This window comes from Brevibacillus nigriterrae (genome assembly GCF_049846925.1).
In the GTDB taxonomy this organism is placed as follows: domain Bacteria; phylum Bacillota; class Bacilli; order Brevibacillales; family Brevibacillaceae; genus Brevibacillus_H.
In genome coordinates, this window is sequence record NZ_JBNCMT010000007.1 from 1 (window position 1) to 57,671 (window position 57,671).

Genomic DNA, 57,671 nt, shown 5'->3' on the forward strand with positions numbered 1-57,671 from the left:
CTAGTATCCCAGCCATTTTATTTAGAGCCATTAGCTCAGTTGGTAGAGCATCTGACTTTTAATCAGAGGGTCGAAGGTTCGAGTCCTTCATGGCTCATCTCTATACTCCAAAAAGTGACGCTAGACTTTTAAGCGTACAATGATTATTTTTGGGGCATCAGAACATAACTATATGCGGACGTAGCTCAATTGGTAGAGCGTCGCCTTGCCAAGGCGAAGGTCGAGGGTTCGAGACCCTTCGTCCGCTCCATTTTTATTTGTGCCCTTAGCTCAGCTGGATAGAGCGTTTGACTACGAATCAAAAGGTCGGGAGTTCGAATCTCTCAGGGCACGCCATAAAAACATACCCCACAAAGTGAAGCAAAAGCTTCACAGCTTATTCCGAGTACTTTGCGGGGGCTCTGGAACAATTAAAACAAACGTTTCAACAAATCGGGAAGTAGCTCAGCTTGGTAGAGTACTTGGCTTGGGACCAAGGGGTCGCAGGTTCGAATCCTGTCTTCCCGACCATCTTTTTTGCGGGTGTAGTTCAATGGTAGAACTCCAGCCTTCCAAGCTGGTCGCGTGGGTTCGATTCCCATCACCCGCTCCATAATTTTTACGAGTAACGAGTAGTCCAATCGGATTGCTCGTTTTTTTATTTTGTATTTCTCCTATTCAATATTCTTGAAAAACGGGAATGGTTAGCTAATAACTATACAAAAAAGTGTCGAGTTGAGTCATTTCTGTTTCAAAGGCTACAATAAGAGTAGTTGCAATAGAGAAAGGGGAAACATTTGTGAACAAACAGATCTCAATTATTGGCGTACCAATGGACCTTGGAGCAGACCGACGCGGAGTAGATATGGGGCCAAGCGCCATTCGTTACGCAGGAGTAGTTAGCAGACTGGAAGGTATGGGATATTCAATTAAAGATATTGGCGACATACAAGTTGCTCGTCCCCATACTTTTACCGAAACAGATAATCACAAATACTTGGAGGAAGTAATTGAAGCCAATCTCCTTTTAGCACATGCAGTTAGCAAAGAGGTGGAGGACGGGCGTTTCCCGCTCGTGCTTGGAGGCGATCACAGTATTGCCATTGGGACGATTGCTGGTGTTGCCAAACATAAAAAGAATCTTGGTGTAATCTGGTTCGATGCTCATGGCGACTTGAACACAGGAGAAACATCCCCATCTGGTAATATTCATGGCATGCCTTTGGCTGCCAGCCTTGGATTGGGTGACTCCCGCTTGGTGAATATAGGTGGATTCGCACCAAAAGTAAAACCGGAGAACGTAGTGGTTATTGGAGCGAGGGATTTAGATCCGGGAGAGCGTCAGCTCATTAAAAACAAAGGAATCAAAGTATATACCATGCATGAGATCGATCGCATAGGAATGGCTCGAGTAATGGAAGAAGCAATTGCCCATGTTTCCAAGAATACGGATGGCGTTCACCTCAGCCTTGATTTGGATGGTTTGGACCCACATGATGCACCGGGTGTTGGCACTCCGGTAATTGGAGGTATTTCGTACCGAGAAGGACATTTGGCAATGGAGATCTTGGCTGAAGCTGATGTTTTGACCTCTGCTGAATTCGTGGAAGTAAATCCGATTCTTGATCGCCAGAATGTAACTGCGAAAGTTGCTGTTGCTTTAATGAGTTCAGCTTTTGGAGATAAGCTTCTATAATGATATAATGATCAAAAAAAAGAGAGGGCTATCCCTCTCTTTTCTACATGTATCAAAAAGCCATCATTTAGGTTTCAATTTACTGATAAAATTAGTTAGTTTTCACATATAATTTATTCAACAACTGATCAAGCCTTGTGCTTAACTCGATTAACTCAGGGGTGAAAGCAGAGTGAAGCTTGTACATGGTGTTGAGTTCCCAGCGAAGATCTTCTATTTGACTCAAAACAGTATCTTTGCACACCAGTAACCACTCTCCTTTTGTAGAAATTATTGTAAGTTTTTTACCCACTATTACTATATAATGAAACTAGAAATTTAGACCATTATTTTCCTTTTTGCTTTACGTAAGTGAGAAATTTTGGATCGAAGAAAAAAATAGTGAAAAAACGAAACCGTAATAGGGATTGTTTCGTAAAGAATAGGGAGACAATGCCGGGGAGGATGGCATGGAATTTGTAGAGAAGAGGTTAGTTGAGCGAGCAAAGCGGGGAGAACGTGACGCTTTTGCTGAATTAATCGAGATATATAAGGATAAAATTTTTCAATTGGCTTATCGAATGGTGGGAAACCGCCAAGAAGCGGAGGATATTGCGCAAGAAACTTTTCTCCGAGTTTATGCCAATTTGCATATGTATGATAGTAGTTATAAATTTTCAACTTGGATTTATCGAATAGCAACCAACCTTTGTATAGATAGAGGTCGAAAAAAGAAGCCTGATTTCTCGTTGGATGAGGAGGCAGATGGTTCCACTGGCCTTGACTGGCATTCCCGCTTATCATCAAAGGAGAAGAGTCCAGAAGAAAAGATAGTGACCAAGGAAGTACAAGAAACAGTTCAAGATGCATTGTCCGAGTTAGCTCCCAAGTACCGTTCCATCATGATATTACGTTATATTGAAGATTTGTCATTACAAGAGATCAGCGATGTTCTTAAATTACCGGTAACGACCATTAAAACGAGAATACACCGCGGGCGTGAAGCTCTTCGTGGAAAGCTGCGATTTATGTAGAAAGGAGGCCATTAAATACATGAAGTGTACAGAACAGCTTAGAAATGTGCATGCCTATTTGGATGGAGATATTGACGAACTGACCAACCAAACCTTACAGGCGCATCTTGCTAGTTGTGGAGAGTGTCGCCGATATCTAATGGAAATGCAAAAAGTGATTGCACTGGTTCAGAGTGCTTCCCATGTTCACGCTCCGCTTGATTTTACAGAAAAAGTAATGGCACAGCTACCTGCACCGAGTACAGGAATCCGTTTTTCCAGTTGGTTGCGAAATCACCCTTTCTTAACGGCTGCAGCAGTTTTTCTCCTTTTAATGGCTGGAAGTGTAGTTACCTCTTGGGTTGATCGGGATAATACACTACAGGTTTCTTCAGACAGTCTGGATAAGCTGACAATTGATCACCAACGAAACATGGTTGTCGTGCCATCCGGGACTGTTGTGGACGGTGATTTGATCGTTGAGAATGGAAATATTGAAGTGTTCGGAGAAGTAAAAGGAGATGTGGTGGCGATTGACGGCAAAGTCGTAACCGCTTCTACCGCACAGATTGCTGGAGATACCGAATCCATTGAAGCGATTGTTGATTGGATTTGGTATGAATTGAAAAATATCGGAAATGACTTGCTTCCTTTGTCACCATAGGAGAAAATAGAGGTTAGAGAGGCGCGGCCCAAAAGCCGTGCTTTTTTCAGCAAATAGAAGAAATAATAGTAGCTGGCTATTAGTGGCAAGAAGCTAGAATGTGGGGGCTTCGTATGCGAATTACGGATTATGGGGATTTGTTGCGTTACGGGATAGATATCCTGCTCGTGACGTACGTCATATATAAATTGATAATGCTGGTAAGGGGAACAAGGGCGGTACAGCTATTAAAAGGGATACTTGTTATCGTCGTGACCTGGTTACTCAGCAAATACTTTGAACTGAAAACACTCCATTGGTTAATGTCACAAGCATTTACCTTCGGGGTCCTTGCACTAGTCATTATTTTTCAACCAGAGCTTCGCCGTGCCTTGGAACAATTGGGGAGAGGCAAGCTGTTTTCAAGGTCGCAGTCCCAGACAGATAACTTTATGCAAAAGACGGTGCAAGAAGTGGGGAAGTCTGTCACCTATATGGCCAAGCGTCGTATCGGTGCATTATTGGTGATTGAACGTGATACCGGGTTAAATGATTATGTGGAAACCGGAATTCCAATAGAGGGCAAGGTCTCTTCTGAGCTTTTGATTAATATTTTTATCCCGAATACTCCATTACATGATGGGGCTGTTATCATTCGGAAAGATTCCATTCTTGCTGCGGGTTGTTACTTGCCTTTATCCGAAAACCCTTCGATCTCCAAAGAGTTGGGAACTCGTCACCGTGCAGCCATTGGGATGAGTGAAGTTTCGGACGGGATATCCATTGTCGTTTCAGAGGAAACAGGCACAGTATCAATGGCAGTAAATGGACATGTTACGAGAAATTTGACAGAAGAACAATTGTCTGAGCTACTTTTGGAGCAATTAAGTCCACCGTCGAAAAGCGCCATGGGAAATCGTTGGCTATGGAGGCGTAATCATGGATAAGTGGATCAACAGTCATTGGTTTGCCAGAGGAATTGCACTATTGCTTGCGTGTCTCATGTTTATGGTAGTGAATCTAGAGCCAGACACCGGTACATCTACAGAAGTAAGCCAGCCTACGTTTATCGATGGTGCCAAGGTTACTGTTCAATATGATAAAACTCGATATGAATTGGTGAAGGATCCGAAACCGGTAAAAATTGCATTGGAAAGCAGTAATCCGTTTTTCCGATATAACTTTGTATCACCGGATCAGTACGAGGTATTCGTAGATGCAAGAGGGAAGGCCAAAGGAACACACCGATTGCCAGTTCAGCATCGAGGTTTTCCTGAAGAGGCAAAAGTAGGGATTATCCCTGGTTTTGTCGAGATCACGCTGGAAGAGAAACAAAACGTAGAAAAACAAGTACAGGTTGAGTTATTGGGACAAGTTGCTCCAGGTTATACGGCTGGTGAGCCTGTAGTGAAGCCGTTTCGTGTGCATGTGAGGGTACCGGAGAGTCAGGTTAATAATGTCGCTTTGGTCAAAGCCTCCGTGAATCTGGATGGAGCCACTTCACCAATCAATACAACCGTTCCGTTAAAAGTCGTGGATAAATGGGGGAATGTGATTCAGCGAGCAGAAGTTAACCCGCTTACGGTAGAAGTAAACGTTCCGGTGACAAGTCCGTTTGTCATCGTACCAGTTAAATTGAACTTGACGAATAACTTGCCGGATGGCTATAGTTTGGCTAGTGTTAAGGTGATACCAGAAGAAGTGAAAGTATACGGCCCACAAGAGGCTTTGACAGGTGTCAGTACGTATCCGAGCCCTGTCATAGATCTGAAGGATATTACATCTGATCGTTTGCTCGAATTGAAGATGGATGTCATTGATCAGATTGTGAAGGTGGAACCGGAGTATCTCAAAATTTCACTAAACGTGGTACCTTCTGAAACAAAAAGAGTGCAGGGTGTTCCGCTTCGTGTAACCGGTTTGTCCGAGGAATCACAAGCAAAGGTTTTGACTTCGGAGGGTAACGAGCTGACCACGCTTGATTTTGATGTAATCGGGGCTCCGCAAAATTTACAGGGCTTAACGCCGAAGGATATTCAGGTATTGGCAGATGTAAGTAGCTTGCCAGTAGGGGTTCATGAGGTTCCGCTCATCTACAATCTACCAAATTACCTAACAACAGCTCCAACAGCACCGAAACAAGTTACAGTAGAAATCACGAATAAACAATAACTAGCATAGGCTACTGATGTGTAGAATGAGGAAAAGAGGGACAAGAATGGGGAAGTATTTCGGAACAGATGGTGTACGTGGTGTTGCTAACTTAGAATTGACACCTGAACTTGCTTTCAAAGTTGGGCGAGTAGGGGGCTACGTATTAACCAGACATAAACAGGATGGCAAACCAAAAGTAGTCATCGGACGAGATACTCGTATTTCTGGTCAAATGCTGGAGAGCGCACTGATCGCAGGGATGTTGTCAGTGGGCGCAGAAGTGGTGCGTTTGGGTGTTATCGCTACTTCTGGCGTATCCTATTTGACTCGTGCACTAGGAGCAGATTGTGGAGTAATGATTTCAGCGTCACACAATCCTTTTCCTGATAACGGGATTAAATTTTTTGGCAATGACGGCTTCAAACTTTCTGATGAGGTTGAAGGTGAAATTGAGCAGCTATTAGTTGCGGAAGAAGATACACTACCTCGCCCGACAGGAGATAAAATCGGTTCTGTACTCGATTACCTGGAGGGAGGACAGAAATATCTGTCTCATCTCAAGAGTACCGTTACTGAGCGTTTTGAAGGTATGAAAATTGTTCTGGACTGTGCGAATGGCGCGGTCTCTTCATTGGCTGCCCGTTTGTTTGCTGACGTGGAAGCAGATGTGATAACCATCGGAGCCAGTCCGAACGGGGTCAACATCAATGAGCAATGTGGATCCACTCATCCAGAGAAGCTTCAGGAGGAAGTGCTGAAACACAAAGCTGACCTCGGATTATCCTTTGATGGGGATGCAGACCGTTGTATTGCCGTTGACGACAATGGCGAAATTATCGATGGTGACTTCATGATGGCGATCTGTGCCAGAGCCCTCAAAGCTAAGGGTAAATTGAATAACAATACCGTAGTAACGACAGTTATGGCGAATATGGGATTCTTCAAAGCGATGGAAGAACAAAGCATCAACACAACCAAAACAGCCGTTGGGGATCGCTACGTAGTGGAAGAGATGATCCGTGGAGGGTATAACCTCGGTGGAGAGCAATCTGGTCATATCATCTTCCTCGATTACAACACCACAGGAGATGGATTGCTAACAGGCTTGCAACTGTTGAATCTGGTTAAAGAAGCGGGCAGGCCTCTCTCTGAATTGAAACAGATCATGAAAAAATATCCGCAGCTTCTCATCAATGTACCTGTAGCAGACAAGACAAAGCTCAAAGGCAACGAAAAGATTGAAGCAGCCATTGCTTTGGCTGAGCAAGAACTTGCCGGGAATGGCCGTGTACTCGTTCGTCCATCAGGCACAGAGCCAATTGTTCGGGTCATGGCAGAAGGACCGGACGAAGTACAATTGGAGCAAGTGGTACAAAGCATTGTTGATGTCGTGAAGCGAGAATTAGTATAAAGGTTGGAATGTGTGAGGGAGTGGTACGATGCCGCTCCCTTTTGCATAGTAATAGGTAAATTAAAGAAAAGATTGTTGCGTGGAAATTCCTGTGGTAAAGTAGTTGTTGTGCCAAAAATTCTTTTGTTGAAAGGGGTGATGGATGGAGAGAAGTTGACAGCATAGATGGGGCAGCATCTCATAAGTTTAACTAAAAGCGCCAGTACTGTGTCTGCCCGACATGGAGCACAGTAGACGAGGTGGAGGAGTATCGAGCATTTCGGCGGATGCCTCCCGGTAGCAGATGTACTACCGAAAATTCAGGGCCAAAGCAGGAAGGTGACTTCTTGGACAAAATCCTGAATATACTACATCTTTTAAAAATACAGCAATGGATGGCGGGGGCGCACCCCGTATGACAATACTATATGGGTTGTGTCCCTGCCGATTTGAAAGGGGATACCACACATGTGCGGAATCGTAGGATATATTGGAGAGAAAAATGCTCAAGAGATTATCGTAGGAGGCTTGCGTAAGCTGGAGTACCGCGGGTATGATTCAGCAGGCGTAGCTGTTTATACGGGAGAAGGAATCTCTCTTGAGAAAGCAAAAGGTCGTTTAGCGGTACTTGAGGGAATCTTGGACAGTGCTCCACTCAAAGGCCAGATCGGAATTGGGCATACTCGCTGGGCGACACACGGAAAACCTTCTGATGAGAATTCACATCCACATACAGATGAAAAGACGAAGTTTGCTGTCGTACACAACGGCATTATCGAGAACTTCATTCCAATCAAGGAAGAATTGTTGGCAAAAGGCTATTCATTTACTTCTGAGACGGATACCGAAGTAATCGCTCATTTACTTGCTGATTTGTACGATGGTGACCTGGTTTCTACTGTTCGAAAGGCTATTCAAAAAATGAGAGGCGCTTATGCGCTCGGAATCATGACTGAACATGAGCCTGACAAATTGGTGGCTGTCCGTTTGGCGAGCCCGTTAATCGTAGGTTTGGGTGAAGGGGAAGCCTATATTGGTTCAGATATTCCAGCCATTCTTGATCACACACGTGACGTGTACATCTTGAATGAAGGGGAAATGGCCGTTCTTACTCGTGAAGGTGTTGAATTGATGGATGCATCAACTGGTGAGAAGATCGAACGTGAAATCTTCCGGGTAGAATGGGATCTGGTCCAAGCAGAGAAAGGCGGATATGATTCCTTCATGTTGAAGGAAATTCATGAACAGCCACAAGCGGTACGTGATACATTGCGTTCCCGCATCGATGAAGAGAACAAACGCGTCATTCTCTCTGAACTGAACATGAGTGATGAACAGCTCGCATCGTATGACCGAATCTACATCGTTGCGTGTGGTACTTCCATGCATGCTGGTTTGGTAGGTAAGGACGTCATCGAGAAAATTACTCGTGTTCCTGTCGAAGTGGCGGTTGCATCCGAATTCCGTTACCGTGACCCGATTTACACAGACAAAACCTTGATGATCGTAATCAGCCAATCAGGTGAAACAGCAGATACACTTGCTGCTTTGCGTGAAGCGAAGAAGTCTGGTGTAACAGTGCTTGCTGTTACCAACGTTGTTGGAAGCTCTGTTGCTCGTGAAGCGGATGAAGTCATCTTTACATGGGCTGGTCCAGAGGTAGCAGTTGCCTCTACCAAAGCGTACACTTGCCAGGTAGTTGCTCTGTACTTGTTTGCTCTCTATTTCGCTCAAGTGAAAAACACGCAAACGGCTGAGCAAATTGCTGAGGTCGTAGAAGGTCTGGTTCAATTGCCAGATAAGATCAGCGCCATCCTGGAACAACCGGAAGCCATCCGTGATTTCGCAAACAGCATCAAGGAAGTAACCAGCCTGTTCTTCATCGGACGCAGCCTTGATTACGCTGTTTCGCTCGAAGGATCACTGAAGTTAAAAGAAATCTCCTACATTCATTCCGAAGCGTATGCAGCAGGCGAATTGAAACACGGTACACTGGCTCTGATCGAAGACAACGTACCTGTAATCGCACTTGCTACGCAGCCGGATATTTATGAAAAAATGGTAAGCAACATCGTCGAAGTGAAAGCACGTGGCGCACACGTACTCGGCTTCGCTCTCGAAGGTGACGAGGATTTGGCTAAAACCGTAGATCAGGTAATTAAAGTGCCAGCTACACTCCCATTCCTCACACCAGTACTAACCGTCATCCCATTGCAATTACTCGCTTACTACGCTTCTGTAGCTCGTGGCTTGGATGTTGATAAGCCTCGCAATCTTGCGAAGAGTGTTACGGTTGAGTAAGAGATAGGTAAGTTAAAGAAGAATTTGTTCCGAGTGTTTATAAATAAAAAAGATGTATACTAGATAATAAAGTCGTATACTGAGTGAAAAAGTTCTATACTTTGTAAAAAACATGTATACTGAACCTCCATTTTTGGGTAAGTTTGTATTAATACCCGAAATGGAGGTTTTTATTTACCAGGGGTATGAATTGGAAGAAAAAGTTGCTTGGAAAGATCAGTTTATAAGGATGTACATTATTCCATTTTAGAGAGGGAAGTGATGGAGAATTGGCTAGTGACAATAAGACACTTCGATCTGTTATTGAGGAAAAGGTTCGCAAAAAAGCAGCGAAAAACAAACGTGATTTCCCAGATGCTCACATGCTCTACTACAACATTTTTTTTGACATCTTCAGCAGCCTTCTATTTGACTATAACCAAAATTACAAGAACATGAAGAAAATTGACTACATTGAAAAACGAGGTAAATTGAAGGAATATTATGAAATCGTATGTGGTAACGACGAAAAAGTTCGGCGAAATTACTATAAAATGCTTGATGAGAGGCGAAAGAAACGTGAAGAAGAGGAGTTATTAAAGATGAAAAGAGAATTAGAAAAAAAAGCACGTGAAGAGTATGAAGAGAAGGTAAGAAATGGGACAAATACCCCTTTAGACGATCATATTTATAAAGGATTGGATGCGGAACTGGAAATGATCTATCAATGGAATCGTAAGTCTATGGGGCTAGACAAATAAGAGCGTGTCAGCGCTACTCGTATAGTTCCGTGAAAATAAAAAGGCAGATTATATCCGGGGGGGGTCGGCAGGAATCACCGTTAAATTTATAAGGCCAGTCTAAAACTTTATTTTTCATGAACAAAAGGAGATTTTATGCAGAAAAAAATCTAATTGAGGAGATGTTTATGTCAAAACGCCAAACCGGTTGGACCGAAGAGAAAATCGTTAGGTATCTTAAAGAAGGACGAGGTCAAGGAGAAGGAAACAAGTATAAGCCTTGGCTAACGATTCAAGACGTCCCTTCAAAAGGACGAGTAACACGCACTCCGGGTTGGAAAACGGATAGGATCCATCATTTTATGTCTGATTTAGAACGTAAATACTTTTTCCTTATGGAATGGACAGATGATGTTGTAGATATACGAGAACAGTTCCCCTTAGATCGTGAGGCAACAGTATCTATTGCAGATAAGAGACAAATTAAGCACCCCATAGATCAACAGACACAAACCCCTATTGTATTCACCACAGACTTTCTACTAACTACTAAGATAAACGGTAAACTAGAATACCTCGCTATTGCAATTAAGCCATATTCCGAACTAGATAAGATCAGAACAATTGAAAAACTGGAGATAGAAAAAACTTATTGGACTGACAATGAAATAGATTTTCAGATTGTTACTGATAAAGATATTCCTAGCCAAATCGTTTCTAACATCGAATGGATATACAGTTCATACTGGCTAGATGGCTATGAAGATATAGCTAATTCTGAGTTGAATGAATTACTCACCTATCTCCAAATTCGTTTGCAAAAAGAGACAGGATCACTGCAATCATTGGTGGAGGAGCTAGATAGAGAATATGCAGTTGAAAGCGGTACTTTTTTATCGCTTGTAAAACATTTAATAGCTCGTAAAGTGATAGTCGTCGATATACATAGTAAATTAACAACTCGTATGCCAGTTAGTGATATAAAGCTTACTACAGATAGATTCACAAAAAAGGGGTTACGATCATCATGAGTATTGTCGTGAATGATTTAATCTGTTTTATAGGTAATGACGGTACGGAAACATTTGAAAGAATTCTTTGGATAGACGAGGGGAGTGTAATTGCCTATACCATTGATATTTACGACGCTAATGCGCTTCCACGAACCAGAAAAGTAAAAGAGTTAGTTTCTGAGTTGCATCAAGACCATGTTAGGAAACATCAAGACGATCCGTGGATTACTTTTATTAATGAAACAGAAATGAACGGAAAAAGCTTACAAATTAGAGATAAGGCATGGAATATTATTTCTGAAATAGTTGCCAAAGAAAATGAACCAGCCATCTATGTACGAGAAAAACGTGGATTATTGATTCAAAAAGCAATGAATAGGTCAGGAACTACAAAGATGACGGTATATAAATATCTTCGGAAGTTTTGGCAACGTGGATTGAATAAGAATGCGTTACTTCCTGATTATGATCGCTCTGGTGGCAAAGGGAAAGAAAAGACAAGCGGTGATAAAAAACGTGGTAGACCCAGAAAGAATGTCTATGCAGTCGGTACAGGCGTAAATGTAACTGATGAAATTAAACAGATATTTAGAACAGCTGTAGCTAAATATTATCTAAACGAACAAGAGCTGCCATTGAGTACTGCCTATCTCATGATGATTAAGGAATTCTTTGCGGAGGACTATCGCTTTGATAACGGAGTGAAAAAGGCAATCCTTGTTCCAGAGGAAGAGATTCCGACTTTAACACAATTCAAATACTGGTATGAGAAGGAGCACAACATCAAACAAACCTTACTTGCTAGAAAAGGAAGGAACAAATTTGAAAAAGACCTTAGACCAGTTTTGGGTTCATCTACAGCAGAAGTAATCGGACCCGGATCACGTTATCAAATTGATGCGACAATTGGAGACATTTATTTAGTTTCTCGATATAACAGAAACTGGATTATTGGAAGACCTGTTATTTATGCTGTAATTGATGTTTTTAGCAGATTAGTTACTGGAGTCTATGTTGGTTTAGAGGGCCCCTCATGGCTAGGTGCAATGATGGCATTGACCAACGCGGCTTCAGACAAAGTGAAATTTTGTAAAGAATACGGAATTGCTATAACAAAAGAAGAGTGGCCCTCTGCTCATTTACCAGAAGTAATCCTAGGAGATCGTGGAGAGTTGGAAGGAAGAATGGTAGAGACTTTAAGTAATGCTCTACATGTACGGATCGAAAATACGGCTCCTTACCGTGCCGATTGGAAAGGAATAGTTGAGCAGTACTTCCGAACAATCAACTTAAAAGTGAAGCCCTTCTTACCAGGATTCATTGACATAGATTTCAGGCAACGTGGCGGAAAAGATTATCGACTAGATGCCAGGTTAGATTTGTTTCAGTTCACTCAGATTATCGTCAAGTGTGTCATTTATCACAATAATAAACATCTTTTAAAGGACTATAGCAGAGATGAAATGATGATTGAGGACAACGTAACAGCTATTCCCATTGAATTGTGGAATTGGGGTGTAGCAAATCGCTCAGGCAAATTACGTTCTTTCCCAGAAGACATTGTAAAACTGAATTTATTACCTGCAGACCAAGCTACGGTTACTTATAGAGGTATTAAGTATAAGCAGATGTACTATAGTTGTGATCGTGCATTAAAAGAGTACTGGTTTGAACGAGCAAGAAAAGCAAGTTGGAAGGTAGAGATTTCATATGACCCAAGAGATATGAGTTTTATCTACATTCGGCACAATGGTGGCCGTGATTACGACAAGTGTCAACTCTTGGAGACGCAAGAACGATATTATAGCAAAACGCTAGATGAAATTATGTATCTATTAGAGCACGAGGGGATTGAGCAAAAACAACAAACCAAAAAACAACTGCAAGACACTGTTGACCTCATGAGTGATATAGAACATATCGTGATAGAAGCTGAAAAGCTGTCCAGTCATTATAAAGAAGAAGTTAGTAATGCCCAAAGAGTAGGAAATATTCGGAAGAACCGTATGATAGAACGTGAAAGTATTCGACAAATAGAATCATTCGATCTTGGTAGGAAGAATGACGAGGGTACTCCTGCTGAAGTTCTCTATGTTAAAGAAATTGAGGAATTTAGCGACAATAAGAAGAGTAGCATTGAGTTACTACGTCAAAAGCAAAAGGAGCGATTGAATGGTAGAAATAAATAGTATGTCACGACAAAAGATTGGATATGCTGTTATGGCTCAATATACAGAGCAACCCTTACTGGAGTATCGAGATAATCCGCTTATTGAGGCGCTCCCCCCTATTTTTTCCTTAGAGGAAGTAATGGATCAGTTATGTTTTTACCCAGATTATGATTCAAGAGAGCGACAACTAGAGGCACATTATCGATTTCACTGTATACAAAGACTGTTTCGCTATTTTCAGCCATTACCGCAGCATCTCGAACTGGAGAGAAGGTTTTCTATACTTCTTAGACAAGGTTACATGTCAAGGAATCCACATCAAAGGGAGTATGCTATACAATTACAGGATATCTATGAATGCATTAAAAAATCAGATATCTCCCAGTATAAGAATGATTTCCGTACTACTGCTTCTGGATTTACGATGATAGGTATTTCCGGTATTGGAAAGACGACAGCGATTGAACGGATTTTGTCTCTATATCCCCAAGTCATCGTTCATGAATCACCGTTAAACATACATCAAATAACATGGCTTAAACTAGATTGCCCATTTGATGGCTCCTTGAAGGGATTGTGTATAGACTTTTTCATAAAAGTAGATTCCTTACTTGGTACCAATTATCACAAAAAGTTTGGATCGAAATCTAGTTCGATTGACTCCATGCTACCTAGAATGGCACAAGTGGCCAACCTGCATAGTATCGGTGCACTTATTATTGATGAAATTCAGCATTTGAGCTTAGCCAAAGGCGGGGGCTCGGACAAAATGCTTAATTTCTTTGTTACGCTAGTAAATACAATTGGAATCCCGGTAATCTTAGTCGGAACAATGAAAGCCGTATCTATTTTGCAGAGTGAATTTCGTCAAGCTCGTCGTGGAAGTGGGCGAGGAGACATGGTTTGGAACATGATGATGAACGATGAGGAGTGGGAAGTTCTCATTGAAGGTATGTGGGAGTATCAATGGACCAAAAAGGAGATACCTCTGACACAAGAAATCAAGGATGTACTCCACGAGGAGAGCCAGGGCATCATTGATATTGCTGTGAAACTATACATGCTCGCACAAATGTCAGCTATTAGCACGGGGAAAGAGATGGTAAACGCAACGCTCATCCGACAGGTTGGCAAAGAAAGCTTAAAACTCGTACGGCCCATGCTAGATGCTCTCAAATCAGGAGACCCCAAAAAGATAGCTGCATATGAAGACATACGCCCAATAGATATTGAAGAATACAAGGACAAATACTTATCACAACTCCCTTCCCAAGAAAAGATCAGGATTCAGCGTAAAAGTGAAGCCAATAAACGACACGCTTCTGAAGGCAATTTACTGGAACTAGTTGTTTTGGAATTAATAAAGCTAGACATAGATCCAGTTGTCGCAAAAAATGCTGCTGATCAGGTATTAAGTAAGCTTGGAGATGGAGTTACAAAGGCTGAAGCTTTGAAAGAAGCCATGCGAATTATACTTTCAGTGGAGCAGAATCCAGTAGTTGAAGCGAAGAAAAAACAACGCCAGAAAAGAAAGATGAATTCATTAGAGATGGAACCAGATGATTTGCGCCTCATTGTATCGAACGGAAAAATAAACAAGCAGTCAGGTTACGAAGCATTGAAGGAAAAAGGGTTTATTCAATCACCCATCCACAAATTTAAGTTTTAGAAAGGAGACTCATGCTAGGATTTTTTCCGCATCCATATCCAGATGAGCTGCTATATAGCGTATTAGCTAGATATCATATGAGGTCTGGTAATTTGAGTCCCAAGGTAACACTGCAAGAGTTATTTTATTCTACGAAACTGACAGCTGTAGTCGATTTACCTTCCCGTTTATCAACACTAGTTAGTAACTTGCCAGCTAATGCAACGTACACAGCAGATGAGTTAATTATTAACCATACTTTGTATTCTTACTACACGGCATTTCTTCCGAAAGAACGAGCACAATTAATTTATGAATCCATGAAAGGGAATTTTGGTGGCAGCATTCATACAAGAATAGGTATCATGGCTAGTTCCGTCGCAACTCCTAAATACTTGAGATACTGCCCAACGTGTTCGAAGGAAGACTGGTCTCAGCGCGGTGAGATGTACTGGCACCGAGTTCATCAGATACCTGGTGTATTAGTATGTCCTACCCACCATGTTCTTTTAGTTAGCAGTAAGGTATTGCTATCCGAGAGAAATAGGCACGAGTTTATTTATGCAAGTCGTGAAAACTCGCCATTTTGTGATGCTGTTCCCAGTCAGAACGAGAAGATAAATGTACTTGCAGATGATCTGAAGCGCGTTCTAGATAATGGGATAACCAGCTATCCCTCATCGTGGTTTCGAGATAGATATGTAGCTTTACTTAGGAAGAAAGGATTCGTTTCACCTAATGGGTTTGTAAACCAAACAATGCTTCATGAGTATTTTAATAGCTACTATGGGAACGCCTTGCTAGAAAAAGTATACGCAACCGCTCGTTACGAGGAAGCTAATAACTGGCTCCAGTCTATTGTTCGAAAACACCGTAAAGTATTCCATCCTGTACACCATGTATTAATGATTCAATTTTTAGCTGGGTCTCTGAATATCTTTTTTAGTGAAAGTACCTCTTTCCAATCAACTGCCTATCAGCCGTTTGGGGTATCGCCTTGGCTGTGCCTAAATAAAGCAGCAGATCATTATCTCAATCGAGTAGTTAACAAGATAGAAATCACTCGATGTACAGATACAAAGAAACCTGTGGCCACTTTTGCGTGTTCATGCGGTTTTATCTATTCCAGAAGAGGACCAGATCAAACAAAAGATGATCAAAAGAAAATTGGTCGAATTAAAGTGTTTGGACCCGTATGGGAAGCAAAGCTAAGAAAACTAGTAAGAAATGAAAACTTAAGCTTGCGTGAAACAGCTCGTCAATTGGGTGCGGATGCTAATACCGTGAAAAAGTATGCCATCTTGCTGGGACTATCACCTAAATGGCTGAAAAATCATAGGTTCGAAAAGCAGATCAAGTCTAATAATAGAGATAATAGACGTGAACACTACCGTAAACAGTGGTCAAAATTGTTGCAGGAATACCCCACCATATCAAAAACAGCACTCAGAAAAAAAGACCAATCTGCCTTTACATGGTTGTACCGTCATGATAAACAATGGCTAAATGCACATTCACCAATAACATTAAGGTCTCGACCCGTAAACAAACGCGTAGACTGGGCTTTTAGAGATCAAGAGGTTTTAGGACTTGTTTTCCACTGTGTAAATGAGTTGTTGAATGAGAGTAAGCCTGTGCAAATCACAGTAAGTAGGATTGGCAAAAAAATTGGTAAGTTAGGTTTACTCGAGAAGCACCTGAAAAAAATGCCAGAGACAAAGATGTATCTAGAGAGCGTCATAGAGACTATTGAAAAATATCAGATTAGACGATTAAGATGGGCTACTCAGCAACTAGTTCAGGAGAATGATATAGTTGAGCGATGGAAAATCTTACGACTTGCTGGATTAAAAAATGATCTTTCTCCCCAACTAATAAGTGAATTAGATCAGACGCTTCAGATGTAAGGAGTGGATATATGTCGTCTTTAAAACTTAGACCATGGAAATTTCCAAAGGCTGAAGTGGTAGAGCTTTATTGGTTTTGTTCACCGTATCGAGATGTAAATGGGAATTGGATGTTACCCGTAGCATTTAAACGAAAAACCAATGAGATTAAGATTTTACATTTCTCATGGGGAATCCTACCTGCTTTACGTCTAGGTCAGAAATACATAGACGGTCTAGCCATATCTACGAAAAAGGGAACAATTAGTTCAGTAGAGATTCCTAATGCGGAGCAAGGGCAGATTTGTTCCAGTTTTGATATGCCACCAGAGCTTTACTTTCTTTATCGTAATCAGGAGCTAGGGACTCAAAAGGTGTGGAAACGGAGTGTAGGTGAATATGACTACTACATTCCGTGTGTTGAGATCATTAGAAGTATGTTAGCTACCTCAAGAACTCTTGCTCATCAATTACTCCAACCTAATGGATTGGAGCTCATTATTGATCAGATTAGAATTTTCGACAGTGAATTACACATCTATTTAAGCAAAGAGTTTCCAAAAAGCCTAATAAACGAAAAAAATGTCCTTCATTTGGTATGGCTCTATTTCAATAAATTCGCAAGAACAGTTTGGGATTCTACATATACCAACTTAGTAAAAGGGACTATAGGGCAGTCTGAGAATTCTTTTGCAAATAACCGAACTAGAAATATTCCTTTAGAAACTGTATTCCCAATTGTAGGTAAAAGTCAGATAACATTTCGAGGAATTCAAGCAGGAAAAAGCATTTTAGTTATGGAGTTTATCGGCGTTACAGGATTCGACGTCCGTTTTAATAAAATTGTTTATTCCCATCCGTTATTGAAGAGAAATGTTGAAATTGAACGCCCTCAAAAAAGCCGCATAGTAACCCAAATATCGGAGGAGAAGGGATTCATTTTAAATGACAACAGCGAATCTTCAAAAATAAATAGCCATCAGGATGTATTAGAACTCATGGCTACATTGCATGGCTATCAACACATGCCAGACATGAAAATTAATCGAGTAGCTTTGCAAGAAATAGGAATAGAGCCCAGCACCAAGTATTCTCAAGGTAGGGGTGGACGTAACGAACACGGACGAAAAGAGGTTAGTACACATGATTCAATGTACGGTGGGGATACATCACCAATAGAGTTTGACACTCTTCTTGCTGTTCCGATTTTTCATGGATTGGGGCTAGAGTCGTTCTTCAAGTTAATTCATTACATGCAGAAAGAGTTCCCGCAGATCAGAATATCAATGGGTGTTGTGCAATTACCCTTGGGAAAGAGATTTTCTATTTGTCCCGATGGAAATAGGCGTACTTGTGCAATTGTGTGCATCGAATCCGAAGGGAGATTACCCACATATATTTTAGAGATTGCCAGACCTGATGATTGGTCGATTTCTACACTGCTTTTTTCATCTATAAAACCATTAAAACCGCCGCGTATAGAAAACTACATACAAAACCTACTGAAGAGCTTAGTAGAAAAGGGCGGGCATTGGGACAGAGATGCATTTGACCAATGTATTGAGCTTCACTTTAAGAAGGTAAAGCATATCAAACCACAGAGCTTAGACAGATGGACGGAAAGAATAATGAGTAAGGTAAATAGCTAGTAATACTGGGACTGTAACAGCCTTTGTAATAAAAGGAATTACAGTTTTTTAGTTACTAGAAGTGCATTCTAAATTGCAAAATTAATCTGTTTTTGCTATAATATAGGAAGAAAATGCATTTTAAACATCGTATCGTTAAGGTTGTGCCCATTTTGAAGGAAATAATTAATAAAAGAATTAATCACTACAATGAAGTTATCAAGCAGGCTGCAAAAAATGGAAATTATCTTCAAGCTTATGAAGGACAACTATTGCGAACTGAATTGGAAAAATTGTTAGAGATGCACGAAGTTGAATTTGATCTGGAGCGCACTATAGATGAGTACTATTACTCATCAATGCAAGTAGCTAAAAAAATCAATAAATCCCATACCACGGTAATTAGACAGGTACAAAAAGGAAAACTAAGAGGAATAATTGTTGGAAGAGATTATTTCTTTCTGAAAAAATATATTGATAATGAAATTGCTAACAGATAATCTAAAGTGATGAGGTGAGGTTTGAAAATGACTGTATATATGGTGCGTGGGGAAGGACATCCCCCTGAACAAATAGTACCAACATGGAGATTAATCCCTAAAAGATGGGGACACAGCTTTCACTCAATGTGTTCGTATTTAGCTATGTTTCCACCAGGTATGCCTAGATATTTTATAGAGCAGTTCACAAATGAAGGGGATGTAGTTCTGGACCCATTTTCAGGGAGAGGAACAGCTCCATTAGAGGCTTGTAACTCTGGGAGAATTGGTATCGGGACAGACCTTAATCCCTTAGCATATTTATTAACAAGTGCAAAATTAAATGCACCATCACTTGAAGAGGTAATTAACAGAATTGAACAATTGAAGATAATGTATGTTAGGCCCGATATCAGCGATGTACCAGAGCAAATAACAATGTTGTTTCATGAAGAAACCACTCTACCTCAACTTGTATTCATCAAAAATATGTTTGCTAATTGGAAAAATGATATAAGTGATGTAGACAGATTCATATTGGCTGCACTAATGGGAATTATGCACGGGAAACATAAGAAGAATGGCGAAACAAGCTACTTATCTATCAGTATGCCGAATACATTTTCGATGTCGCCAAACTATGTGAAGAACTACATTCAAAAGCATGGATTAAGCAAACCGAAAGTTGATGTATTTGATCAACTAATAACTAAAGTGAGAAGACTTTACAAAAATAACATACCGGTAAATCAAGGAGATGCATATTTAGCTAATGCTAGAACCTTCTCCCAGATTAACAATGAATATATATCAGAACAGAGAATTAAAATGGTCTTTACTTCTCCACCATATTTACAAGTTGTTAATTACGGAACATTTAACTGGATTCGTTTATGGGTACTTGGTGAGGATATTAAGTTAATCGATAAGAATCTCAAATTAGATGATAAGCATACTCTATCTGGTTATGTCGATTTTATGGGAGAGATAATTAATCAGTGTGAAAGTGTCCTAGAAGACTCAGGAGTTGCATGTTTTGTTATTGGTGATGTTGCAAAGCCTGGGAAGGAGCCACTAAAGCTGGCTCAACACGTTTGGGAAGAATTGAGAGATAGAACCAATATGAATTTGCTTGGAATCGTAGAAGACCACCTTCCTGATAGTGATAAAGTAACAAGAATTTGGGGTAAAACACAGGGTAAAGCTACAAAAATAGACAGAATATTAATATTGTATAAAGGAGATACTCGACCAGAATTTAATTTCGATCCGTTTCAAGGAGAGGTAATAAACCGCTTTACTATCTAAAAAAGTTCTACAATGCTGGATGCATTGTAGAACTTTTTTTGCCATAATAAATCTATTTTTGGCTATTTTTAGTTATAATGATACACAAACCATAAAATTTAGAACCAAAACCGTTCAAGGGTGGTAACAATGGGAAGAGAATTGTCTAGTTATGAAAAACAAAAAGCCCTACAAGCCATTATTCCAGAAAAGATTTTTTATGGATCTTATAATGAATTAACTGGCTTTTCAGGCTTTGATCTTGGTAGAGGTATGCTGAACCATAATAAATATGGGCTTCTTGAAGCTTTGCAAGGAATTGAAGCTAGTGAAGGCAATGAAAGCGATGCTATTGAATCAAGAATCCTTCCATCAAGTGTAGATCATATTATCCTCTCTCTTTCACTAAAAGCCCATTTGCTTTCAATAGAAAATAAAAATAGTGGAGATTTAGCTTTGCTGGTTCCGCCTTTTTCGTATGCTTTTCCACTTTTTCTTTCTTATCATTTGATTTTCCAGCATCTTGGAGAATGTCTCTACCCGAAGCTAGGTGCCAAATTCGAAGAATCGCAAGGAATCTTAATAATAACAGACAATATAGAAATGCTTGCGCATATTTGGAGAACTTCAGCTGCGGGAGCGCATCTTAGGGATTATATCAATACATACACCGTTGAGGCTGGGAGTTTTAGGAGGTTTAATTTTAACAAGCAACAGATTAAAAAGAAAAAAGAGAAAGAAAACAATGATGGAAGTCTTCCATGGATAGGCATATTTAGAGCAGTAAGACATTCATTACCTGAAAAATTGGAGAAAAAACCAGGAGTAATAATTGTTGATTTATTACCTTTTCGTCATAGAAAAAGAGCAGAAGCATTGATCGAGTGGGCTAAACGGAATGCAAAGCATGTTATTGTAGTAGGTCCATTACACGACGTAAATACTAACTTAGATATATTAGCAAAGATTGATAATGTTTTACCAATTGATCATTTCAATCTGTGGAAACTCAAAGAAAACTTCCAAATAAAAGAAAACGACACTTTTAACCCTGTAACAGCCTTTTGGAATTTACATGCATCCATACCCTTTATTAACGAACCAGCAAGTGAGTTTGCTATTTATAGATTGTCAGGGATTAATGTATTAGAAAAGTTAATTGCAACAGGCAATTTGCTAATTTCAAATTCAAGGGCGAAGAACGGAACGAAGCCGCAAGCAATCGTACGACTGTCAAATATATTATTAAAACTATGCTCTTTACCTATCCCATTGGAATGGTACGAGAGATCTAGGAATGCAGATGGTAAACCAACGATTGAAGAGTTAGTCTCAAGAGCAAAAAAAATTCCACCGGAGGGTTACGAAGAAAAGATAATAATTGATAACTTATTACCACAGCTTTCCCAGTGTATTAATGAAATTTACACCCTTCTAAAGCAGCAAAAAGAAAGTCCGAAATCTGAAGCGTTATTCAAGCTCATTAAATTATCCCCAGAAAAAGAAGGCAAGATTACTATAGTTGTTGATGATAAAACTGTGGGAAATGAATTAAAAACTTGGTTAAAGTATCGCGGGGTAAGTGGTGAGCAGCTTAGAAATCTAAAAGTAACAGCACAAGAGGAATGGGCTAAAAACCAGCTCAAAGAAATTTATCTAGACCAGAATGAACTACCTCCAAAAATAATACTAACCAACCCATGGAAATCAAAATATCTAAGCTCCTTCTTTTTTTCCAATAACACCGAAATCTTCTGTATTGCTTTACCCAGTGAAGTCTCTATTTATAAAAGTCAAATCAACAAGTTATATGGGGAAAGTACCTTATATAAAGAAAAAATGGCGGAGGTATTTTATAGGTTCTTTAAAATTGCTAAATTAGACAATGCTTCAAATTTATCATCTGTTCAAATCACAGACTATGTAATCAAGTGTTCTCCACTACAATCTCAAGACTATCAAGAAACTGATACTGCAAGGATTGATCCATTATTTGAAGACAGTATTCTTCTACAAATGATGTCTGATAATGATAATGACGACGATGAAATGATTGAAAATGAAATAGTTAATGCGGGGGAGTATTTTTACAATACCATAGATGCCCCAGAATATTATTGCAAGGCAATAAAAGTATTTACAAGAGACATGAGAGATCCAGAGCAATTAAGCTATTATTTTTGCTCAATCGAAGAAGGGCTCGGTCTAAAAATAAAAAAAGCTAGAGGGGAACAGGTAGATGATGTGCACCCATTAGAACTACAAAGAGGGGATATATGGGTGAAACTAAAAGTAAATCAGAAAAAAGAATTATTCGATACCGTTCTTAGTTTGGCTTCCAACACTTTGACAATGAAATGGATACAGATAAGTACTGAAGAATGGAAAGAAATGATTAAATTACTTTGGTATAAATACCATGACGAAAATCAGTATATGTCTGAAACATATGAAAAAATACTTCGAGCTGTACGAGAAAAGGGCAGCTCCATTTCCTCAAAGGGCGCAGTCGCAAGTTGGATCAAAGGAAACGTAACTTTAGTAAGAGATGAAAAAACAGTCAAGGCAGTTTCATTAGCTATAGGAGAAAAACATTATGTTGATAGATGGAAATTAATTTATAAAGCTATGAGGCAACTTTGGACAATCCATATACAACTGGGAAGAGCATTAGGGAAAGTGATCATGGAGCAAGCTGCAAGGATCTCATCATACAATCAACCAAGAACTAGATGGTTGGATCTTGGTTCTGAAATCCGCATACCTCTGGAGGACGTACTTGATGTGTTGGAGCTAAAAGAGATACTAGAGGTTGAAAAAGAAATAGAGTATGTAGTGCCTCAATCTATTATTAACAGAAAAATTGATGAAGGTAGTATAAACAACTTAATGCAGAAAGGAATGATAAAAGTTGTCCAGTAAGCAGAGAATTAATGATGAAATTCGTTTTGTAACACACATGCAAGAAGTTATAAAACAAGGGATGCTTGGGCGGAATGATGTTGAAGTTGTTGGTGAAGAGCCGATCAGGAGATTTTTCTCAGGAGTGTTGTTTCCGGATTCAGAATTCAAGCGGCATCTGTCAGGAGAAAGTAGGGAAATGGATCCCCAAATTTCTTTTAGAAGTCTATCTAAAAATTGCAATATGGGATTAGAATTTTTGGTTAAACCCTCCAATAATAAAGTAAAGTTAAGTGTATCAGGATCATTTAAAATTTATCCAAGAATTTTCCCTACCTATAGTGAGCAGATAAAGGCGTTAGGCTACTTAGTAAACCAGGAAGAGAATTTTAACGAGAACCACAATGAACAGGATAGTAGTGGTGAAGACCAAGAAAGTTTGGGTAATAGAAAAGAAGATGGACTGAAGTTACTTGAGAAATACAGACAGATTTTAATTAATTTTGATGATGTTGAATTTCATATTGATTACGAAAGATTGTTTTCTCATAAATTTGACTTAATGCCCTATATTCTTGAAGCAATACAAAAAACACTTACCTGGGAAGACTTATTTTCGGTTAATAAAGAACTATTATCCAAAACGGGAACAATTTCATTAAATAAACGTCCTGAGAGTGAAGGCTCCTTTGTTGAATGGTTAAAAAGTATTAGGAGTGCAGAAGTTATTCTTCCAAACTGGAGTGCTGCTATCGTAGTAGATCCTCGTATGTACAAGGATGAAAACGGTCAAGTATTAACAAGATTTGTTGCCTCCTTAATCAATCAAACACCTGTACCGAACAAAGAACTTGGGGAAAAGCCATCAGGACATGCACTTGAGTTTTTTGATTGTGAGATATCTGTGAAAATACTTCAAGGAGAGCATGTTCCTTTCGAGTTTGATGGGGCACCTAGAGATTATAAATACAATAAGCAGTACGCTGTTAAGGGGATAAATTGCGTAGGAGAAAGTATACAAGGTGGATTAAGAAGTGAAACGGTTCCTGTATATTTCCAAAAACTTTACAGAACGAGAGGGGATTTATCTGTAGGTTTTGATGACCTAACCACGCCCGAAAAAGCAAATAAATCGTTAAAAGAAGTCGCCTCTAGAATGAGAGAGTACCTGAGTAGTTGGCAAGAATACATTGATAATCGTGGAGATGAAGAGCAGCCTTTACGAACAGATGAGGAAGTTCAAAGTTGCAAGCAGGACATGAAAGAATTTATTGAGGAGATAGAATCTTTTGAGTTAGGGATTTATTCGTTAAACAGAGACAAGCGGTTGATGTCCGCTTTCAACATGATGAATGAGGTATTCAAGGAATCAGGTAAAGGGAAGTACACCTCATGGAGACTGTTCCAGATCATATTTGTTTTGAGAATACTACCTAGTCTTTACCTTAGAGAAATGCCAAATAACGAAATGAAAAAAGAACAAATCCTACAATCAGCCCAATATGCTGACGTCCTCTGGTTTCCGACAGGAGGAGGAAAAACAGAGGCCTATCTCGGGTTGATTGTGTGCGCATTATTTTTTGACCGATTAAGGGGTAAAAAAATCGGAGTGTCCACGTGGATAAGATTCCCATTGAGAATGTTGTCAAAAAACCAATTAGATCGTTTGGCAAAAGTTTTAATTGTTGCTGAAAAACACAGGCAAAATAATCCCGAGCTTAATGGTAAAGGTGTTCCTTTTTCAATAGGCTTTTTTGCAGGTTCGGGAAACACTGATAACTTTTTAAGCGAAACTAAAAAGAAAGAACATTTTGAAACAGAAGTAAGTAAAACAAGGGCAATGCTGCTTCATAAGTGCCCAATGTGTAATGGAGAATTGAAACTGGATTTTGACGATAACGCATGGAAAATTCTACACAAATGTCTCAATCCAGATTGTTTTGTATATAAGAGTCCTATCCTTAATGGATCATTACCAATTTATCTTACGGATTCCGAAACGTATAGGTTTGTTCCAAGTGTTATTTGTGGAACGGTAGATAAGCTTGCGATCCTGGGTAGATATAGGGAATTCTCGCATATTTTTGGTCAAGTTGGAGGGCGATGTAAAAAACATGGGTATTATTCTGATCGCTGTATAGTAGGCGTTTTTGATAATTTTAACTCATGCGATGCCAAGGCAACCCCATCAGATAAAGCAAATGTTCAAAGTCTAAGAGCAGATTTTTATGACCCGGTACCATGTTTCTTTATACAAGATGAACTGCATTTGCTGAAAGAAGAGTTAGGAGCACTAAATGGACATTATGAAGGAGTTTTAAACGAATTTGCAAGAGCTTTTGGTAGAGAGAAGTATCATTTGCCAAAAATAATAGCAGCTACAGCGACAATAGAGTCATATGAGCATCATATTAATCATCTCTATGTCCGTCCTCCTAGGAAATATCCATCAATGGGTTATAAGGATGGAGAATCCTTTTACGCTACAAGTAAGCCAGAGATATTGCGCCGCCTATATATTGGAATACTTCCACATACAAAATCTCAGGAAGAGGTAATAGGACGAAGTCTTTATCTTTATCATAAAGAAATAAAAAGACTTTATAGTAGTTCTGCTACTGAATGGAAAAAAATGAATCTAGATAGTGTAAAGTCAGAAGGTCAATTTAAAGAGTTTTTGTCTATTTATGATCTTTCTGTGGTTTATGTTAATCAAAAATCAATGGGGTATGATGTCAAACGAAGAATTAATGAGACAACCACACCATATTTAAAACGTGATACAGATCAGGATTTTGATTTGCAAGTGGAAATGCTGACTGGTGAGAATGATATGGATAAGATAGTCGCTGCAATTGATCGGATTGAATCAGAAAGGAGTGGCAAAGAGTATAAAGAAAAACTACATACTCTAATTGCAACAAGTCTAATTAGTCATGGAGTAGACTTAGAACGCATAAATGCTTTCTTTATGGCGGGCATGCCTTCTAAGCAGGCAGAATATATTCAAGCAAGCAGCCGTTCTGCACGAACTTATGCGGGACTAGTTGTAGTAAGCTTTAGGCCAAATGATTTACGGGAAAGGTCTCAATATCAATTCTTTATTCAAAATCATACATTTCTAGATAGATTAGTGGATCCTGTGCCTATAAATCGGATGGCATTAAAAGCTATAGAAAGAACATTACCAGGAATTTTATCAGGATTGCTTTTGTGCCTCCATTCACAAATTCACGATAAAACGATTTACAGTTGTGGTGAATATCAAAAATATATTGGTAACGTTACAGCCAAGGGTGTATTAGTAACTGAAGAATTAATTAAACAACTAAAAAATATTATTGGGACCAATTATAGCTACTTTCCTCTTACATCCCGCGAAAAAGCAAATGAGGTAATTGAACAAATTTTTAATGAGAAGGACCACATTCTGAATTCTTCACCCACAACTATAAAAATTAAGGATGAAAGAATTCTTAATCCGATAACCAGCTTTAGGGATATCGAAGAAGGGTTACCCTTGCTTTCCACGGCAGAGACAACCGTAATACTTAAAACATCATCTATTTAGAAAAAAGTAAGGAGGGAAAATATGCCAAACGTTAAGCGTGGACGAAGCCAGGTATTGTTTAACTATTTGCCAGGTTCAGTTTTTATGGAAAAGGGAAGGTGGTTCATTGTAAAGGATTTGAGGTTACGAGCACTTAACGAATCTACGGATCACTTGCTAAAAAGCGCTCAAAAATTTATTGAAGATTGGAGTATCAATCATGAACTCAACTATAGTTTATTTCCAAATAGAGAAGATATGTGGTTCGTTGGGGAAATTGAAGAGGTGAACTGCGAGCTTTTTCCTCTAGTGTTTTATTGTAATAATAGTAGCTGCGGAAACACACATATATACATGGATACTGATAAGCTAATAAAACAAAATCCTCAAATGAAGTGTGAGTTTTGTAATAAAGGGAAAATCCATCAATATCCCTATGCATTAATACATGCTAATGGTGATTTACAACCCATAAACGTAAAATTAAATGATGGACAAACGTGGAAAGATAGGCTAGATGGAATCAGAATGTTTGATACACGTAGGTTCACGACTGCAACTTGGTACAACAATAAAAGTAAGAAATCACTGGGTGAACTTGGTACCAAAATGACTACTCTACCTTTACCCAGTTCTATAAAAAATCGAAGATTTTTAGGTGGGACACACCTAGCGGATGGAGATGTACACTATCCAGCAATTCGATCATTTGTGAATTTGGAAAATAGTACTCTAAATAAAAGAATGGAGAATCCTAATTTCTCATATCTACAATTTGCAGCTTTACTTGGCTTGGAAGAAATAAAAGTTAACAACTTTAAAGATAACTTTGAAGCTAGTAGTGAGAATGAAACAATAAAGAAAATGATGGAACGCGCCTCCAATGAATCAGAAAGAGAAATGGTGTTAAAACTTGCTGGATTAAGCATGTCAGATTTAAATTCAGTAGAAGAAAAAATTGTTTCTAAAGTCAAGTCCCTGTTTGGTCAGGATGTGCCAAAAGGTCAGATAATAAAAGATAGATCTATGCACGAGTTGGTTTTCTCTTGGTATGAGAACGAAGGTAAAAATTTGGATCATAAAATTAAAGAGGCAGAAGAAAAACAAAATTATATACAACAAACTGAATATATTAATGCAAAGTCTCAATTGAATAGCTATGGTTTAGACAATGTAATGTTATTAGAAAGGTTTCCCGTTATTTCAATGGCAATCGGTTATACAAGAAAGTCTTTTGATCGAAATAAATCTGTTTTAAATCCCTTTAAACAAAAGATAAAAGGGAAAGATAAGACTGTTATTCCTGTACTAAAAAATGAGAACGAGGCAATTTTATTTAGATTGGATCCTACTAGAGTATTAGCGTGGTTACAGGTAAATGATTTCATTGATAACAAACTTTTTGTGCCAAAGTCAAAGGCAGAATCACATAGTTATTTGTATAGTCAATTCATATTTTCCGAGGTTAGGGAAGAAGACATTTCAAGACTTTCGCCAAAGGATTACTTGAATAATAAAAAAACACTAGCTTCAATAATGGTTTTCCGTCTTCTTCATACCTACCTCCATGTGTTTTTGCAGTCAGGAAAAACATTGATAGGCCTTGATGTAGACAGCTTATCAGAATATTTGTTTCCATCTGCATTATCAGGAGCAATATACGTGTCTAAGCTTCAGGGTGGAGGGATGGGTGCGCTAATCGCTGTATTCGATAACGATTTATCTAAATGGCTAAAGTGTTCGTATGATAAGGCACATACTTGTTTATTTGATCCCGTTTGCAGGGAGCACCATGGGGCATGTCATGCATGTCAATACTTAAAATTTTCGTGTCGTCACTTTAATCATGGATTGAGTCGGAATTTACTCACTGGCGGAATTATAAAGGACTACAATGAAATAATTGAGGTTGCAGGTTACTTTTCTAAAGAGGTTGATGACATTTTAAGCCGTTGGGGGAAGTTGATTGAAAATACAGGAGTTAGTAATATTACTTAAACGGAGACAATCGGAGATTAGTGTTATTGAATGGGCAGGCATGTTTCGCTATCTAGGAGCTCGGTATCAATCAGAAGGGTTTATGTTGAAAGACTGGTTGGATTTATACTCTAACAAATTAGATGTACAAGTTGCTCAAAGTCTCTTTAGATTACTTGAGGAGTCTAACTTGTTAATGAGGAAAGGGGATAAATTTTTTATCCTCGATGACAACCTCTTGCAAAGAATATTAGAGTCGGTGGAGATTTTATTAAAAGTGGATTTTACAGTTGTTCAAGGTAAAGAAGACAAGTTACTCTGGACTCTACCTAATGGAAGAAGTGTTCCAAAGAACATTTCCTCTTCGTTTAATCATTTAAACTCGTGGATACGTAATTTAATATTGTCGGGGAAGGAGCGCATCATCTTCTTCTCCCCTTATTTTTCTGAGGATGGAATTAACCATTTCCTAATTAGCCTAGAGGCATTAGTTAAGAATAGGGATAGTATTAGGATTGATTGGATTACAAGTGACTTATCAATAACAACCAATAAAAAGGCATTTAAATTTGTAAATAAAAGATTTAATAAAGAAAATATGAGGTTTTTTGAAGCAAGAAAAATTAGAAATGAACGGTTATGGTTCCATGCAAAATTGCTTTTAGTTGACGAGACTAAGGGATATATGGGTTCGGCAAATTTTAGCAAAGGAGGACTGGACGAGCAATTTGAGTTGGGAACACCATTGGGGAAGACACATACATCTTCACTAACAAAGTTGATTGATTTTTGGATAGAAGAAGAAAATTTAGTTGAAGTTACCTTATCATAAATTCACTTCTGCACACGGTCTTTATGCTCTGTCTATTTAATCAAACTATATTAATAGATTTCATCCCCTAGTAGGAACGTCATTCTCAGTGTCAATAAATTTGATAAGGTAAGACGGAGTGAACCTTTGAAGCATAGATGGAGAGAAAGAAGATCCCTTTGAGGATGAACCCTTTCTTTTGACTCGCCGATCAATTGCATTTAGTACGCATGTGTGCCAGCACTCCATCTGCATTTTATCCAGATGAATAGTCAATACTCTGAATGCTTAATTCGGATCGAGTCTATCTCTTTCTCATCCAAGAAAGTATATGGGGTAAACCACGGGGAAGTGTTGAGGAGGAAGTCAAAGTCACTATTATCTCAATAATCACAATCAGAAACAAGCTAGAAAATCCTCTAGATATTTTTGGTGTTTGAATCAACTGGATTTTTGTTTGGAAGAGATTCATAAAAATATCATAAGAAGAGGTCTTATATGGAGAATAATGATAATGAAAAGTTGAAAAGTGAAGCATTGTTATATCATATGTCGAAAAACTACTCACAAGAACTAGAAATATGGCGTACTTTATATAGATCAGACCCAACTAACCCTTATATAATGCACAATGTCGCACTAGCTCTTATGAATAATAATCAATTGGGAGATTCTCTAGTTCTTTTTAACTATATTATTGAAAATTACCCAAATCTCTCTCGTGCCCATAACAATAGAGCGGTTTTATTAATTCGGATGGGTGCAGATCTTAAGGAGTTAATACCAGCTTTTACAGTTTCATTGATACTATCTGAAAGTACTAATGATTTTTGGAGACACTTTATAAACATTTGTAATACAATTGCTTATGGGTTGGATAGGGATACAAGTTTTATTCTAAAAGAATTTGAAAAAACCGTTTACGTTATTTTAAATGATAGATTTAGCAAATCGTATTTGGATAGAAACCAACAGTCAGTCAGAGAGATTATAGAGGCGTATCAATATTTGGGTGAATATAGAGAAGCTTTTGCATCACGCCGTTGGACAAAAGCTGAGATCTCTTTAAATAAAGCAAAGATAAAGTTTGATAATTTGAGCCTTAGTAATATGTCAACAGGGATTGAAACAATCATCAAGCAATATTTGAAAATTTGTCGTGGTGTTTTTGAGGTCTTGGAAGAAATACCAACTAAGCGGCTATCAATTCAACAAGCTCTAATCAGATATTTAGGGCTAATAGAAGAAGTAAAACAGCTAGAAAACGATTGTCAAGACTCTGCTCACCTAAGATTAATTAATATCTTGTTGTGGTTTTTAATAGGAATTACAAATATGCTAGGTTACTTATTAAACCCAATAATTGAGTATAATTCCGATAATACACCTAAAAATGCCATAGAATATTTAACTTCTAAGTCACTTGGTGATTTAGGTCGAGATTTAATAATATTCCTCGATAACCTTGATAAAATATGTGTTCAGTTTTCCTTTAAATTAGATGAATACGCAAGTACAGAAAGAATAAATTCATACCGCGATAATTTGTGGATAAAGATAGCACTTTTGTGCAAAAGCTTAATACTAAATTTTGAAGAGGTTGATATTGCATTATCTAAAACATTGTTAGGATGGGATAATGACCAAATTGGTGATGCAAATGTAGAGATGCAAAGATTTAAATCCTTAGTTGAAAGACAACTTTATAAGGACATTTATGTAGGTGGTAACCCACAGGAAAGTATTGGAAGGGGGTTATTGCAAGCATTTTTATCAGAAAGGAGTTATCGTGAAGTAGAAGTTCGAGGAGGACAAATAGATTTACTCGCATTTACTAAAAACGGAAGGATACTTTATGAAACAAAAATATGGCGCGGTGCTAAATATCATGAGCAAGGATTCAGAGAAATTGAAGAATATCTATTAGGAGAAGGCGATGATAGTAAACTGTTAGAAATTTTCTATGTTGTATTTGATCCAACTAAATCAGTGCAAGCAAAAAGATATCAGGGTGGTTTTTTCACAGAAAGGAAGATATTGGGATATAAAATAAAGGTGATTATTATTCAAATTACTCTTCCAACCCCAAGTAAAACTAGAAATTGATTCTCATATACTTGGAATTAGTATATAAAAGTAGTATACAACTTTATTATAAGATCATTAATAAATTTGGAAACAGCATAACAAGCTTTAGTATATAACTAATAATTCTTTTAAGGGAAATTTGTATTTAAAATCAATGATTATTAGAGTGGAAGTATACAACTTTTTTATGCTCGAACACCGAGCAAATAAAGTTTTAGACTAGAAAATAAGTATTAGACTGAAAAACAAAGTTGTAGACTGTACGACCTTGGTCAAACTACGGGTATGGTACTTGAGAAGAGTCATCACTGATCTGCAACGAAGAGTAAGTCTTCAAAAACGAGCTACCTGTATGGGTAGCTCGTTTTGTATATAAAGGGGTGTTACATATGGATAAAGTAAGCTTAAGTATTGGATACTCCGAAGACAATCAGACTGAAACTGTTGAGATTTATATTAATGGTCGAAAGTTAATAGATATTTTGAAAGAGTACGAAGCACCTTTTGCCGAAGACATTGCAGGAGAGTATGAAGGATTGAGACCAGATGAGGTGTTTTTACCATCCAAACACTTTTTAGGGGTGTCATTAGATCTGCTTGGTGATCATGAAAAGATTGCAGTCCTGGATTGTGTTTGTGGTTGCCCTGGATGCTGGCCATTCCTTGTTAAGATCACAATTGAAGATGACCGAGTAATTTGGAGTGATTTTGAACAGCCACATAGAGGACCAGAATCAGCAGGTGGACATTGGAAATATGATGAATTAGGACCCTTTGTCTTTGATCGAAAGCAATACGAGTCGGAGTTAGTAAGGAAGTGAATTTAATAATGGAAAATCAAGTTAAGCCATGGGAGCTTTGGATAAACAGATGGGATGCTGCATTAAAAGCTTGTCGTAATCTAGGTGGTGGATCAGAAGGAGTACTTGTTAAACCTCCGGCAACTTTGGAGCAGATAGAGGATGCTGAAAATAAATTAGGAGTAAAACTTCCACCATCCTTTCGAACAGCTATGTTAGAGTTCTCTGCTGGAGTAGAGTTTTCTTGGAGACTACCTGACGACGAAGATGTAAGCATTCCTTTACCACAGGATTTTAGGGGAATATTTGGCAGTGATTGCAGTTGGAATTTATTTGAACTAGTTGAGATTGATGATAATCGTAAAAGTTGGGTACAAAATGTATTCCCTGATCCAACAGATCCGTATGATTGCGTCTGGCATAATAAGTTAGCGTTTAAAGATATCTCGAATGGTGATTTCCTTGCATTTGATTTGGAAAATGGGCCAGATTACTCTGTTGTTTATTTATCGCACGATGATGGTGAAGGTCATGGTTACAGGTTAGGGAACAATTTTATTGATTTTATGAACAGATGGACGAGAATAGGATGTCCTGGTTCAGAAGATTGGCAGATGATTCCCTTTGTTACATCATCAAATAGTGGAATTGAACCAGATGGAGAAAAAGCAAAGAAATGGCGTGAGTGGTTTGGGCTATTAATCGATTAGTAATCAATGATAGGAAATAGACATCTAAAGATGCAGGGTGGATTATAGGGATACAGGCACTAGTCATGATTAATACCTGTATCCCTTTTTTATCACCAAATGCCCAAAGGGGAAAGTTGTCGGTATGACGATTACCCGTTATTTTTCAACTTTATGGCTTTTGTTGCAACAAAGCTGCTCGTATAGCGATCCAATAGCTTTTTACCTCCGAAAGTATCTTCATAAAACCCGGTAATAACAAAACCGGCATCAATTTGCCCTTGTATCTGCTGCTCCAACGTGTGACCGTATTCAAGTGCTATGCCATTCTTTACAATCTCTTCTTCTGTTGAATAATCGAGTTCTGAATACGGAATGGAATGTTTCACTTGAAGTGTTCCTTTCTCTTCAAGCTCCCAATCGAATAAATAAAATACGGGATTCATAAAACCGCTGATTAATATACCTCCCGGCTTCAATACACGAAACGCTTCCTGCCAGACTGGCTGAATTTCAGGTACATACAGATTAGAAACCGGATGTACAATCAGATCAAAGCTATCTGGAGCAAACATACTCAAATCCGTCATTGTGCCGAGAACTGTTCGGATAGGCAAGTCATCACGCTCAGCAACAAAGGCGTCCTGTTTTAACTGCAATTCCGAAAAGTCCAACACGGTTACCTCTGCGCCTGCTGCAGCTAGTATAGGTCCTTGCTGACCGCCGCCTGAAGCAAGGCAAAGCACTTTTTTCCCACGAAGTTCAGGAAACCATTCTTTCGGAACAGGTTTTACTGAAGTTACAACAATACTCCAATCGCCTGCCTTTGCTCTTTGAACCTCTTCGCTGCTTACAGGCACGGTCCAACGATTCTGTTGCTTTACTTTTTCTTCCCAAATGTGTTTGTTGTAATTGGTACTCTGCATTTGCTGAAGTCTCCTTTTGTCGCAATTTTATCCTGCTATTTCATTGCAAGCACAATAGAAATTTACTAATGTCTCTTTCTCTTACGTGACCTTGGCCACCGATAAGGTTCAACGTGTCTTATCATGGCGTGGAATAGCAGGCTCCACTGTTGTTCTTTCAAAGAACAAATCGGTTGATTACGTTCTATTCTCAGTTTTTTCACCAATTTTGTAATTTGCGGAGGTGTAAATACCTCACCAATGGCTTCGAAAAACGGTAAATTTGGATAATGGAGCGCATAGGAAGCAAGGGCATTAAATTTTCCCCGATGGTGAATAGGAATCTCTGGATGTTTCTTTCTAAAGACAGTGACAACGCTTGAAGCAACACTCGGCGGCGGTGAAAAGTTGTTTGGTAGTACCGTTCGAACAAGCGTGATATCGTACCACATTCTCCATGCTAGAATATGTGGATTGGTAATAGGGATAGTTGTAAAACGTTTGGCAGCTCCTTTCTCAATTATAAATACGGCTCGTTGCAATAACAGGGATGGGTCTCCTAGAAACTTTTCGAATATGGGGGTGGTAATAGAATATGGTATATTAGCCACCACACAAAATGGATTTTGAGGAAGATCAAACTGAAGAACATCCATTTGCTTAACTCTGATATTTTTTTCTTCTTTTATTCTACTTTTTAGTTTCTGTACACTTACAGGATCATTCTCGATTGCGATGACAGTTCCTGCTTTCTCAGCTAATGGAAAGGTGATTGCTCCAGTTCCTGCACCAATGTCTATCACAGTATCGCTTCGATTTACCTTTGCCAGATTGACCAGTTCATTAATCAAGTATTTGTTTATTAACAAGTGCCTTCCAGGAAAATTGGATACCCCTTTACGATATCTTGATCCATTTTTTTGCATAACAAAAACACCTCATTCATTCGGAGTAGAAAATGAAAAAGGCACAGCACAAATAAACCCCAATTACCCATAAAAATCGAAAAACGGATGAAGGGTTATAAGTGTTCTGTACCTTTCATTAACGAATACGAATGTATGAGATGCAATACATAAGTGATGTCTCACCTCTAGCTTTTTACACATACAAGACTTTTTAATAGTAGCACATGGAATCTTTGACGGTCAAAATGACTTTAATTATTATACAGTCCCAGCGCATGTTGGGCTCCAAGTAATGTTTCGATGATACGGACAGATAAGCACAGTGCTGTTTTAGTTCTTCCAAAGACCAGCAAAACAAAAAAAGGAGCAAATGATTTGCTCCTTTTTTTATTCATCCAAAAGCAGTTTTCAATTTTTGGTTATATTTGCCATATGGGGAGGGATTAAAGAGTAAATCTAGAATAAACGTTTAAAAAATGATAATCATTGGAGTGTGAGCGGCTATGATTCATGACATAAATGAATTTGTCCAATACTTCGACAGTGTACGAAAACGCACAATGAACTATGTGGGGGTTACGCCAAGTTCCATTCTGGAATGGAGACCAGCAGAAAATAAGTTTTCAACAGGAGAGTTACTTAGACATTTAGGCTCTGCTCAGCTCATGTTTTTAAATATTATCGAACACGGAGAGTGGACCTACCTGGGGCATGATAGCAGGCATGGAGAAAGTATAGAGGAAATTACTCAGTACTTAAAGGAATGTCACAACACATTTAGAGAAGGCTTAGGTAAACTGAGGAACGAGCAATTAGCCCAAAAAGTTCCTACTTTACATGGTCATGAAGTGAGTGCATGGAGAATCATGATGGCTTGTATCGAACATGAAATTCATCACCGGGGACAATTATCTACGTACTTGCAAAACAACAATATCGAACCACCGCAAATTTTTGGACTAAAAATTGAGCAAGTTAACAAAAAATAGTCATCTTGACTCTGACCTAACAGGAGCCCTTAGAATCAAAACCGAGGTGAAGGTACCATGCTTTATACGGTAAAGGAAATTGCGGAGCTAGCAAAAGTAACTGTAAAAACGATGCACCACTATCATCAGATTGGGCTTTTGTTGCCATGTAGCATCAGTGATGCAGGGTATCGGATGTATGGTGAAAAAGAGCTGGAGCGGCTGCAAGAAATCTTGTTTTACCGTGAACTGGACTTTTCCCTCAAACAAATTAAAGAGCTACTGGATGGTGAGCCTGAACGGGTATCGATCTTGACTGATCAAAGGCAACTTCTGCTCTCTCGTATGCGTAGAATAGAGGTTTTGATTCAGACGATTGATGAATCGATTCAGTCCGCCAAGGAAGGAGTAATCATGGATAAAAACAAAATGTTTGCCGGGTTTGAAAGTGAGCAGGAGTGGAAGGATGCATTGTCCGAGCAAAGCAGGTATTTGAAAGAGAAGTACGACTATGACTTGCTGGAGGAAACACCAGTAGATGTTGATTCCATGAACGAAGCGGCGCAGGAAGCCAAACGTTTTATGGGTGGGATGGCCCATGCACTGAAAGAAGGGATCAAATACGATGATCAAACGGTGCAGGATCTATTGGAGCAACACATTTCTTTCTTGAATAACCATGTCCATGAGACAACAGCAACTGGATTTGCTGCGCAAGCACGATTCTTTTTACAGGATGAATTTCATCGAAATATGCTTGAAGCTGAGCAGACGGGGCTATCCTACTATCTATGTGTGGCCGCAGAAGAGTTTGCAAATAAGCCGAATTAGAAATAAAATAGAATATTTTTCGGGGTTAATCAAAGTATCATCCATGTATCTGGATGGTACTTTTTTTGTAACAGTTGTGTTAGTTCAAGTCGAGAAGCTAAAATCTTTATGGAATCCTTATTCTATCAATTATGTGTCTCCGTTAAAAAAAGGAGAATTGATCCATTCATAAAGAGGGGACGATTTTTATGTCTGCCATTGTCTTGTTCCTGCTTGCAGGTCTAGCTGAAATTGGTGGGGGGTATTTGGTTTGGCTGTGGCTCAGAGAGTCTAAGCCGTTGTGGTATGGAATTGTGGGGAGTATCGTTCTCATTGCGTATGGTATCATACCGGCTCTACAAAATTTCCCGACATTTGGAAGGGTATATGCCGCTTATGGTGGTGTGTTTGTTGCACTTGCTGTTTTGTGGGGGTGGTGGATCGATAAAGAAACGCCTGACTTGTACGACTGGATTGGTGCGGCTGTTTGTCTTATCGGCGTGTCCATTATCCTTTGGGGACCCCGTCAGTAAGGATAGTTACACTTGATTTCGTTCATTCAGAGTGTAAATAGTAACTGCCCCTCATTGCGAGGAGCAGTTTTCTTTGGGTCCCCGCCAGAGCTTGTGTAGGGTGGGTTTTCTTACATCTTATTTAATAAACGGAACAGCTTCAAAGCTAGCTGGATTTGCAGCAACTCTTCGGAATTTTTCAATTCGCTGTTTAACATTTCTTTGATCTTATCGATTCGGTAAATGAAGGTGTTTCGATGAATAAACATGGCTTTGGCTGCTTCACTCACATTTCGATTATGGATAAAGTAATTTTCTAAGGTGTTCATAAAGCTTGTTCCATAGGAAAGATCGTGCTGGTAGATGCTGCCCAGGCATTTCTGAAAAAAGTCTTCCATCTCGGATGGTTTGATATTAGAATCCAAAAAGTGATAGACCGAGTAATCTTCAAAATGAGAGACTTCGCGTTTGTCATCAAAGCGGTGCATCAACCGCATGGCTTCGTGCGCTTCGGAAAAGCTTTTGTGAAGCGAAGCAATCATTTTGTACTGTCTGCCGATTCCGATGAGGAACGTGGTTTTCTTTATTTTTTTGGTAAGTTCCTCGTGAAGTTCGTTCGCAAAGGCCTTTGCCTCGCTTACGGCAATCGAAGGCTTATTTTCATTTTTTCCAACCAAAACGATGATTCGGTTATTTCGATAAAAGCAGGTAATTTCGCCGTCTGCCTTACCTGCTAAATCGTGAACAAGGTCCATGCATTTTTTTGCTGTATGATCGAGTTCATATTTCCTGACGACCATATCCTCGTAGCTTTGAGGTTCTACGGGCTGAATATTGATCACAATACAATAATACGTATAGTCAGATTTCAATCCGTGCAAGTCACAAAGGTTTTGAATGGTATCCATCGATGTGATTTTTCCGGTAAGCAAATCGTCAAAGAAGTCCTGCCTGATCTTTAATTTGACTTCCTCAATTTCCCTCGCCTTGATCCGTTCCAGTGCCATGATCGTTGCTGCCTGCTCCAAGGCAATGTAGTCGAATTCAACCAGTTCACGAATCGTTTGCCAAACAACGATATACCCATACACGTAGTTGGCTACGGCTACAGGCATGATGCGGCATTTGATTTCCTTGTCTTCTCCATAATAGATGCGTTTGATTGATTTCTTGATTTCGCTAATGTTTTTTGGGATCGTTTCGGAAAACTCGATAGGGAAGACCGGTCGATTTTTAACAAGCTGAAAACAAGACTTGAGTGGCGGATGGTTGCCTTCCCGGTCTGTGTAATAGAGTAGATTCCAGTCTCGATCCAAAATAATGACAGGATTATTGATCGTTTTGGACAACTCCGACGAGATTTGATCGATTCCGCCACCTTCAAGGGCAATGCGAAAGAGAACGTTATGCATGTCCAACGATCGGCGGTTCAACGAGTCGTATTCAGCAGTGGCTTTCTCATTAATAATCGTAATGATCCTGGATAATGAATAGCCAAAGGGCAATTCCAGCAGGGGCAAGCCATACTTGTTCGCATGATCAATCATGTTTTGTGGAATTTTATCGAAGTAGCGCTTCATTTTGATGCATAGACCGGCACAATTAATCTCGGAAAGTTCCTTGATAATTTTGTTCTGGAGCTCTTCATTTCCTTTGAAAATATAGCCGGTGGATAAAAGCAATTCATTCGAAGTCAACCAATCGAAGGAATCGGGATTCTCCATAATATTTACGATGGAAATTTCGTTGTTGATCCCTTGATGACCCGCAATGATTTTTATTCCTTCTAAGGATTTTATGTGAAGTAAATCTTTTACAGTTAACAACCTTCCCACTCCTTTACCCTCTTCGTTGTGCAAGCTGCATAACGGATGTAGGCTTTTTTTAGTTTTGCGATACAATGACCATTTCATGTACTCGAACTACAATGTTCGTGTCATCGATACATTGGATCATAACTTGTGCATTGTTTCACAATAATGCCAATTTAAAGAAAGGAAGGTTGTAAGCCTTTTCACTGTCAATCTATTATACAGCCTAGCATGAGTGATCCTTTATATCAAATGCAAAACAATTGACAAACAAGTCATAACATTTGTAAGGAGAATTTTATATGGGAACTATAACTTTATGGAAAAAAGGAGATTTTGCTGCTTCCTTCGGTTTGTTCGTTAATGTTTTGACAGACTTTTTGGTTATGATCGCTCTGTTACTTGGTGTAGTTGGAATGCCAAAAGAGTTTGTTTTTGAACAAATTGTTCCTGGCTTTGGATTTGCTGTACTTCTATCTGGCCTTGCTTTTGCTTATTTTGCCTATCAATTAGCCAAGAAAACAGGTAGAAAAGATGTTACCGCACTACCATCAGGTTCTAGTTCACCTGGTATTTTTCTAATCGTATTTATTATTATGCTTCCTTTATATCAACAAACACAGGATGCTGCTTTCACAACAACAGTCGGTGTGCTTTGGTGCTTATTTGAGGCTTTCATGCTATTAATAGGTGCATTCTTTGGTGAAACTCTTAGAAAGTGGGTCCCTAGAACTGTATTGCTAGCAGCCTTGGCAGGTTTGTCATTTGTATTCTTGGGTATGAACCCAATGCTACAATCTTTTGAAATGCCTATCGTGGCATTTGTTGCAATTATCATTATCTTCATGAACTGGTTAAGTAAACATCCAATATTTAAGAAAATACCTACGGGTTTATTGTTGATAGTAATTGGAACTGCAATTGCTTGGATATTTGGATATCAAAACCCTGCTGCGGTTACTGAAGCTCTAAAATCATTTGGCTTTAATCCTCCTATGTTGCATTTAAATGGACTTTTCGACCATATTGATGCTGCTTTACCATATTTATTGAGCGCTGTACCTCTAGGGTTATCAAACTACATTTTTAATCTGGAAAACGTTGAAGCTGCTGCTGTTTGTGGGGATGAATACAAAACGAGAGACGTTATGCTTACAAACGGTGTTTGTTCTGCAATAGGTGGACTTTGTGGTAACCCATTCCCAGTAACAGTCTATGTAGGTCATGCTGGTTGGAAAGAAGTTGGCGCAGGTATAGGCTATTCGATTGCTAGCTCTGTTGCCATATTCTTATTCTCGATTTTAAGCCTTATGGGTCTGTTGCTAGCTGTTGTCCCAATTGCTGCTATTGTTCCGATGCTCGTGTTTATTGCGATTGTAACTGGGCATCAAGCTGTCAAAGAAAGTCCGAAATTTGAAGTTCCGGCAATCTTTGTATGTTTCTTCCCGTGGGTTGCTAACTGGGCACTTGTTGCAGTTAATAATGCAATTTCAGCTGCTGGTAAGTCGGTGGGGACTGGTGCCGATCAAGTTTCTTCACTTGCCCTGCACAATTCCGGACTTTTCTACGATGGCTTGGTTGCTCTAGGTAATGGTGCTCCTATTACAAGTGTTATTTGGGGTTGTATAGCTGTATTTACAATTCGTAACACGCCTATTGGAGGCATAATAGCTGCAGTTATAGCATCAGCTTTATCTTTTGTTGGTGTGATTCATACAAGCACTATCGGAATTGCACAAGAAACTGCTATGCCTTTCGTTTTGGGATATCTACTAATTGCAGGATTTTTAGCGATTAAACTCTATATAAATAAGAAAGATAATATTGGTCCTGTTACAGAGTAAATTGACAGTTTTATTCGTTCTAACTAACCCTGATATAGGTGGGATTTTGATTATGGATTACATGAAATTAGCGGCTGAAGCAACAATTAAGGGTATGGACAACAAAGTAGGAGGGCCTTTCGGAGCAACAATTGTACGCGGCGATGAAATCATTGCTGTGGTAAGCAACACGATGATGAGAGATACAGACCCTTCGGCACATGCCGAAATGGTGGCAATTCGTGAAGCATGCAAAACACTCGGTACCATGGATTTATCTGATTGTGTAATTTATGCAACATGCGAACCGTGCCCGATGTGCGTTTCTGCAATCATTTGGGCTGGGATTAAAGAAGTGCACTACTGCAATACTGCAGAAGATGCGGATAAACATGGGTTCTCTGACATGCATCTGCGCAACTATTTGACAGGTAAAGATAAAAGTGTCCTTAACATGATTAAAGTTGAGAAAAGAGAAGATTGTGATCACTTGTTTGAGCATTTTCACAAGCTGAATAATAAGTAAAACCAATCCAAAAAGTAAGCCTTAGTCCGGAAATCTCTCGGGCTAAGGTTTATTTATTTCATCTGCTATTTGTGTATTTTGTATGAAGGGAATCATTAACAGATAACAGCTATTATTCCTTTTTTACACAGACATTGTGCATGATGCACAAGCGAGAGGGAAATAATTTAGTTCCGTTATACAATGACCATTTCCTGCACCCAAACTACAATAGCTGTGTCAGGCTTTACTTGAAGCAAAACTTGTGCAATGTTTCACAAGGTTTTCCATTAGTACCGGGAGGTTTGAAAGCCTTATCACTGTCAATCGATCAAACCTTGCGTGTATGGCCTTTTTCCTATCAAACAGGTGACATAATAACTACAAGTCAAACCTGACAAAAATAGAATCACCATCGATTCCAATAAATATTTAGGAGGCATCGACATTGGCTGAGAACAGTTTAGTCCTACAATTTTTAGAAGCCGCCGGTAAAGGCGATTTGGAAGCATTAAAGCAATGTATCGAACAAGGCGTTGATATTAACGCAAGAAACAAGCAAAAAAGAACAGCAATACTGATCGCAGCAATGAACGAGCAGTACGAAGCAGTAGAGTACCTGATCAGTGCAGGTGCAGACATTGATTTGCAAGACCAAACTTGCTTCAACCCGTTTCTGTGGGGATGTATCAACGGAAAGCTGGAGCTTGTCAAAATCATGATCAAGGCAAATGCAAATGTAGAGCTGTTGAGTCGTTTTGGCGGCGTCGGACTTACGCCGGCAAGCGAAAAAGGCCATGTTGAAGTTGTTCGTGAGCTTTTGACCACGACAGATATTAACGTGAACCATACGAATTTCGTTGGTTGGACACCGTTGATCGAAGCGATCATCCTCAATGACGGCGGAGAAAGACAACAAACGATTATCAAATTACTGATTGAGCATGGAGCCAACGTGCACATGACAGATGAGTATGGCGTTACACCACTAGAGCTTGCCAGAAGAAAAGGCTACACCGAAATTGAACAAATCTTGTTGCAAGCAGGAGCCAACTAAGAGGTGACTGTTGTCAATCAGGCAAGATCTGGTGATGCAGGTTTTATACAAAGAATTGAAGATGCAACGTTCTACGGATTTGTTCACAGCACATTTGACAGAACCATCAACATTCATTGCTTGTCCAACGCCGAATTATACACCGTTGCTTGTCGCCAAATCGATAATGGACCCAATACGTTGGTGACTGATGTGATAAGTTTCAGCGGTATGGATATAGCAGCAGGCGACATTGTCTATGTTGAAAACGATCGACTGTGCATCGAGAACAAAATGGCGATCACGATTGAACATGCAAAAAAGTGGCAGAGCATCGTACCCGCCTATCCTGCTGATATAGCTGTTCTGAGAAAAAACCTGGCTTTTGCAAAGGAATACATCGAACTTCATGGAGCACATGGTGGGATGAAGCGGCCTTTGCAAACCAAAAACTTGTTTGAAGAAGAAACATCCAAAATGCTGGAAGAACGATCGAGATTGCTTCTGCTCGAATTATCGAATGATCGAATGATCGAGGCGATACGGCATGCCGTTGGACTCATTGGTCTTGGTCCGGGCTTGACTCCATCCGGTGATGATTTTCTGGTTGGGTTATTAACCACTCTGACGATGCCAAATTACCCGGTCAAGATTGAAAGCACATTTGGTGAAGCAATCGTGCAAAGTGCACAACAATTGACAAATGAAATCAGCTTCATGGCGATAAAAAAGGCGTCAACCGGAGAGGTGAGAGAGTCGATTATTGCTTTGCTACATGCTCTAACATGCGGCAGTCAGGAAGAATCGATTCTCTCTTTAGCCACTGTGTTGAACATCGGATCTTCGTCCGGAACAGATATCGCACTGGGGATTGTCTCAGGTTTGGAAATCAGTGCAAAAGATGGAGGTAGAATATGTCTACAAAAGTTGTCATAAAGCGAAGCACGTATTTTGATTCCGTATCCCTCATGTCCTTATCTACCAAAGCAAACCAGATTGAAGGCGTGGAACAAGCAGTTATTGCGATGGGAACAGAAATGAATAAAGAGGTACTTCGAAACATCGGGTTGCTTACACCTGAGCTGGAAGAAGCCAAAACAAGTGATTTGATGATCGTTGTAAAGACAGCATCAGAAGAACTTTCCGAAAGCGCTTATGCAAGTATCGAGGAATTGTTTACGAAAAAGAATACGGCAAAGGGAACGAGTGAGATTAAGTATCCAACGATCGATTCCGCTGCACAAAGCATTCCAGAAGCGAATCTGGCTGTAATCTCAGTAAATGGAGCGTATGCCGCAAGAGAAGCAAGAAAAGCTCTCGAAAACGACCTGCATGTCATGCTGTTTAGCGATAATGTCAGCGTAGAAGAAGAGATCGCATTGAAGACACTCGCCCATGAAAAAGGGCTGTTGATGATGGGCCCTGACTGCGGAACAGCGATTATCGGCAATGTGGCGTTGTGCTTCGGTAATGCAGTACGCAAAGGAAACATCGGAATTGTAGGTGCTTCTGGAACAGGAAGCCAAGAGGTTAGTGTCCGCATCCACGATTTTGGCGGCGGTATCACACAATTGATCGGTACGGGTGGTCGTGACTTGAGCGAACAAGTCGGCGGTATCATGATGCTGGATGGGATGAAAGCGCTCAACGAAGATGAAGCAACCAAGGTCATTGTGCTTGTATCCAAACCACCTGCAAAAAGTGTGGAGGAAAAAGTACTTGCTGAAATTAAAAACTGCTCCAAACCAGTAGTTGTTTGCTTCATTGGCGGATCAGAAGAAGCCGTTGTCAAAGCAGGCGGCCATTTTGCCAAAACGACAAAAGAAGCAGCGTTGAAAGCGGTTGTGTTGGCGGGTGCCGATGAAAGCAAGATTAACAAACGTGCACTGAATCTTCCGCTAATTGAGGAAATTAAGGCGAAATTAACGCCAGAGCAAAAATATATTCGCGGGCTCTTCTGCGGCGGTACACTTTGCGATGAAGCGATGTATCTGGCAATGGATATGTACGATGACGTATACAGCAATATTCCGAAAACCCCGGAATTCAGGCTGAAAGATATTAATGTGAGCCAGGCTCATACATTTATTGACTTCGGTGATGATGAATTCACAAACGGGAAACCTCATCCGATGATCGATCCTTCCTCCCGTATCGCCCGTTTCATGCAGGAAGCGAAAGATCCAGAAGTTGGCGTAATCGTCATGGACTTTATCCTAGGCTTCGGCTCTCATGAAGACCCTGTTGGCGTTATGCTGCCAGCGATTATCGAAGCAAAACAATTGGCAGAAAAAGAAGGAAGACACTTGGAAATCCTGGGCTATGTGCTCGGCACAGATCTGGACAACCCTAAGCTGGAAGATCAAGTCAACAAACTGATGTCTGCAGGAGTAACCATCTCTAGCAGCAGCACTAATGCAGGACTTCTTGCCAGAGGTTTCGTGGAGAAAGGGGTATAACAATGAGCAAAATTAATCAACTGTTTAATAGTGATTTACATGTAATCAACGTGGGTCTTGAGATGTTCAAAGATGATATCGAGAAGCAAAAAGCTGGCGTATCTAACTTGGAATGGAAGCCACCAGGCGGAGGAAAGCCGGAATTGATCGCAGCACTCGATAAGCTGGAAAACCCAGAGCTAGTTGCAAAAATTGAAGCGGCCAACAAACTGGCTGTTGAGCGAATCATCAATTCACAACCGGTACTCATTGGTTTCGACCAGGCAATTAATGTCGTTCCGGGTATGACCAAGACAACGATTCTGCATGCGGGTCCTCCGATTACTTGGGAGCGCATGAATGGTGCGATGAAAGGTGCCGTTACAGGTGCTCTGGTATTTGAAGGCTTAGCCAAAGATATCGAGGAAGCCGAAAAAGTTGCAGCTTCCGGTCAAATCACCTTCTCCCCCTGCCACGAACACAATTGTGTAGGCTCCATGGCTGGTGTCACATCGGCGTCCATGTTCATGCACATCGTGGAGAACAAAACTTACGGCAACATCGCTTATACCAACTTGAGTGAGCAAATGTCCAAAATCTTGCGAATGGGTGCCAATGATGAGAGTGTTATCAAACGTCTCAATTGGATGAGAGATGTATTAGGTCCAATGTTGCGAGATACGATGAAATTTTCGGATGGAATTGATTTGCGCTTAATGCTTGCACAGGCTCTCCATATGGGTGATGAGTGCCATAACAGAAACAACGCTGGTACAAGCCTGTTGATTCAAGCATTAACTCCACTGATTTTGGAAACGAATTTCAGCACCAAAGAAAAGCGTGAAGTGTTCGAGTTTGTAGCAAGCAGCGACTATTTCTCCGGTCCGACATGGATGGCTCTCAGCAAATGTGCGCTTGATGCGGCTCATGGAATTGAGAATAGCACCATCGTTACAACAATGGCTCGTAATGGTGTGGAATTCGGTATCCGTGTCAGTGGCATGCCGGGCAACACATGGTTTACTGGCCCTGCTCAAAAGGTAATCGGCCCAATGTTTGCGGGATACAAACCAGAAGACTCTGGTCTTGATATCGGCGATAGTGCGATTACTGAAACTTATGGAATTGGCGGCTTTGCCATGGCGACAGCGCCAGCGATTGTTGCTTTGGTAGGGGGAACGGTTGAGGAAGCAATCGGCTTCTCAACAAAAATGAAGGAAATTACAACGGCTGAAAATCCAAACGTTACGATTCCTCTATTAAACTTCCAAGGAATTGCATCAGGTATCGATACACGAAAAGTAGTGCAAACGGGTATCTTGCCTGTAATCAATACAGCGATTGCCCATAAAGAGCCAGGTATCGGAATGATTGGTGCGGGTATTACCTATCCGCCAGTGGATTGCTTCGAGAAGGCGTTGCTCGCTTTAAGTGAAAACATCAAGTAGTTTCTCCGCCAGCATCTGAACACCGTTCGTATCATGACAAAGTTTAGGGGTGAATTAAGATGAATGATTCATTGCGCGGATTACTGTGGAGAAAAGGTGACTGGGCAGCGTATTTCGGCTTACTCGCTAATAATCTAACCAATCTATTAACAATGATGGCGTTATTAATTTTTGTGGTGGGTATTCCGAAAGAAATGGTTTATGGAGAAGTTGCTCCAGCTTTCGGCCTCGGAATCTTTCTAGCAAGTATTGCCTATGGTTTTTTTGCCTATCAGCTTGCTAAGAAAACAGGGAGAACGGACGTAACGGCTTTGCCTTCAGGTCCTAGTGCACCTTCCATCTTTACGGTTACTTTTTTGGTAATTTTGCCGGTATATTTGCAAACGAAGGACGCTTATTTTGCCTTATCCATTGCACTTGTCTGGTGCTTCCTAGAAGCGATGATTCTATTAATCGGTTCATTTTTGGGTGATACGATCCGAAAAATGATTCCAAGAACGGTTCTGTTATCGTGTCTCGCTGGTCTTGGCTTGTTGTTACTTGCCATGAACCCGATGTTGCAAGCTTTTGAAACACCGATGGTTGCTTTTGCAGTGCTGATCATCATTTTTATCAACTGGTTTGGTAAATCACCAATATTTGCCAAGATCCCAACAGGCTTTCTCTTATTAGCTACAGGTACAGCTTTAGCTTGGGCATTTGGCTTAATGAATCCTGAAGCGATTGCGGCATCGATGTCATCTTTTGGCTTCAATCCGCCATCCTTACACATTGATAACTTCCTCCAAGGCTTACCTCATGCCCTTCCTTATTTGGCATCAGCGGTACCACTTGGATTAGCCAACTATGTGTTTGACCTGGAGAATATCGAGAGTGCGCATGCTGCTGGTGATGAATACACAACACGACATGTTATGTTGGTAAATGGTATAGCATCTACCATTGGCGCCATGTTCGGTAATCCATATCCGGTTACGGTTTATGTTGGACACCCAGGCTGGAAGTCAATTGGCGCTGGAATTGGTTACACAGTAGCAACAGGTTTCTCGATGTTGATCATTTCGCTATTTGGAATAGGAGCCTTCTTGTTAGCGATTATTCCAGTAGCTGCAATTGCACCGATTCTTGTGTATATCGGTATAGTCACTGCTAACCAGGTTGTACGGGAAACTCCAAAAATCGAAGTGCCGGTTATCTTCGTTTGTTTGTTCCCTTGGGTAGCAAACTGGGCTTTAACACTTGCCAATAACGTATTATCCGCTGCGGGAACTACAGGAAAAGCGGTTGGTGCGGCTGCTATGGCTGCGAAGGGTGTTTATTACAACGGTCTGATTCACTTGGGTAATGGTGCGCCGATTGCCAGTCTGTTGTGGGGATGTATAGCGATTTTTGCGATCATCAACAAGCCTTTACGTGGCGCGATTGCTGCGGTGGTAGGAGCAGTGTTGTCAATTCTCGGCTTCATTCATGCACCAACCGTTGGATTTGCTCAAGGTTCGTCCATGCAGTTTTTCTACGCATATCTCATGATCGCTGCTATTTTTGTCGGTAAACATTTGATGGATCAAAAGAAACCACAAGTTCAAGCAGCAGAATGATTGAAAAGTTTAAGTCGTACGGATATGCCGAAGATATCTTGCCAAAGACACCTGAGAAGCGAGATTGGAGCACGTTTTCCTACGTAACCGTGTGGATGGGCGCAGTTCACAATCTCATGGCGTACATGACAGTAGCTGGATTCTTCGTTCTAGGGTTAACCGTTCCACAAGTACTGTGGGCCGTGGTGATTGCAGCCAGTATTGTTTCGGCAAGCTTTGTTCTGAATGGCTATGCGGGATCCAAGTATGGAATCGGTTACTCCATGTTGCTTCGCAGTTCATTCGGTGTGAAAGGCTCGATCATTCCAGCACTGTGCCGTGGATTGATTGCCGGGGTTATATTCTTTGGTACGAGAACAACAGTTGATGCTTACTCCATCAGTATCATCATCAAGAATATATACCCTGGCTATCTAGATTTGTACCCTGAATTCAACTTCTTGGGGTTAGATTTTCCGACAATGATATCTTATCTGATCCTGTGGGTTACTTCGGTAGGATTCTTCTTGGGCGGAATGAAAATCCTCGGCATCTTTAGCAAATGGTCTTCACCAATCATTTATGTGTGTATTTTCGGTGCAGCGATATGGGTCATCCATGCAGCAGGTGGATTCGGACCGATCCTTCGCTATGTACCTGCCAAGCCGATGGACAGCCCCATTGTCTTTATCGCTTGTGTCAGTGCACTAGTCTCCAACTGGGCCGGCCCGATCGTCAATATTTCGGACCTTACACAGCGTGCCAAATCAATCAAGGCTCCATTGATCGGTTTGCCGCTAGGGATGATTGCTTCCTATCTCCTGTTTGGCTTTACGAGTGTCGGGCTACTGGTTGGAACACACATTGCTTTTGGGTTAACGAATTTTAATGTTGTAGATGCAATTGACCAGATGGGTAATCCCCTTATTGTCATTATCATGCTGCTGGCACTGAATATCGGGTCAACCAGCTATGTCGTATTTGGAAATTTACTTCCTTCCGGGCTGCAAATGACAGCTTTAATGCCAAAGGTTTTTAATGTAAAATCGGCTGCTGTCGTGACGGCCATTCTCGGAACGGTAATCTTGCCTTGGAAGCTCGTCAGTGACACAGCGGCATTGTATCTGTTATACAGCTTTATCGGCGCTTTGTATGGGCCAATTGCCGGGATCATGTTAGCCAGTTTCTATGTAGAACGGAAACGACTGTTGGATCTATCTGTCATTTATGTAAAGCCAGGCGACAACGGGGATTACAAAAGTGGATATAACGTGGTTGCGTTTGCGGTGCTGATCGTAAGTTTTGTAATCACGATTTCGGGAGCTTTCTTGCCTTACGTACCGCTGTTAGTCGCAATTACCAAGTCTGCATTTATTAGCGGGATGCTGATAGCAGGTGTATTGTACACATTGTTCTATAAATGGAACAAATATATTGAAAAAGAATCATAAATACCAAGGAGGTTACCAGTGGGAAAACTAGCTGTTGTTGCGATCGGTGGCAACTCATTGGTTAAGGATAATGGTCGTGACTCAATTCAGGATCAATATGAAGCAGTATGTGAAATTGCAACCAATATTGCCGATATGGTACAAGAAGGTTGTGAGGTTATAGTTACTCACGGGAACGGTCCACAGGTTGGTTTCGCCCTTCGCAGGTGTGAAATTGCCAATGAAGTATCCGGGATGGCGACGATGCCTCTTGTTAATTGCGTAGCGGATACCCAGGGTGGTATTGGATACCAAATTCAGCAGGCACTAACCAATGAATTTGTCAAAAGAGGAATCAGTAAAAAAGTAGCGACCATCATCACGCAGGTGGAAGTAAGCATCGATGATCCAAACTTCCAAAATCCGACCAAGCCGGTTGGCTCCTTCTTTACACTTGAGCAAGCAGAAGAGATGAAGAAAGAGCACCCTGACTGGATCATGGTTGAAGATTCTGGCCGTGGATACCGTCGAGTAGTCCCTTCACCAAAACCAGTTGACATTATTGAAAAAGATGCGATCAAGTCTTTGGTTGAAGCGGGTTATGTCGTGATTGCTGTTGGTGGCGGCGGAGTTCCGGTAGTTAAGACAGGTGATCAAACCTATGAAGGAATTGATGCCGTCATTGATAAGGACTTTGCTACAAGCTTGTTGGCTGAGCAAGTGAATGCTGAGACGCTGATTATTACGACTGGTGTTCCGAGGGTTTGTATCAACTTTGGCAAACCGGATCAAAAGGCGCTTGAAGAAATTACAATAGAAGAAACCAAACAATATGTACGAGAAAATCACTTCCCGGCAGGGAGCATGCTGCCTAAAATCGAAGCAAGTCTGAACTTTTTGGAGAAGAACGGTACCAGAGTAATCATTACCAATCCTGAAAGTTTGAAAGATGCGATCGGCGCAAAAGCTGGTACGCATATCGTGAAGTAAGTTTTCTGGTGACCATCAATCTACCCACCTTCGGGCCGCAAACTTGGGGTGGGTTTTTCCATTGGGGGTAAAAAATGAATATACAGAGACTTCAGCAAACCTTGCAAACAATCAACGAATTCGGGGCGACGAATTACGGGATCACCAGACTGGCTTATACCCAAACTTACAAAGATGCACTGAATTATTTTATCGATCTTTGTGAAGAAGAGAAGCTGTCTGTTCGAGTAGATTCATGCGGTAATGTAATCGCTCGAAGAGAAGGTGAAGATCCAAACCTGCCCGTGGTTGCCTGCGGTTCTCATATGGATACGGTTATCCAGGGGGGCGGGTATGATGGAACGTTGGGGGTCGTCGCTGCTCTGGAAGTGATTAGAAGTCTAAACGAAGAAAACATTACTACGAAACACCCAATCGAGCTTATTGTCTTTGCTTGTGAGGAATCTACCAGGTTTGGCGTATCGACAATCGGAAGTAAGGCAATGACCGGATTACTGGATAAAAATGCACTGTCCAAATTAAAGGACAGAAATGGAGTCTCCATACAAGAAGCTTTTGAGGAAGTATCTCTAGACTTCCAGAAAATTGACTCAGTGGTGAGAAATCCGGAAGAATTCAAAGTGTTTCTGGAACTTCATATAGAGCAGGGGCCAGTGTTAGAGGCGGAAAAGATACAGGTAGGGATTGTGACGGGAATAGCGGCGCCAACCCGATTGCGTGTTCAGATTAAAGGAAAAGCATCTCATTCAGGAACAACTCCGATGAATAGCAGACAGGATGCGCTGGCTGCTGCTGCCGAAATTATCCTTGCAGTAGAAGAAGCGGCAATCGCAGAAACTCATCTCGGTACGGTAGGGACAGTAGGAGCGTGCAACGTACTGCCGGGTGCGATGAATGTGATTCCCGATTCAGTTACCATGCTGATCGAGGTTCGAGGGACATCTGTTGAATCAAAGGATTTTGTGATTACTCAGCTATACCATTTGTTTTCTACTTTGGAACAAAAACGTGGTGTCACCATTACCCCTGAATTGCTAAATAATGAAAAACCGGTACTGCTTCAACAAGAAGTGGTTCAGAGTATAACCAAGACGTGCGAACAATTAAGAATATCCTATATCGAGATGGGAAGCGGCGCTGGTCATGACTCGATGAACATGGCGTTGCTTTGCCCGACCGGATTGATATTTATCCCCTGCAAGGATGGATTAAGCCATCATCCAGATGAATTCACATCCAGCAGTGAAATGGAAACAGGGGTGCGACTTCTCAAGCAGGAGATATTGCATTGGGCAATTGAATGCTAGGAGTAGAAAGAGAGAGACCTCGTACTTGTACAGTACCAGGTCTCTTTTTGTTTGGGGCACCGCCCGACGCTTCCCTTAACGGCTATGGTGCTTCTTGTTGTTGCTGTGGCTATGACTATGGGGATGATCGTGATCATGGTTGTGATCGTGTTCGTGTTCGCCATGAGGCATATGATGCTTCTGACAAGCCAATTCTGTGTGGTTGACAGTAGAGTTCTCGATTTGAATGGTCACATGGGTGATCTGGAATTTTTGCTCTAGCAACTGAATGGCCTCATTTAGAATGTCGTAGCTGGATTTGTCATCTTCCACAAGCAAATGGCAGCTAAGTGAATGGAATCCGGAAGTCAGCGTCCAGATATGCAAGTCATGAACATCGGTAACACCTGATATTTCATTTAGTGCTTTCTTTACTAGGACGGTATTGATCGAAGAAGGAACGCCTTCCATCAGAATATTGACGGATTCCTTTGTTACTCTCCATGCGCTAATGATGATGAGCAGTCCGACAACGATTGAGATAATGGGGTCTGCGATATACCACCCGAATTTCCACATCAAAAGTCCAGCCACAATAGCTCCAACCGATCCTAACATATCCCCGAGAACGTGAAGGAACGCACTGCGTAAATTGAGATTGTTTTTATAATCGCCCCGCATGAGTACAAAAGCAGCGGCAATATTCGCCAACAGTCCAATGACGGCAATACCGACCATAGGCAAGCTTGCTACCTCAGGGGGAGCCAAGAGACGCTCATACGCCTCCCAAAAGATATAAATTGACACGAGAATCAAAGTGACGCCGTTAAAGAGAGCGGCCAGAATTTCAAAGCGATAAAAGCCAAATGTTTTGGTGGGAGAAGAAGGCCGACTGGCAAAATGCATGGCAATCAAACTGAATAAGAGAGCGGACGAATCACTTAGCATATGCCCGGCATCTGAGAGCAGAGCAAGGCTGTTGGTCATGATTCCGCCAATGACTTCAACGACAAGAAAGGTTGTGATGATACCGAGTGATAACAGCAACGACTTTTTATTTGCGTTATGACCATGATGGTGATCATGACCGTGACCATGATCGTGTGAATGGCCGTGATTATGGTGAAGTCCCATAGGCAGTACCTCCGAGTTCAGTAATAATATTTCCATTTATAGAACCAATTATATACAATTCATTCAAATATTCAAGTGAACATTTGAATGAAAATGTGACAAGAAACAACTCTAACTTTTAAGAAAATTTAAAGTAAAAAGATAATTATCTGTCTTTTTCAGTAGAATTGGGTAGGTTGGCGGTTAGTATAACAACAAAACGGCCGTGACCGTTTTCCCCTCTCATCCCCTCTCACCCCCTCTCATCGGGGGACTGAAACGTCGGGGGACTGAAACGTGTTGACCGCAAGCGGTCGCATCAGCTTTTATGACAAGGTGCCTCAGCGTAACATCTGGCATTTACTTCGGTAAAAACGTCGAGACGTTTTTCACAGAAAAAACAAAAAAATATAAAAAAGGGGGATTCTGGTTGATCAGTTTTCATCAAGTGAATAAGCACTACGGAAACTTCCACGTATTGAAAAACATTGATCTACATATCAACCAGGGCGAAGTGGTCGTGGTCATTGGGCCGTCTGGATCGGGAAAAAGCACGCTTGTTCGCTGCATCAATCGTTTGGAAGCGATTACAAGTGGTGAGTTGATGGTCGACAACGTGAAGGTGAACGACAAGAATACCGATATCAATAAACTTCGTCGTGATATTGGCATGGTTTTTCAGCATTTCAATCTCTATCCACATAAAACGGTGCTCCAGAACATTACATTGGCTCCTGTGAAAGTATTGGGTGTTTCCGAGAAGGAAGCGAAAGAGACAGGGATGTACTATCTGGAGAAGGTGGGGATACCCGATAAAGCGGATAAATTCCCATCGCAATTATCGGGTGGACAGCAACAACGGGTAGCTATTGCACGAGGCTTGGCGATGAAACCAAACATCATGCTGTTCGATGAACCGACATCGGCGCTTGATCCGGAAACCATCGGTGAAGTTCTCGATGTTATGAAGAAACTCGCCAGAGAAGGGATGACAATGGTCGTCGTCACACATGAGATGGGATTTGCTCGTGAAGTGGCAGATCGCATCGTGTTCATGGACCAAGGCCAAATTCTGGAGGATTCGTCTCCTGAACAGTTTTTCGCAAGTCCTCGCGAAGAGCGGGCTCGCATCTTTTTAAGCCGGATTTTGAATCACTAATTTTACAAATAAACAGAAAGAAAAGGGGAATCTCACAATGAAAAAAACGTGGAGTAAAGTTGTCAGCTTTGGATTGGTAGCACTTTTGAGTGCAGTTACACTGGTAGGCTGTGGCGGTGGCCAAACTTCTGGAGGCGATCAAGCAGCAAAACCGGGAGCATCTGCGAGTGCAGGCACGCTCGGTAAAATCAAGGAAAGAGGCAAGTTCGTCGTCGGTGTAAAGTATGACCTGAACCTCTTTGGCTTGAAAGATCCGGCAACCGGAAATGTAGAAGGCTTCGATATCGACATTGCGAAGGCAATTGCGAAAAAAGCACTTGGTGACGAAACAAAAATTGAACTGAAGGAAGTAACGTCCAAAACCCGTATTCCGATGCTGAAAAACGGAGAAATTGATGCGATTATCGCAACGATGACGGTTACAGAAGAGCGCAAAAAAGAAGTAGACTTCTCTGATATTTATTTCACTGCTGGTCAAGCGCTTCTGGTAAAACAAGACAGCCCGATCAATACTATTGCTGATCTGAAAGGCAAAAAAGTAGTGACTGCGAAAGGCTCAACTTCAGCAAAAAATATTCGCGAAAAAGCTCCTGATGCAGAAGTTCTTGAATTTGAAAACTATGCAGAAGCATTTACTGCCCTCAAAGCAGGCCAAGGCGATGCATTGACAACAGATAACGCTCTCTTGTTCGGTATGGCAAAACAAGATCCTAACTTCCGTGTAACCACAGAAACGTTCACTGAAGAGCCATATGGCATTGCGATGACAAAAGGCGATACAGAATTCGTAACGTTTGTTAACGACACGTTGAAAGAACTGAAAGCAAACGGCGAATATGACAAGATCTATGAAAAATGGATCGGTGAAAAACCAAAGAAATAATGTTTCGTAACAAGATACAAGATGAGCGGTCTCCCTACCGCTCATCCACTTATTTCTCACACCAAAGGGGGATTAGCAACCGAGATGCTTGATTTCTCCATTCTGATTGATAATTGGGATATGTATATGGAGGGCTTTCTCAATACAGTCCAGTCCAGTTTACTGGCGCTTGTTGGAAGCTTCCTGCTGGGTACGCTGATTGCCATATTCCGTATTGCCCCATTGCGGATATTGAATTGGTTCGGCACTTCCTATGTTGAATTTATCCGAAATATTCCGTTAATCCTGGTCGTCTTTATCTTCTTCGTTGGACTCCCGGCTCTAGGCATCGTTTTAGAACCGTTTGTTGCAGGAACGTTGGGACTTACCGTATATACGGCTGCTTTTATTGCTGAGACGATTCGGGCGGGTATTCTTGCCGTCCCTAAAGGGCAAACAGAAGCAGCACGTTCCAGCGGGCTTACCTATGTGCAAACGATGCGCTACATCATCCTGCCACAAGCGATTAAAATCGTGGTGCCACCGATGGGAAACCAGTTTATCAACCTGGTTAAAAACTCTTCTGTACTGGGGGTAATTGCCGGGCTGGACTTGATGTACTTCGGTGATCTGATTTCAGCCGAAACCTTCGTCACCTTTGATGTGTATATTTTTGTGGGTATTTTCTACTTGATTCTGACCCTTCCGCTAAGTCTTTTCGTCGGCTATTTGGAACGACGCTTAGCGAATGGACGATAATAGGAGGGTGTAACTATGGATTTTATCGGCGCATACTCTCCGGCACATATTACCTTTTTGCTTAAAGGCTTCCTCGTCACATTGGAAGTGGCTTTTATCTCGATCGTACTGAGTTTTGCCATCGGGATTATCGTAGGAACCCTGCGATATGGACGGATTCCGGTTGTTTCTCAGAGTCTGGCAGTCGTAGTGGAGTTGATCCGTAACCTGCCATTGCTGTTGATTATTTTCTTTACGTATTTTGCGCTGCCTGAAGTTGGGCTCAAGCTGGATAAATTCTACGCTGCGATACTGGCGCTGGTTATTTTTGAATCGGCCATGCTTTCCGAGATTGTCCGCAGCGGATTGAATTCAGTCGACAAAGGTCAGATCGAAGCGGCACGTTCGTCCGGTCTTACTTATATGCAAACCTTGTGGCACATCGTATTGCCACAGGCTCTGCGCCGGATGGTTCCTCCGATCGTGAGCCAATTCATCTCGTTACTCAAGGATACATCATTGGCTGTCGTAATCGCCTTGCCGGAGCTGATGAACCATGCGCAAATCATCAACGGTCGAAATGTCAATTACGTCATCCCGGTCTTCCTGTTGATTGCAGTAATGTATTTCGTCGTGAACTACGCTCTATCCTTACTATCAAAGCGTTTAGAGAACAAACACGTATAATCTTCTTGTTTTGCAGATCCCCTTTTCCTTGTAAAATACGAATGGGGGATTTTTTGACTTGAAAGAAAGGGGTAACTATGCGGGAGCGCTTATTTGTCTTGATTATCATCATGCTGGCAACCGCTTTTTTCGGGGAGATGAAGGTAAATCCATTTGGGGGTTCCTTTCGTTTTTCACTGGGGATTGCCGCTTTCTTTTTCGGATTGCTCTGGTTCCATTCCGTTCCAGTGTTACTTACCGGCTTCTTGACCGGCACTTTCATTTTGGGGTTTCGGCTCGGGCTTGATGTATTGGTTGATCACGCTGTGTGGACCGAGAGCTTGCAAACCCATTTGCCTTCTGCCTTCTACTATTTCAGCTTTTCTCTCCTGATCCATCTCAGCAGGGCCCGTGACTATCTGGAATACCCCTTGCGAGTTGGGTTTATTGGTGCGACCGTCGATTTTGCTTCGAATGTGGTAGAATTGTTGGTAAGGCAGTTATTTGGCGACATATCAGCGATTACAGCAGAAAGCATGTTTATCCTCCTCTTCTTCGGTGCGCTACGCAGCTTTTTTACGGTCGGTCTTTACAACAGTTTTTCAATCCGTCAGGTACGGGCCGTTGGCGAAGTACGTCAGCAGGAACTGGAGAAGCTGCGAATGATTAATACCGGACTTTATGAAGAAGCATTCTACTTGCGAAAATCAATGACCCATCTGGAGGAAATTACGAAAGAGAGCTATGACCTTTATACACGTCTGCTCGTGTCAGAAAATACTGAATCGTCTACCGCGCTACATATCGCAGAAAACGTACATGAAGTAAAAAAGGATTCACAGCGTATGTTAGCAATGCTATCCAAAATCATCCATCAGGAGGAGCTGCCGGCACGTCTTTCTATCTCCGAGCTGTGTGGTCATGTGATTAGGGTCAATCATAAGTATGCCGACATGCTCCAAAAGCAAATTACTTTTAGCTTTACCTGTGATGTGAATTTATCCACCAGTCAAATCTATGCTCTCTTGTCGGTGTTGAACAATCTGGTTGCCAATGCTGTGGAGGCGATTCCGGGATCGGGGAACATTGTGCTTGCCGTTGGCCTGGAGCAAAAGGATATTGTGTTCCATGTGTTTGATGACGGGCCGGGAATTGAACAGGACGACAGAGAGTGGGTCTTTGAACCAGGCTTCACAACTAAATACGATGAACAAGGCAATTCATCGACAGGAATTGGACTCACACATGCCAAAGGGATTGTTCAAAGCTTGCAAGGGCAGCTTCAAATCAAGAATGATGGCAACAATATGACCCATTTTGAAGTCAGAATACCGACTGATCAACTGTTGAGAAAGGAGGCTGTACTTTGATTCGCTTTTTTCTGATTGAAGACGATGCCGTAGTGCGCAGAATGCTGGAGCGGCTCATCTATGAGAGCGGACTGGGTGAGATTGTCGGGCAGGCAAACGACGGGGCTCATGTATCCATTGATCAATTATTTGGTGTGGATGTGGTCTTGATTGACCTTCTGATGCCAGAGCTGGATGGTATTCAAACGATCAAAAAAATCCGGGAAGCAGGGTTCAATGGTCGATTTATCATGGTCTCCCAAGTGGAGAACAAAGAGATGATCGGGGAGGCCTACTCGCAGGGGATCGATACGTTCATCCAAAAGCCAATTAACCGGCTAGAGGTGCTTTCGGTCTTGAAACGTGTGGCAGACCACCTTTCTCTGGAAGCCTCGCTCCAGTCCATTCGCAAATCGCTTCAAGTGCTGGATGTAAAAGCAAAGGATTACGAAGAATCGGGCAGTAAACATACAAATGCGTATGGCCCCAGTGCCTATGAGCAGAACAACCTGGAACAGAAGATTCGTCAGTTGCT

The 57,671-nt window shown here is 40.8% G+C and carries 46 protein-coding genes and 5 tRNA genes (1 of these 51 running past the window's edge); 46 read left to right on the top strand and 5 right to left on the bottom strand.

The genetic code is table 11. From position 1 onward, the window contains the following. The first annotated feature begins 24 nt into the window (after positions 1 to 24). From ACPW7N_RS06820 to rocF, 6 genes are all read left to right on the top strand, one after another. Positions 25 to 97: transfer RNA gene (locus tag ACPW7N_RS06820), tRNA-Lys, on the top strand. 77 nt (positions 98 to 174) lie between these two features. After that, positions 175 to 250: transfer RNA gene (locus tag ACPW7N_RS06825), tRNA-Gly, on the top strand. A 9-nt stretch (positions 251 to 259) separates the two neighbouring features. Further along, positions 260 to 336 (top strand) — tRNA-Arg (locus ACPW7N_RS06830). Between the two features lie 97 nt (positions 337 to 433). Then, positions 434 to 510, top strand: a tRNA-Pro gene (locus tag ACPW7N_RS06835). 8 nt (positions 511 to 518) lie between these two features. Next, positions 519 to 592: transfer RNA gene (locus tag ACPW7N_RS06840), tRNA-Gly, on the top strand. 186 nt (positions 593 to 778) lie between these two features. After that, positions 779 to 1,675, top strand: a complete 897-nt coding sequence (gene rocF / locus ACPW7N_RS06845; protein WP_425650288.1) for an arginase — start codon at positions 779 to 781, stop codon at positions 1,673 to 1,675. 91 nt (positions 1,676 to 1,766) lie between these two features. Here the strand turns inward: rocF and ACPW7N_RS06850 are convergent, their stop codons facing one another. Next, positions 1,767 to 1,967 (bottom strand): Spo0E family sporulation regulatory protein-aspartic acid phosphatase, encoded by a 201-nt coding sequence (locus ACPW7N_RS06850; RefSeq protein ID WP_425650289.1) that lies wholly within the window; start codon positions 1,965 to 1,967, stop codon positions 1,767 to 1,769. A 157-nt stretch (positions 1,968 to 2,124) separates the two neighbouring features. Between ACPW7N_RS06850 and sigW the strand changes: the two genes are divergently transcribed. The 21 genes from sigW to ACPW7N_RS06955 all read left to right on the top strand — a co-directional run bounded on the left by sigW (position 2,125) and on the right by ACPW7N_RS06955 (position 32,823). After that, a complete protein-coding gene (sigW, locus tag ACPW7N_RS06855) occupies positions 2,125 to 2,688 on the top strand; it encodes an RNA polymerase sigma factor SigW (protein ID WP_425650290.1) in 564 nt (187 codons plus the stop codon). 19 nt (positions 2,689 to 2,707) lie between these two features. Then, the gene (locus tag ACPW7N_RS06860; protein WP_425650291.1) at positions 2,708 to 3,331 is read left to right on the top strand and encodes a zf-HC2 domain-containing protein; all 624 of its coding nucleotides are present in this window, start codon (positions 2,708 to 2,710) and stop codon (positions 3,329 to 3,331) included. Between the two features lie 113 nt (positions 3,332 to 3,444). Beyond that, on the top strand, positions 3,445 to 4,257 hold the full coding sequence (cdaA, locus tag ACPW7N_RS06865) for a diadenylate cyclase CdaA (RefSeq protein WP_425650292.1): 813 nt from the start codon (positions 3,445 to 3,447) through the stop codon (positions 4,255 to 4,257). After that, positions 4,250 to 5,482 (top strand): CdaR family protein, encoded by a 1,233-nt coding sequence (locus ACPW7N_RS06870; protein WP_425650293.1) that lies wholly within the window; start codon positions 4,250 to 4,252, stop codon positions 5,480 to 5,482. Before cdaA ends, ACPW7N_RS06870 begins: the two co-directional genes overlap by 8 nt. A 46-nt stretch (positions 5,483 to 5,528) precedes the next feature. Next, complete coding sequence (gene glmM / locus ACPW7N_RS06875; protein WP_425650294.1) at positions 5,529 to 6,875, top strand: phosphoglucosamine mutase; 1,347 nt, start codon at positions 5,529 to 5,531, stop codon at positions 6,873 to 6,875. A 447-nt stretch (positions 6,876 to 7,322) separates the two neighbouring features. Next, positions 7,323 to 9,155: a glutamine--fructose-6-phosphate transaminase (isomerizing) gene (glmS, locus tag ACPW7N_RS06880; protein WP_425650295.1), complete on the top strand. Its 1,833-nt coding sequence runs from the start codon at positions 7,323 to 7,325 to the stop codon at positions 9,153 to 9,155. A gap of 269 nt (positions 9,156 to 9,424) precedes the next feature. Beyond that, entirely contained in the window at positions 9,425 to 9,895 is a 471-nt protein-coding gene (locus ACPW7N_RS06885; protein ID WP_425650296.1) for a hypothetical protein, read from the top strand. A 167-nt stretch (positions 9,896 to 10,062) separates the two neighbouring features. Next, complete coding sequence (locus ACPW7N_RS06890; RefSeq protein ID WP_425650297.1) at positions 10,063 to 10,905, top strand: TnsA endonuclease C-terminal domain-containing protein; 843 nt, start codon at positions 10,063 to 10,065, stop codon at positions 10,903 to 10,905. Next, positions 10,902 to 13,076: a Mu transposase C-terminal domain-containing protein gene (locus tag ACPW7N_RS06895; protein WP_425650298.1), complete on the top strand. Its 2,175-nt coding sequence runs from the start codon at positions 10,902 to 10,904 to the stop codon at positions 13,074 to 13,076. The genes ACPW7N_RS06890 and ACPW7N_RS06895 overlap by 4 nt, the downstream gene beginning before the upstream one ends. Then, positions 13,060 to 14,727 carry an ATP-binding protein gene (locus tag ACPW7N_RS06900; RefSeq protein WP_425650299.1) on the top strand — a complete coding sequence of 556 codons (1,668 nt, stop codon included), beginning with the start codon at positions 13,060 to 13,062 and terminating at the stop codon, positions 14,725 to 14,727. The genes ACPW7N_RS06895 and ACPW7N_RS06900 overlap by 17 nt, the downstream gene beginning before the upstream one ends. An 11-nt stretch (positions 14,728 to 14,738) precedes the next feature. After that, complete coding sequence (locus ACPW7N_RS06905) at positions 14,739 to 16,613, top strand: TnsD family Tn7-like transposition protein (protein ID WP_425650300.1); 1,875 nt, start codon at positions 14,739 to 14,741, stop codon at positions 16,611 to 16,613. 11 nt (positions 16,614 to 16,624) lie between these two features. After that, positions 16,625 to 18,241 (top strand): Tn7-like element transposition protein TnsE, encoded by a 1,617-nt coding sequence (locus ACPW7N_RS06910; RefSeq protein ID WP_425650301.1) that lies wholly within the window; start codon positions 16,625 to 16,627, stop codon positions 18,239 to 18,241. A 152-nt stretch (positions 18,242 to 18,393) separates the two neighbouring features. After that, positions 18,394 to 18,720 (top strand): hypothetical protein, encoded by a 327-nt coding sequence (locus ACPW7N_RS06915; RefSeq protein WP_425650302.1) that lies wholly within the window; start codon positions 18,394 to 18,396, stop codon positions 18,718 to 18,720. A 27-nt stretch (positions 18,721 to 18,747) separates the two neighbouring features. Further along, positions 18,748 to 20,007: a DNA methyltransferase gene (locus tag ACPW7N_RS06920; RefSeq protein ID WP_425650303.1), complete on the top strand. Its 1,260-nt coding sequence runs from the start codon at positions 18,748 to 18,750 to the stop codon at positions 20,005 to 20,007. Between the two features lie 129 nt (positions 20,008 to 20,136). Next, the gene (locus ACPW7N_RS06925) at positions 20,137 to 22,908 is read left to right on the top strand and encodes a DrmE family protein (RefSeq protein ID WP_425650304.1); all 2,772 of its coding nucleotides are present in this window, start codon (positions 20,137 to 20,139) and stop codon (positions 22,906 to 22,908) included. After that, positions 22,898 to 26,458, top strand: coding sequence for a helicase-related protein (locus ACPW7N_RS06930; protein WP_425650305.1), 3,561 nt, complete (start codon positions 22,898 to 22,900; stop codon positions 26,456 to 26,458). The genes ACPW7N_RS06925 and ACPW7N_RS06930 overlap by 11 nt, the downstream gene beginning before the upstream one ends. A gap of 21 nt (positions 26,459 to 26,479) precedes the next feature. Further along, complete coding sequence (locus tag ACPW7N_RS06935; protein ID WP_425650306.1) at positions 26,480 to 28,435, top strand: hypothetical protein; 1,956 nt, start codon at positions 26,480 to 26,482, stop codon at positions 28,433 to 28,435. Then, positions 28,404 to 29,246 (top strand): phospholipase D-like domain-containing protein, encoded by an 843-nt coding sequence (locus ACPW7N_RS06940; protein ID WP_425650307.1) that lies wholly within the window; start codon positions 28,404 to 28,406, stop codon positions 29,244 to 29,246. Before ACPW7N_RS06935 ends, ACPW7N_RS06940 begins: the two co-directional genes overlap by 32 nt. A gap of 477 nt (positions 29,247 to 29,723) precedes the next feature. Beyond that, the gene (locus tag ACPW7N_RS06945) at positions 29,724 to 31,331 is read left to right on the top strand and encodes a tetratricopeptide repeat protein (protein ID WP_425650308.1); all 1,608 of its coding nucleotides are present in this window, start codon (positions 29,724 to 29,726) and stop codon (positions 31,329 to 31,331) included. 371 nt (positions 31,332 to 31,702) lie between these two features. Further along, entirely contained in the window at positions 31,703 to 32,134 is a 432-nt protein-coding gene (locus ACPW7N_RS06950) for a hypothetical protein (RefSeq protein WP_425650309.1), read from the top strand. An 8-nt stretch (positions 32,135 to 32,142) separates the two neighbouring features. Then, positions 32,143 to 32,823 (top strand): SMI1/KNR4 family protein, encoded by a 681-nt coding sequence (locus ACPW7N_RS06955; protein ID WP_425650310.1) that lies wholly within the window; start codon positions 32,143 to 32,145, stop codon positions 32,821 to 32,823. Positions 32,824 to 32,954: 131 nt separating this feature from the next. On the opposite strand, the gene ACPW7N_RS06960 is transcribed toward ACPW7N_RS06955, so the two are convergent. Together ACPW7N_RS06960 and ACPW7N_RS06965 are read right to left on the bottom strand one after the other, a co-directional pair. Continuing rightward, positions 32,955 to 33,728: a class I SAM-dependent methyltransferase gene (locus ACPW7N_RS06960; protein ID WP_425650311.1), complete on the bottom strand. Its 774-nt coding sequence runs from the start codon at positions 33,726 to 33,728 to the stop codon at positions 32,955 to 32,957. Between the two features lie 65 nt (positions 33,729 to 33,793). Then, positions 33,794 to 34,633, bottom strand: a complete 840-nt coding sequence (locus tag ACPW7N_RS06965; RefSeq protein WP_425650312.1) for a 23S rRNA (adenine(2058)-N(6))-methyltransferase Erm(C) — start codon at positions 34,631 to 34,633, stop codon at positions 33,794 to 33,796. A 485-nt stretch (positions 34,634 to 35,118) separates the two neighbouring features. Here ACPW7N_RS06965 and ACPW7N_RS06970 point away from each other — a divergent pair, with 485 nt between their 5' ends. The 3 genes from ACPW7N_RS06970 to ACPW7N_RS06980 all read left to right on the top strand — a co-directional run bounded on the left by ACPW7N_RS06970 (position 35,119) and on the right by ACPW7N_RS06980 (position 36,926). Next, the gene (locus ACPW7N_RS06970; protein ID WP_425650313.1) at positions 35,119 to 35,604 is read left to right on the top strand and encodes a DinB family protein; all 486 of its coding nucleotides are present in this window, start codon (positions 35,119 to 35,121) and stop codon (positions 35,602 to 35,604) included. A gap of 57 nt (positions 35,605 to 35,661) precedes the next feature. After that, the gene (locus ACPW7N_RS06975; RefSeq protein ID WP_425650314.1) at positions 35,662 to 36,414 is read left to right on the top strand and encodes a MerR family transcriptional regulator; all 753 of its coding nucleotides are present in this window, start codon (positions 35,662 to 35,664) and stop codon (positions 36,412 to 36,414) included. Between the two features lie 188 nt (positions 36,415 to 36,602). Continuing rightward, on the top strand, positions 36,603 to 36,926 hold the full coding sequence (locus ACPW7N_RS06980; RefSeq protein WP_425650315.1) for a YnfA family protein: 324 nt from the start codon (positions 36,603 to 36,605) through the stop codon (positions 36,924 to 36,926). A 110-nt stretch (positions 36,927 to 37,036) separates the two neighbouring features. Here ACPW7N_RS06980 and ACPW7N_RS06985 read toward each other — a convergent pair whose 3' ends face one another. Further along, the gene (locus tag ACPW7N_RS06985) at positions 37,037 to 38,731 is read right to left on the bottom strand and encodes a PucR family transcriptional regulator (RefSeq protein WP_425650316.1); all 1,695 of its coding nucleotides are present in this window, start codon (positions 38,729 to 38,731) and stop codon (positions 37,037 to 37,039) included. 287 nt (positions 38,732 to 39,018) lie between these two features. Between ACPW7N_RS06985 and ACPW7N_RS06990 the strand changes: the two genes are divergently transcribed. From ACPW7N_RS06990 to ACPW7N_RS07035, 10 genes are all read left to right on the top strand, one after another. Beyond that, the gene (locus ACPW7N_RS06990; protein ID WP_425650317.1) at positions 39,019 to 40,560 is read left to right on the top strand and encodes a xanthine permease; all 1,542 of its coding nucleotides are present in this window, start codon (positions 39,019 to 39,021) and stop codon (positions 40,558 to 40,560) included. A 52-nt stretch (positions 40,561 to 40,612) separates the two neighbouring features. Continuing rightward, complete coding sequence (locus ACPW7N_RS06995) at positions 40,613 to 41,065, top strand: nucleoside deaminase (RefSeq protein ID WP_425650319.1); 453 nt, start codon at positions 40,613 to 40,615, stop codon at positions 41,063 to 41,065. Between the two features lie 427 nt (positions 41,066 to 41,492). Then, positions 41,493 to 42,101 (top strand): ankyrin repeat domain-containing protein, encoded by a 609-nt coding sequence (locus tag ACPW7N_RS07000; protein WP_425650320.1) that lies wholly within the window; start codon positions 41,493 to 41,495, stop codon positions 42,099 to 42,101. 3 nt (positions 42,102 to 42,104) lie between these two features. Further along, positions 42,105 to 43,016, top strand: a complete 912-nt coding sequence (locus ACPW7N_RS07005) for an oxamate carbamoyltransferase subunit AllH family protein (RefSeq protein ID WP_425650321.1) — start codon at positions 42,105 to 42,107, stop codon at positions 43,014 to 43,016. Continuing rightward, positions 42,995 to 44,539, top strand: coding sequence for an acyl-CoA synthetase FdrA (gene fdrA / locus ACPW7N_RS07010; protein ID WP_425650322.1), 1,545 nt, complete (start codon positions 42,995 to 42,997; stop codon positions 44,537 to 44,539). The genes ACPW7N_RS07005 and fdrA overlap by 22 nt, the downstream gene beginning before the upstream one ends. Positions 44,540 to 44,541: 2 nt before the next feature. After that, entirely contained in the window at positions 44,542 to 45,966 is a 1,425-nt protein-coding gene (locus ACPW7N_RS07015) for a YlbE family protein (protein ID WP_425650323.1), read from the top strand. Between the two features lie 59 nt (positions 45,967 to 46,025). After that, complete coding sequence (locus ACPW7N_RS07020; protein ID WP_425650324.1) at positions 46,026 to 47,564, top strand: xanthine permease; 1,539 nt, start codon at positions 46,026 to 46,028, stop codon at positions 47,562 to 47,564. Further along, positions 47,561 to 48,994 (top strand): cytosine permease, encoded by a 1,434-nt coding sequence (locus ACPW7N_RS07025; RefSeq protein ID WP_425650325.1) that lies wholly within the window; start codon positions 47,561 to 47,563, stop codon positions 48,992 to 48,994. The genes ACPW7N_RS07020 and ACPW7N_RS07025 overlap by 4 nt, the downstream gene beginning before the upstream one ends. An 18-nt stretch (positions 48,995 to 49,012) precedes the next feature. Next, positions 49,013 to 49,963 carry a carbamate kinase gene (gene arcC, locus ACPW7N_RS07030; protein WP_425650326.1) on the top strand — a complete coding sequence of 317 codons (951 nt, stop codon included), beginning with the start codon at positions 49,013 to 49,015 and terminating at the stop codon, positions 49,961 to 49,963. 74 nt (positions 49,964 to 50,037) lie between these two features. Next, positions 50,038 to 51,270, top strand: a complete 1,233-nt coding sequence (locus ACPW7N_RS07035; protein ID WP_425650327.1) for a Zn-dependent hydrolase — start codon at positions 50,038 to 50,040, stop codon at positions 51,268 to 51,270. Between the two features lie 75 nt (positions 51,271 to 51,345). Here ACPW7N_RS07035 and ACPW7N_RS07040 read toward each other — a convergent pair whose 3' ends face one another. Continuing rightward, complete coding sequence (locus tag ACPW7N_RS07040; RefSeq protein WP_425650328.1) at positions 51,346 to 52,383, bottom strand: cation diffusion facilitator family transporter; 1,038 nt, start codon at positions 52,381 to 52,383, stop codon at positions 51,346 to 51,348. A gap of 409 nt (positions 52,384 to 52,792) precedes the next feature. Between ACPW7N_RS07040 and ACPW7N_RS07045 the strand changes: the two genes are divergently transcribed. The 6 genes from ACPW7N_RS07045 to ACPW7N_RS07070 form a co-directional block, all read left to right on the top strand. Continuing rightward, on the top strand, positions 52,793 to 53,521 hold the full coding sequence (locus ACPW7N_RS07045) for an amino acid ABC transporter ATP-binding protein (RefSeq protein ID WP_425650329.1): 729 nt from the start codon (positions 52,793 to 52,795) through the stop codon (positions 53,519 to 53,521). A gap of 37 nt (positions 53,522 to 53,558) precedes the next feature. Next, complete coding sequence (locus tag ACPW7N_RS07050) at positions 53,559 to 54,404, top strand: transporter substrate-binding domain-containing protein (protein ID WP_425650330.1); 846 nt, start codon at positions 53,559 to 53,561, stop codon at positions 54,402 to 54,404. 84 nt (positions 54,405 to 54,488) lie between these two features. Then, positions 54,489 to 55,142: an amino acid ABC transporter permease gene (locus ACPW7N_RS07055; protein ID WP_425650331.1), complete on the top strand. Its 654-nt coding sequence runs from the start codon at positions 54,489 to 54,491 to the stop codon at positions 55,140 to 55,142. 15 nt (positions 55,143 to 55,157) lie between these two features. Continuing rightward, the gene (locus ACPW7N_RS07060) at positions 55,158 to 55,808 is read left to right on the top strand and encodes an amino acid ABC transporter permease (RefSeq protein ID WP_425650332.1); all 651 of its coding nucleotides are present in this window, start codon (positions 55,158 to 55,160) and stop codon (positions 55,806 to 55,808) included. Positions 55,809 to 55,885: 77 nt separating this feature from the next. Next, positions 55,886 to 57,157 carry a sensor histidine kinase gene (locus ACPW7N_RS07065; RefSeq protein ID WP_425650333.1) on the top strand — a complete coding sequence of 424 codons (1,272 nt, stop codon included), beginning with the start codon at positions 55,886 to 55,888 and terminating at the stop codon, positions 57,155 to 57,157. Then, on the top strand, positions 57,154 to 57,671 hold the 5' portion of the coding sequence (locus ACPW7N_RS07070; protein ID WP_425650334.1) for a response regulator. 424 nt of this gene lie beyond the right edge of the window; the window shows 518 of its 942 coding nt (coding positions 1-518); it begins with the start codon at positions 57,154 to 57,156; the stop codon falls past the right edge of the window. Before ACPW7N_RS07065 ends, ACPW7N_RS07070 begins: the two co-directional genes overlap by 4 nt.

Coding starts and splice junctions, on each gene's coding strand:
- sigW (WP_425650290.1), top strand. CDS start 2,125: ATGGAATTTGTAGAGAAGAGGTTAGTTGAGCGAGCAAAGCGGGGAGAA.
- ACPW7N_RS06860 (WP_425650291.1), top strand. CDS start 2,708: ATGAAGTGTACAGAACAGCTTAGAAATGTGCATGCCTATTTGGATGGA.
- cdaA (WP_425650292.1), top strand. CDS start 3,445: ATGCGAATTACGGATTATGGGGATTTGTTGCGTTACGGGATAGATATC.
- ACPW7N_RS06870 (WP_425650293.1), top strand. CDS start 4,250: ATGGATAAGTGGATCAACAGTCATTGGTTTGCCAGAGGAATTGCACTA.
- glmM (WP_425650294.1), top strand. CDS start 5,529: ATGGGGAAGTATTTCGGAACAGATGGTGTACGTGGTGTTGCTAACTTA.
- glmS (WP_425650295.1), top strand. CDS start 7,323: ATGTGCGGAATCGTAGGATATATTGGAGAGAAAAATGCTCAAGAGATT.
- ACPW7N_RS06890 (WP_425650297.1), top strand. CDS start 10,063: ATGTCAAAACGCCAAACCGGTTGGACCGAAGAGAAAATCGTTAGGTAT.
- ACPW7N_RS06895 (WP_425650298.1), top strand. CDS start 10,902: ATGAGTATTGTCGTGAATGATTTAATCTGTTTTATAGGTAATGACGGT.
- ACPW7N_RS06900 (WP_425650299.1), top strand. CDS start 13,060: ATGGTAGAAATAAATAGTATGTCACGACAAAAGATTGGATATGCTGTT.
- ACPW7N_RS06905 (WP_425650300.1), top strand. CDS start 14,739: ATGCTAGGATTTTTTCCGCATCCATATCCAGATGAGCTGCTATATAGC.
- ACPW7N_RS06910 (WP_425650301.1), top strand. CDS start 16,625: ATGTCGTCTTTAAAACTTAGACCATGGAAATTTCCAAAGGCTGAAGTG.
- ACPW7N_RS06920 (WP_425650303.1), top strand. CDS start 18,748: ATGACTGTATATATGGTGCGTGGGGAAGGACATCCCCCTGAACAAATA.
- ACPW7N_RS06925 (WP_425650304.1), top strand. CDS start 20,137: ATGGGAAGAGAATTGTCTAGTTATGAAAAACAAAAAGCCCTACAAGCC.
- ACPW7N_RS06935 (WP_425650306.1), top strand. CDS start 26,480: ATGCCAAACGTTAAGCGTGGACGAAGCCAGGTATTGTTTAACTATTTG.
- ACPW7N_RS06945 (WP_425650308.1), top strand. CDS start 29,724: ATGGAGAATAATGATAATGAAAAGTTGAAAAGTGAAGCATTGTTATAT.
- ACPW7N_RS06950 (WP_425650309.1), top strand. CDS start 31,703: ATGGATAAAGTAAGCTTAAGTATTGGATACTCCGAAGACAATCAGACT.
- ACPW7N_RS06955 (WP_425650310.1), top strand. CDS start 32,143: ATGGAAAATCAAGTTAAGCCATGGGAGCTTTGGATAAACAGATGGGAT.
- ACPW7N_RS06960 (WP_425650311.1), bottom strand. CDS start 33,728: ATGCAGAGTACCAATTACAACAAACACATTTGGGAAGAAAAAGTAAAG.
- ACPW7N_RS06965 (WP_425650312.1), bottom strand. CDS start 34,633: ATGCAAAAAAATGGATCAAGATATCGTAAAGGGGTATCCAATTTTCCT.
- ACPW7N_RS06970 (WP_425650313.1), top strand. CDS start 35,119: ATGATTCATGACATAAATGAATTTGTCCAATACTTCGACAGTGTACGA.
- ACPW7N_RS06975 (WP_425650314.1), top strand. CDS start 35,662: ATGCTTTATACGGTAAAGGAAATTGCGGAGCTAGCAAAAGTAACTGTA.
- ACPW7N_RS06980 (WP_425650315.1), top strand. CDS start 36,603: ATGTCTGCCATTGTCTTGTTCCTGCTTGCAGGTCTAGCTGAAATTGGT.
- ACPW7N_RS06990 (WP_425650317.1), top strand. CDS start 39,019: ATGGGAACTATAACTTTATGGAAAAAAGGAGATTTTGCTGCTTCCTTC.
- ACPW7N_RS06995 (WP_425650319.1), top strand. CDS start 40,613: ATGGATTACATGAAATTAGCGGCTGAAGCAACAATTAAGGGTATGGAC.
- fdrA (WP_425650322.1), top strand. CDS start 42,995: ATGTCTACAAAAGTTGTCATAAAGCGAAGCACGTATTTTGATTCCGTA.
- ACPW7N_RS07015 (WP_425650323.1), top strand. CDS start 44,542: ATGAGCAAAATTAATCAACTGTTTAATAGTGATTTACATGTAATCAAC.
- ACPW7N_RS07020 (WP_425650324.1), top strand. CDS start 46,026: ATGAATGATTCATTGCGCGGATTACTGTGGAGAAAAGGTGACTGGGCA.
- ACPW7N_RS07025 (WP_425650325.1), top strand. CDS start 47,561: ATGATTGAAAAGTTTAAGTCGTACGGATATGCCGAAGATATCTTGCCA.
- ACPW7N_RS07035 (WP_425650327.1), top strand. CDS start 50,038: ATGAATATACAGAGACTTCAGCAAACCTTGCAAACAATCAACGAATTC.
- ACPW7N_RS07040 (WP_425650328.1), bottom strand. CDS start 52,383: ATGGGACTTCACCATAATCACGGCCATTCACACGATCATGGTCACGGT.
- ACPW7N_RS07050 (WP_425650330.1), top strand. CDS start 53,559: ATGAAAAAAACGTGGAGTAAAGTTGTCAGCTTTGGATTGGTAGCACTT.
- ACPW7N_RS07055 (WP_425650331.1), top strand. CDS start 54,489: ATGCTTGATTTCTCCATTCTGATTGATAATTGGGATATGTATATGGAG.
- ACPW7N_RS07060 (WP_425650332.1), top strand. CDS start 55,158: ATGGATTTTATCGGCGCATACTCTCCGGCACATATTACCTTTTTGCTT.
- ACPW7N_RS07065 (WP_425650333.1), top strand. CDS start 55,886: ATGCGGGAGCGCTTATTTGTCTTGATTATCATCATGCTGGCAACCGCT.